Origin of the sequence: Sulfurimonas sp. (genome assembly GCF_047622445.1) — a bacterium.
Lineage (GTDB): Bacteria > Campylobacterota > Campylobacteria > Campylobacterales > Sulfurimonadaceae > Sulfurimonas.
Map to the genome: position 1 here is coordinate 1 of NZ_JBLHOE010000026.1, position 42138 is coordinate 42138.

42 protein-coding genes are annotated in these 42138 nt (G+C 33.4%); 35 read left to right on the forward strand and 7 right to left on the reverse strand.

Going from position 1 to position 42138, the window contains the following annotated elements; translation table 11 throughout:
• The first annotated feature begins 475 nt into the window (after window positions 1–475).
• The 7 genes from ACI9TV_RS07445 (at window position 476) to ACI9TV_RS07475 (ending at window position 6357) form a co-directional block, all read left to right on the forward strand.
• The gene (locus tag ACI9TV_RS07445; protein WP_415250145.1) at window positions 476–1729 is read left to right on the forward strand and encodes an OmpP1/FadL family transporter; all 1254 of its coding nucleotides are present in this window, start codon (window positions 476–478) and stop codon (window positions 1727–1729) included.
• A 191-nt stretch (window positions 1730–1920) separates the two neighbouring features.
• The gene (locus tag ACI9TV_RS07450) at window positions 1921–2907 is read left to right on the forward strand and encodes a hypothetical protein (RefSeq protein ID WP_415250146.1); all 987 of its coding nucleotides are present in this window, start codon (window positions 1921–1923) and stop codon (window positions 2905–2907) included.
• A 59-nt stretch (window positions 2908–2966) separates the two neighbouring features.
• On the forward strand, window positions 2967–3776 hold the full coding sequence (locus tag ACI9TV_RS07455; protein WP_415250147.1) for a hypothetical protein: 810 nt from the start codon (window positions 2967–2969) through the stop codon (window positions 3774–3776).
• A gap of 238 nt (window positions 3777–4014) precedes the next feature.
• A complete protein-coding gene (locus tag ACI9TV_RS07460; protein ID WP_415250148.1) occupies window positions 4015–4992 on the forward strand; it encodes a CsgG/HfaB family protein in 978 nt (325 codons plus the stop codon).
• The gene (locus tag ACI9TV_RS07465; RefSeq protein WP_415250149.1) at window positions 4992–5291 is read left to right on the forward strand and encodes a hypothetical protein; all 300 of its coding nucleotides are present in this window, start codon (window positions 4992–4994) and stop codon (window positions 5289–5291) included. Before ACI9TV_RS07460 ends, ACI9TV_RS07465 begins: the two co-directional genes overlap by 1 nt.
• A complete protein-coding gene (locus ACI9TV_RS07470) occupies window positions 5291–5674 on the forward strand; it encodes a DUF4810 domain-containing protein (RefSeq protein ID WP_415250150.1) in 384 nt (127 codons plus the stop codon). The genes ACI9TV_RS07465 and ACI9TV_RS07470 overlap by 1 nt, the downstream gene beginning before the upstream one ends.
• Complete coding sequence (locus ACI9TV_RS07475) at window positions 5671–6357, forward strand: GNA1162 family protein (RefSeq protein ID WP_415250151.1); 687 nt, start codon at window positions 5671–5673, stop codon at window positions 6355–6357. The genes ACI9TV_RS07470 and ACI9TV_RS07475 overlap by 4 nt, the downstream gene beginning before the upstream one ends.
• Before the next feature lie 27 nt (window positions 6358–6384).
• On the opposite strand, the gene purM is transcribed toward ACI9TV_RS07475, so the two are convergent.
• A complete protein-coding gene (gene purM / locus ACI9TV_RS07480) occupies window positions 6385–7380 on the reverse strand; it encodes a phosphoribosylformylglycinamidine cyclo-ligase (RefSeq protein WP_415250152.1) in 996 nt (331 codons plus the stop codon).
• 127 nt (window positions 7381–7507) lie between these two features.
• The gene (locus tag ACI9TV_RS07485) at window positions 7508–7735 is read right to left on the reverse strand and encodes a DUF2892 domain-containing protein (protein ID WP_415250153.1); all 228 of its coding nucleotides are present in this window, start codon (window positions 7733–7735) and stop codon (window positions 7508–7510) included.
• Between the two features lie 165 nt (window positions 7736–7900).
• Here ACI9TV_RS07485 and ACI9TV_RS07490 point away from each other — a divergent pair, with 165 nt between their 5' ends.
• The 3 genes from ACI9TV_RS07490 to dapF are packed head-to-tail and all read left to right on the forward strand — an operon-like array spanning window position 7901 to window position 9797.
• Window positions 7901–8446 carry a spermidine synthase gene (locus ACI9TV_RS07490; RefSeq protein WP_415250154.1) on the forward strand — a complete coding sequence of 182 codons (546 nt, stop codon included), beginning with the start codon at window positions 7901–7903 and terminating at the stop codon, window positions 8444–8446.
• Window positions 8446–9051, forward strand: coding sequence for a dephospho-CoA kinase (gene coaE, locus ACI9TV_RS07495; RefSeq protein ID WP_415250155.1), 606 nt, complete (start codon window positions 8446–8448; stop codon window positions 9049–9051). Before ACI9TV_RS07490 ends, coaE begins: the two co-directional genes overlap by 1 nt.
• Complete coding sequence (gene dapF, locus ACI9TV_RS07500; RefSeq protein ID WP_415250156.1) at window positions 9051–9797, forward strand: diaminopimelate epimerase; 747 nt, start codon at window positions 9051–9053, stop codon at window positions 9795–9797. The genes coaE and dapF overlap by 1 nt, the downstream gene beginning before the upstream one ends.
• A gap of 44 nt (window positions 9798–9841) precedes the next feature.
• Here the strand turns inward: dapF and ACI9TV_RS07505 are convergent, their stop codons facing one another.
• The 3 genes from ACI9TV_RS07505 to rpsT are packed head-to-tail and all read right to left on the reverse strand — an operon-like array spanning window position 9842 to window position 11541.
• Window positions 9842–10207 carry a DUF6488 family protein gene (locus ACI9TV_RS07505; RefSeq protein ID WP_415250186.1) on the reverse strand — a complete coding sequence of 122 codons (366 nt, stop codon included), beginning with the start codon at window positions 10205–10207 and terminating at the stop codon, window positions 9842–9844.
• Window positions 10201–11268: a peptide chain release factor 1 gene (prfA, locus tag ACI9TV_RS07510; RefSeq protein WP_415250157.1), complete on the reverse strand. Its 1068-nt coding sequence runs from the start codon at window positions 11266–11268 to the stop codon at window positions 10201–10203. The genes ACI9TV_RS07505 and prfA overlap by 7 nt, the downstream gene beginning before the upstream one ends.
• A gap of 12 nt (window positions 11269–11280) precedes the next feature.
• Window positions 11281–11541, reverse strand: a complete 261-nt coding sequence (gene rpsT / locus ACI9TV_RS07515) for a 30S ribosomal protein S20 (RefSeq protein ID WP_415250158.1) — start codon at window positions 11539–11541, stop codon at window positions 11281–11283.
• A gap of 173 nt (window positions 11542–11714) precedes the next feature.
• On the opposite strand from rpsT, the gene glmM reads away from it, so the two are divergent.
• The 8 genes from glmM to ACI9TV_RS07555 all read left to right on the forward strand — a co-directional run bounded on the left by glmM (window position 11715) and on the right by ACI9TV_RS07555 (window position 19200).
• Complete coding sequence (glmM, locus tag ACI9TV_RS07520; RefSeq protein WP_415250159.1) at window positions 11715–13055, forward strand: phosphoglucosamine mutase; 1341 nt, start codon at window positions 11715–11717, stop codon at window positions 13053–13055.
• Window positions 13048–13503, forward strand: coding sequence for a signal peptidase II (lspA, locus tag ACI9TV_RS07525; protein ID WP_415250160.1), 456 nt, complete (start codon window positions 13048–13050; stop codon window positions 13501–13503). The genes glmM and lspA overlap by 8 nt, the downstream gene beginning before the upstream one ends.
• A gap of 77 nt (window positions 13504–13580) precedes the next feature.
• Window positions 13581–14879 carry a trigger factor gene (gene tig / locus ACI9TV_RS07530; protein WP_415250161.1) on the forward strand — a complete coding sequence of 433 codons (1299 nt, stop codon included), beginning with the start codon at window positions 13581–13583 and terminating at the stop codon, window positions 14877–14879.
• Window positions 14880–14882: 3 nt separating this feature from the next.
• The gene (gene clpP / locus ACI9TV_RS07535) at window positions 14883–15473 is read left to right on the forward strand and encodes an ATP-dependent Clp endopeptidase proteolytic subunit ClpP (RefSeq protein WP_415250162.1); all 591 of its coding nucleotides are present in this window, start codon (window positions 14883–14885) and stop codon (window positions 15471–15473) included.
• Window positions 15474–15485: 12 nt separating this feature from the next.
• Window positions 15486–16562 (forward strand): GGDEF domain-containing protein, encoded by a 1077-nt coding sequence (locus tag ACI9TV_RS07540; RefSeq protein ID WP_415250163.1) that lies wholly within the window; start codon window positions 15486–15488, stop codon window positions 16560–16562.
• A 2-nt stretch (window positions 16563–16564) separates the two neighbouring features.
• Window positions 16565–17089 (forward strand): peptide deformylase, encoded by a 525-nt coding sequence (gene def, locus ACI9TV_RS07545; protein ID WP_415250164.1) that lies wholly within the window; start codon window positions 16565–16567, stop codon window positions 17087–17089.
• Window positions 17090–17168: 79 nt separating this feature from the next.
• A complete protein-coding gene (locus ACI9TV_RS07550) occupies window positions 17169–18677 on the forward strand; it encodes a YifB family Mg chelatase-like AAA ATPase (RefSeq protein WP_415250165.1) in 1509 nt (502 codons plus the stop codon).
• A gap of 67 nt (window positions 18678–18744) precedes the next feature.
• Window positions 18745–19200: a CZB domain-containing protein gene (locus ACI9TV_RS07555; RefSeq protein ID WP_415250166.1), complete on the forward strand. Its 456-nt coding sequence runs from the start codon at window positions 18745–18747 to the stop codon at window positions 19198–19200.
• Between the two features lie 32 nt (window positions 19201–19232).
• Here ACI9TV_RS07555 and metH read toward each other — a convergent pair whose 3' ends face one another.
• Window positions 19233–22724 (reverse strand): methionine synthase, encoded by a 3492-nt coding sequence (gene metH / locus ACI9TV_RS07560; RefSeq protein WP_415250167.1) that lies wholly within the window; start codon window positions 22722–22724, stop codon window positions 19233–19235.
• Window positions 22725–22898: 174 nt separating this feature from the next.
• Between metH and ACI9TV_RS07565 the strand changes: the two genes are divergently transcribed.
• The 3 genes from ACI9TV_RS07565 to ACI9TV_RS07575 are packed head-to-tail and all read left to right on the forward strand — an operon-like array spanning window position 22899 to window position 28740.
• Window positions 22899–23597: a recombinase family protein gene (locus ACI9TV_RS07565; protein WP_415250168.1), complete on the forward strand. Its 699-nt coding sequence runs from the start codon at window positions 22899–22901 to the stop codon at window positions 23595–23597.
• On the forward strand, window positions 23594–25027 hold the full coding sequence (gene ccoG, locus ACI9TV_RS07570) for a cytochrome c oxidase accessory protein CcoG (protein WP_415250169.1): 1434 nt from the start codon (window positions 23594–23596) through the stop codon (window positions 25025–25027). The genes ACI9TV_RS07565 and ccoG overlap by 4 nt, the downstream gene beginning before the upstream one ends.
• A 59-nt stretch (window positions 25028–25086) precedes the next feature.
• Window positions 25087–28740, forward strand: a complete 3654-nt coding sequence (locus ACI9TV_RS07575; protein WP_415250170.1) for a DUF748 domain-containing protein — start codon at window positions 25087–25089, stop codon at window positions 28738–28740.
• Window positions 28741–28779: 39 nt separating this feature from the next.
• Here ACI9TV_RS07575 and ACI9TV_RS07580 read toward each other — a convergent pair whose 3' ends face one another.
• Complete coding sequence (locus ACI9TV_RS07580; RefSeq protein ID WP_415250171.1) at window positions 28780–29853, reverse strand: HupE/UreJ family protein; 1074 nt, start codon at window positions 29851–29853, stop codon at window positions 28780–28782.
• A 140-nt stretch (window positions 29854–29993) separates the two neighbouring features.
• Between ACI9TV_RS07580 and ACI9TV_RS07585 the strand changes: the two genes are divergently transcribed.
• The 14 genes from ACI9TV_RS07585 (at window position 29994) to ACI9TV_RS07650 (ending at window position 42071) form a co-directional block, all read left to right on the forward strand.
• Complete coding sequence (locus ACI9TV_RS07585; protein WP_415250172.1) at window positions 29994–31058, forward strand: YeiH family protein; 1065 nt, start codon at window positions 29994–29996, stop codon at window positions 31056–31058.
• 64 nt (window positions 31059–31122) lie between these two features.
• Window positions 31123–31590 (forward strand): hypothetical protein, encoded by a 468-nt coding sequence (locus tag ACI9TV_RS07590; protein WP_415250173.1) that lies wholly within the window; start codon window positions 31123–31125, stop codon window positions 31588–31590.
• A 4-nt stretch (window positions 31591–31594) separates the two neighbouring features.
• Window positions 31595–32641, forward strand: a complete 1047-nt coding sequence (locus tag ACI9TV_RS07595) for a tetratricopeptide repeat protein (protein ID WP_415250174.1) — start codon at window positions 31595–31597, stop codon at window positions 32639–32641.
• 145 nt (window positions 32642–32786) lie between these two features.
• Entirely contained in the window at window positions 32787–33467 is a 681-nt protein-coding gene (gene rnc / locus ACI9TV_RS07600) for a ribonuclease III (RefSeq protein ID WP_415250175.1), read from the forward strand.
• Window positions 33468–34541 (forward strand): chorismate synthase, encoded by a 1074-nt coding sequence (gene aroC / locus ACI9TV_RS07605; protein WP_415250176.1) that lies wholly within the window; start codon window positions 33468–33470, stop codon window positions 34539–34541. It abuts the gene before it with no gap.
• 12 nt (window positions 34542–34553) lie between these two features.
• Window positions 34554–34970: a PAS domain-containing protein gene (locus tag ACI9TV_RS07610; RefSeq protein WP_415250177.1), complete on the forward strand. Its 417-nt coding sequence runs from the start codon at window positions 34554–34556 to the stop codon at window positions 34968–34970.
• A 147-nt stretch (window positions 34971–35117) separates the two neighbouring features.
• Entirely contained in the window at window positions 35118–35474 is a 357-nt protein-coding gene (locus tag ACI9TV_RS07615) for a c-type cytochrome (protein ID WP_415250178.1), read from the forward strand.
• 87 nt (window positions 35475–35561) lie between these two features.
• Complete coding sequence (locus ACI9TV_RS07620) at window positions 35562–36002, forward strand: tetratricopeptide repeat protein (protein WP_415250179.1); 441 nt, start codon at window positions 35562–35564, stop codon at window positions 36000–36002.
• 2 nt (window positions 36003–36004) lie between these two features.
• Complete coding sequence (locus tag ACI9TV_RS07625; RefSeq protein WP_415250180.1) at window positions 36005–36373, forward strand: hypothetical protein; 369 nt, start codon at window positions 36005–36007, stop codon at window positions 36371–36373.
• 128 nt (window positions 36374–36501) lie between these two features.
• Entirely contained in the window at window positions 36502–37992 is a 1491-nt protein-coding gene (locus ACI9TV_RS07630; protein WP_415250181.1) for an NAD(P)/FAD-dependent oxidoreductase, read from the forward strand.
• A gap of 93 nt (window positions 37993–38085) precedes the next feature.
• Window positions 38086–38571 carry a hypothetical protein gene (locus ACI9TV_RS07635; RefSeq protein WP_415250182.1) on the forward strand — a complete coding sequence of 162 codons (486 nt, stop codon included), beginning with the start codon at window positions 38086–38088 and terminating at the stop codon, window positions 38569–38571.
• Window positions 38572–39063: 492 nt separating this feature from the next.
• A complete protein-coding gene (gene soxC, locus ACI9TV_RS07640; RefSeq protein WP_415250183.1) occupies window positions 39064–40374 on the forward strand; it encodes a sulfite dehydrogenase in 1311 nt (436 codons plus the stop codon).
• Window positions 40355–41587: a c-type cytochrome gene (locus tag ACI9TV_RS07645; RefSeq protein WP_415250184.1), complete on the forward strand. Its 1233-nt coding sequence runs from the start codon at window positions 40355–40357 to the stop codon at window positions 41585–41587. The genes soxC and ACI9TV_RS07645 overlap by 20 nt, the downstream gene beginning before the upstream one ends.
• Before the next feature lie 22 nt (window positions 41588–41609).
• Entirely contained in the window at window positions 41610–42071 is a 462-nt protein-coding gene (locus tag ACI9TV_RS07650; protein ID WP_415250185.1) for a thiosulfate oxidation carrier protein SoxY, read from the forward strand.
• Window positions 42072–42138: the final 67 nt, after the last annotated feature.

Sequence of the window (42138 nt, forward strand, 5' to 3'; positions counted from 1 at the left end):
GACTCATACTAAATTATGGACTAGTGTACTAGTACCTTGCTTCTTGTTTCTACCTATTACTCTTGATCTACTCTTCTTAATTTTTATAGGGGCTACACTTTTTACTTGAATTAGCGAAAGTAGTGTTTTCATTTACCAATCAATGATTTATTATCAATAAGTTAACATTAGAATAAATGTGATAAGAATGTTACAATATTACCCACTAGTACATATTTAAATAATTTGATAAATTAATTATAATATAATATAAATAAATAATAAAATTCATTGATACTCTTTATATTATATATACTTATGTTTAGATTCTATTATGATAAGTTTTAATTATAATTAATCCCTATATCATATAAATATAGTGGAGAACTATCACTTTATTGTAATGTTATCTAAGCTAAAATTAAAAAAACTAATACTAGACTATGTTTATCAAATAAATCACAAAAATTTGATTTATAACAAAAAGGAATTTTATATGAATAAAACTATCAAGTTAGCAGTAGTAGCTGCTTTAGCTTTAGGTGCGACATCTGCGTTTGCTACAAATGGTTCTACAATGATTGGTATGGGAGCTAAGACTAGAGGTATGGCAGGAATTGGTATTGGTATGGGTCATGGAGCTGAATCTACATTATCTAATCCGGCATTTATTGCAAATATTAAAAATGGTACTGAAATTTCGTTTGGTGGTACTTTATTTATGCCAGATGTGGAAAACGCTAATACTGTTATGACTCAAAATGGTGCATATACAGGACCAACTGCAAGTAGTGACGCTGATACATTTGTTATCCCATCTGTATCTATTGCGCATAAAGTTAACGATAATTTTTATGTTGGTATTGGTATGTGGGGAACAGGTGGACTTGGTGTTGATTATAGAGATGCGTCAGCTGCAGCAGGTAGTACACAAATGGAAATGGTAACATCACTGCAGTTAATGCAATTTGGTGTTCCTTTAGTATATAAAGCAAATAACTTTAGCTTAGGTCTTACTCCGATTATTCAGTATGGTACTTTAGATATTAATTATTTTGCGGATACTAATCAAAATGGAACTTCAACAACTCATGGTGCAGGAATAGGTAGTGATATATCCCTTGGATACAACATTGGACTTGCTTATGAAACAGGTGGTATAACTCTAGGGGCAGTTTATAAATCAAAAATTGATATGGACTATGATGGCCAACTTGAAGCAGCTGTTGGAGACATGAATGGGGGACAGTATTCTAATAATACATTATCAACTCCTGCTGAATATGGTGTTGGTATAAGTTACTCTGCGAGCGGGCATACAATAGCATTAGATTATAAAAATATTGACTGGGAAGGTGCTGAAGGATATAAAGATTTTGGATGGGAATCTCAAGATGTGATTATTATAGGTTACCAGTATGCTACTGATGACTGGGCTGTTCGTATTGGTTATTCCGATACAGATAGTGCAGTTCAAGATAATGCAGGTAAAGGTTTACCATTAGATTCAACAATACCAGTACCTCCAGGAGGTTTAACAAACACTTTCAATGCTTTAGGTTTCCCTGGTAATATTGAAACTCACTATGCACTTGGTGGTACATATAATCTAAGTAAAACAGTTTCTATGGACTTAGCATATGTATATGCTCCTGAAGTTACAACATCAATCAATAACTTTATGGGACAAAATATTACAACTAATCATTCTGAAACTAGTTATAGTTTTCAAGTTAATTTAGCTTTCTAAAATTATTTAGAAAACTACCTCGTTTCAAGATGTCACTATTTAGAGTGGCATCTTATTTTTACACTAAAGCAAACTTTTTTGACAAACATATGTAAATTAGCCAAAGATAAAACAAATTATGCTACAATTATTTCCGATTTACGTGACTATTTTGTGATGAATAGTTCTAATTATAAGAAAAGGAAATATAGATGTTTAACAAAATAGTAAAGACAACAGTTGCCCTTACGCTAGTAGCAACAGTGGTATTTGGTGCGAATAGTGCTAGATTTAATGTAATAGAAGGTGATGCTAGTAAAAAATATGCAGATCTAATTGAAAATGATTTAAATAGTATAGATTTTGAAGTATCAGAAGCAAGAGATAGAGTTGATAGCGTTTATGCTGCACGTTATGGTAATCCAGATGATCCAGATTATGATAAGAATTGGGCTAAGAACTTAGATAATTTAAGTTTTTTCTCCATATCAAATGATAAGGTTTTGCACGAATTATTAAAGACTAATCCAGAAGTGGCAGGTTTTGCCCCTTTTAATGAATTAATTTATAAAAAGGCTTCTGAAGATAAAACTTATGTAGGACATCTAGACCCTACTACAATGTTAGATATTGTGGGAACTAAAAATGCAAACGTAAGAAAAGCTTTTATTGCAATGTATGATCCATTAGATGATTTGGTAAACAAAAGACTTGGTGGAAAAGTTGAGATAAAAACATTTGCAGCTCTTCCTGCAAAATCGATGATGAAGTTTGAGGTACCAGTTGATAGAGCGGGTGAATTAAGTGATTTTATTGATGCATTTCAAGAAAAATACGAGGCAGCATTTGAAGATAAAAAGTATATAATAGCGGGTTTTAAAAACTTTAAAGAAACATATGAAGAAGACTTAGGAATGGAATTTGCAGAATATGATGCATTTTTTGTATACTCTCTATGTCACTTTACATTTTCTTATAATGTATTTAACAAAGGTCGCCCAGATGGTGGTGTTTTTGCACCATGTTCAATGTATTCATACATTAAAAAAGATTCCAATACTATGGTAATTGGTATGCCTACACTTTCAAATTGGACTGCTTTACTAAATATTACAGATCCTGTAAAACAAGAATGGGTTAAAAAAATTGATGCTGAAATCATTTCGATTATGAAATCGATGGGTGCTAAAGAAATATAGTCAATAGGACGTAATAAACATACGACTCCTATTGTACTTTTACAACAAGGGGTTGTTGAATGAGAAATTTATTATTGTCGTTATTGGTAATGTTAGGAGCTTCGGCTTCTACTGTAAATGCAGAAGATATTAGTGCTTATTTAGTTGGTGAACATATGGATGTTAAAAGTGCAAGAAAAGCACTTAAAGGTGTAGGATATAAAATTCTTGCAACTTATGACTCTGTTAAAGATGGTCAAACAATAGTGTTTACAAATGACACTTTAATTGCTCAAGCAACAAAAGAAAAGCGTGCTCACGCTGCTGTCCTCCGCCTATTTGTAGATAATCAAGAAAAAATAATTAGTATTACAAATCCTGTCTATTTTGGTCGTGCATTTATGCAAGACGATTACAATGATAATGTATTTAATGCAGAACTCGAAAAAATTAGTGGGGCATTTCCTAATTTAGTTGGTTCTGAAGATAAGCTTGAAGATGATGATATTGCTGGATATCATTATATGATGAGTCGTCCTTATTATGAAGATAATGAAGAGCTAGGTGAAGGTTCACAATCTGAATTAGTTGCAAAAGCAAAAAATTACCAAAATGCTAAGTCTGTTATTTTTGAATTAAAATTATCAGATACTAGTACACTTTTTGGTTATGAGCTTGGGGAAGAGACAAAGAAGTTTGTGGAAAAAATAGGTCGTGCTAATGCTGCAGTTCTTCCTTATACTATTTCTATAGAAAATGGTACTGCAACCAGCTTGCATGGAGAGTACTACTTAGCGTTAAGTTATCCTCTTTTAAGTATGGGTACATTTATGAGTATATCAGATGTTCCAGATAAAATTACAGAAGATTTAAAGAAGGCTTTTAAGTAGACTTTTAAAGAAGTGATTACAGATCACTTCTTATCGCGAAAAGCAGTCATGATTTGTTCACTGCTTACTTCTCCCTCCTTCAATAATTTTACTAATTAAATAAGCATCAGTACTCGCTAAATATCTATTATAGTAACTAATAGTATCATTATATATAAAAAATATTACTATCAGTAAAAATACTATATTATAAATATATTTAATGATATATTGCTATAAAATATTAAAGGAATTTAAAATGAAATTTAAAACTATTTATTTAATTAGTAGTGCTTTGATATTATTATCTGGTTGTGCTACGATGCAAAAAACTGAGCTAAATGATGTTCTAGTGGTAAAGCAAGTTGAAACTACTAAAGTACAGGAAGCAAAGAAAAATGAGCTAAATGGTTTAAAACGTAAAGTTGCCATTGGAAGATTTACAAATGAAACGAGACATGGGCAAAGTTTTTTTCTAGATAAAAATAATGATAGAATTGGAAAACAAGCTATGGATATATTATCTGCAAAACTCTTTGAATCTGATAGGTTTATTTTGCTTGAACGTGCAGACTTGTCTAAAATAGAAGATGAACTTAAAATAGGGAAGCGTAAAAGTTTAGATAATTCTGCAGATTTTTTAATACTAGGTTCAATAACAGAATTTGGTCGTAAAGAAACTAGCGATGTCGGAATTTTTAGTCGTGTTAAAAAGCAAGAAACATTTGCAAAGGTTCATATTCGGATAGTAGACGTTAGTTCTGGACTTATCATTTATTCAGAGGAAGGAAAAGGAAGTGCTTTTAGTGAAGCTGGTAGTGTATTTGGTGTTGGTTCAAAAGCTGGATATAACAGTCAATTAAATGATAAAGCAATAGATGCAGCAATATCAGATTTAACTTCTAACATAATAGAAAATATGCTTGATAAACCTTGGAAAGGTTATATATTAGGATATGAAGATGGAAGCTTAATAATTTCAGGTGGTAAAAGTCAAAAGATTAAAGTAAACGATAAGTTTGATGTATACAAAAAGGGTAAGCAAGTTAAAAATCCTCAATCGAATATGATGATTAACTTACCAAGTAAAAAGATAGGAAAAATTCAAGTAGACGCTACTATAGGGAATACAATTGATACTGAAGTGTCCTTATGTAGTCTAATAGAAGGTAATTTAAAATCCTTCATAGATAGTAAAGATTATTCACAACTATATATTCAAGTAGGAGATAAATAATGAAAATAATAATATCTATAATGGCTTTAATTAGCATGTTATTCTTATCGGGGTGTGGCTACAAAGAAGGCGTTATATCAGTAGAAGGAAAGTCATATGTATATTTTACTGGCTATACAAATGATATTGAGGTGTCTATAGATGGTGGGGGGCCTTTTAAAGTTAAAAATGGCAAAAATAATCAGTATGTACTCAAGCCAGGTAAACATTTAATTGAAGTATTTAGAAATAACTCCACCATTGTAAAAAGAGAAATCTATCTAGGTAATGAAGTAGGAAAAGAAATAGGAGTCAATTAATGATAAAGAATCTAGGTATTAGTTTATTAAGTTTTACCATGCTTGGATTAGTATTCTCAGGATGTGCATCTCAACCTAAACCTTTATATAACTATGGAGATTATAGTACATCATATTACCACTCAAAACAAGAGGTAGGTCCAGAAACAGCTTTAACGTTACAAAAATCAATAGAAAATGCAATTGAAAATTCTTCTGATAGTTTATCTGGAAGAGTTGCTCCAGGTATGTATGCAAACCTTGGTTATATTTATCTTAAATCAGGTAACTACAGTAAAGCAGTTGAAAACTTTAATAATGAAAAGCGCATATATCCTGAATCTGTATATTTTATGAATAGAATGTTGAAAAAAATTAAAGTTGTTCAAGAAGAAAACAAATGATTAGAAAAAAATTGATAACAAGCTCATTTTTAATAGTATCAATATTTTTTCTTACTGGATGTGGTCCAGCTGTTATTACTAAAGATGCAGCATTTCCTAAAATGTATGAACAGCAACCTCGTTCTATACTAATATTACCACCAATGAATGAAAGTACTGATGCTGAAGCAAAAGATTATTATATGACAACCACAGAAGCACCATTCGCATTGATGGGTTATTATACATTTCCAACGGAGATGGTAGCAGATATTATGAAGCAAGAAGGTGTGTATGACACCGAGATACTATATGATATGCCATTAAATAAGTTTTATGAGTACTTTGGAGCAGATACAGTTTTAATGACTAAAATTAAAAAATGGGATCTTTCCTATATGGTTATCGCATCACATTTAACAATTCAGATTGAGGCTCAAATACTTTCAACTAGAACTTCGGAAGAATTATGGAAATATACAGGAACTGTAGTTATAGATTTAGGTGGTGGAGATGGTGGAGGAAGTTTGGTTGGTCTGATTGTTTCAGCAATAGCAACTGCTGTTAATACTGCTGCAGCAGATTATGTTGATTATGCACACCTTGCAAACAAGAGAATTATATCTACCCTTCCAGCTGGTCCATACAGTAGTAAATATATGCAAGACCAGAGTATGCAGTTAATTGATCAAAGCAAAAAATGATTTGTTAGGCGAGAAGTAGTCATGATTTTATATCATGACTGCTTTACGCTCTCCTACAACAACTTCACCAATTAAGTAACCATCAGTAGATGCTAGGATTTTTTCTACATTTGATTCTTCAACTACTAAAATCATTCCTACGCCCATATTAAATGCTCTAAACATTTCATCTCTATCTACATGTTCTGACATCAATTCAAATATAGGGAGTACTTTAATAGAATCTTTTTTAACTTCTGCTTTTAAATTTTCTGGAAGAACACGTGGAAGATTCTCAATGATACCACCACCAGTAATATGAGCCATTGCTACAATCTCATTTCTTAAGGCTTTAAAAGTTTTTACATAAATGTTTGTTGGTTCTAATAAAGTTTCAATTAAAGGTTTCCCGTTAAAGTCATCGTCAAACTTCATTTCCATTTTTTCAAATAAAACTTTACGAGCTAATGAGAAACCATTTGAATGAAGTCCTGAACTTGGAAGTGCTATAAGTTTGTGTCCAGCACGTACTAATGAAACTCTATCCATTTCAGATTTTTCAGCTACACCAACTGCAAAACCAGCTAAGTCATAATCATCCTCTGAATACATTCCTGGCATCTCAGCAGTTTCACCACCAATAAGTGCACATTCACTTCTGATACAACCCTCAGCTATCCCTGCAACTACATTCGTAGCTACATTAACATCTAGTTTTCCAGTTGCATAGTAATCTAAAAAGAAAGAAGGAGTTCCAAAGTTACAAAGTAAGTCATTTACACACATAGCAACTAAGTCAATACCAACCGTATTATGAATACCTGAATCGATTGCAAGCTTAAGTTTAGTACCAACACCATCAGTTGCTGCTAGCATTACAGGCTCTTTAAACCCAGTTGGAAGTTCAAACGCTCCAGCAAAAGAACCTATTCCACCCATTACGCCAGGTATTTTAGTAGATTTTACGAGGGGTTTGATATTTTCAACGAAACTGTTACCTGCATCTATATCAACACCGGCATCTTTGTAACTAATTTGGCTCATTATGAACTCCATTTATAAAGTATGAAATTATATCTTAGTTGAGTTTAGATAAGTGTTAAGAAAGAGAAGTTATATTTACTAAGTCTTCTCTCTTAAAAGAAAAGACTTAGTATAAGTGTAGAGAAGTTTACGCGTTTGATTTTGGTTCTGGTATATCACATTGTTTTGTGATAAGACATAGTGGGCAAAAGTTTACAAGTCCTGCGATTAATGGAATTGCACCTAAGAACCAAAGGTAATTTGCGGGTGTTTCAGGAGTCGCATTTAAAACATAATATGCACCAACACCAATAAGTGCTAAACCAACAACAATACGAACTACTCTACAAACTTTTCTAATTTTATTTACATTCATTTTATTTCCTTATTATTTTTTAAAGATGAAATTATATCAATATTAGAATAAAAAAATAAGTAAATATGAATTACTCCTTAAATATATGGAAAAATTAAGCTTTTTAACACTTATAAAGACAAATATGCTAAAATCGGTTTTAATTATATATTAGGAATAAAATAAATGAAAAATTTTATCTACAACGAAATGATGGTTCATGTACCAGTGTGCACAAGTAAAGCTCCAGAAAATGTATTAATCATCAGTGATGACACGTCTGCTCTAGAAATAGAGATGCAAAAACATACTGGTATCGCTTTTAAATCAGTACAATGTGGACTGGATGCTATTAGAGAAGAAGCAGATGCATCGTATGATGTTGTTATATGTGAATCAGGTGAAGATGCCGCTGTAATGGCACATATTTCTCGTGTTTTAAAAGAAGATGGTCTCGTAACAATGACGCATCCATCTTTAGATAAGACAACTGAAAATAAATCAATGATGCATATTCTTGGAAAATACTTTAAAGTAATAATGCCATATAACTTAGGTAATGGCTCAACTGCACTTTTATCTTCAAAAGAGTACCATCCAACTGCAGATATCAACCTTCACCGTGCTGATATGCTTGATGGCTTAGAGTATTACAACTGCGATATTCATCCAGCGTCGTTTGCAATGGGTAACAATGTTCGTAAAGAATACTTAGGCATAATTAAAAACTAATGGCATTTTCGTATGCTATAGCTCTAACGGGTGGTATTGCGACAGGTAAAAGTACGGTTGCATCACTTATGTCACTCAATGGTATGCGTGTGATAGATGCAGATACTATTTCACATCAGATTCTAGATAGCTCATTTAATTGGGTGGAAGAAACATTTGGTAAAGAGTATGTAAAAAATTCCAAGGTTGATAGAACTTCACTTGGAACGATGATATTTTCAAATCCTGAGAAAAAGAAGATTTTAGAAGACTTCCTTCATCCAAAAATTCGTGATGAGATAGAAGAACAAAGTATAAAACAAGATAGTTTTAAATTTCCATACCTCATAGATATTCCTTTGTTTTTTGAAAATGGTGCGTATGATATAACTGATAGTGTAGTAGTTTATACTCCAAGTGATGTGCAGCTAGATAGATTCCTTAAAAGAAATAAGTACTCCAAAGAAGAATCTTTAAAACGTATTTCTTCACAAATGCCAATAGATGAAAAAAAAGAAAAAGCAACATGGATAATTGATAATTCTAAAAATTTAAAACATTTACAGCAAGAAGTGGAAGACTTTGTTACAATTATAAAAGATAAATATCTTAAAAAGGAGAAATAATGACAGTTTCTAAGTACAGTGCTAGTGGAAATGATTTTGTTATATTTCATTCCGAAGTTAAAAAAGATAGAAGCGAATTAGCAAAAGAGCTTTGTCATAGACAAGATGGGATAGGAGCTGATGGATTGATAGTTGTTATTCCAAATGCTACCTATGACTTTCAATGGCAATTTTATAACTCTGATGGTAGTAGTGCTGAGATGTGTGGTAATGGAAGTAGAGCGTGCGCACATTATGCATATTCACACGATCTAGCCCCTGTTAATATGAGTTTTCTCACTGAAGCAGGTGTTATAAAAGCGGAAGTTGATGGCTTAATGGTTCTCAGTGAGCTTACTCCTCCTTCAATACTAGAAAAAGGTATAGAATTTTCTGGCAAAAACTGGTGGAAAATAGATACTGGTGTAGCTCATATGGTTGCTTTTGTTGAAAATATAGAAGCGTTTGATATTTCAGAAGCACGTGAATTACGTCAAAAATATAATGCAAATGTAAACATTGCCTTTCTCGATGGTAAAAACCTTAGAGTGAGAACGTATGAACGTGGTGTTGAAGATGAAACTTTGGCATGTGGAACTGGTATGGCTGCTTGTTTTTATAGAGCACTGCAAGAAGGTTTAGTTAAGGATTCTATAGAGGTATATCCAGCCAGCGGTGAAACATTGTATCTTGGAATGAATGATAGGACTATAACATTTAGAGGTGAAGTGAAAAATACCTTTATAACAGAGTGGAAAACTAACTAACATAATAGTATTAGTTAGTTTGTATTATATAATTATTTAGACCTTTATTTCTTAACGTGAGGCACTCTTGAGTAGCTCACATTTTTAACATTTCCGTGATCATCTATATTTATATATAAACTTTGGTATTTTTTATTTTTTATTTTTGAATTACTAAAGTGTACTATCCAACTAGATGTATCATTGTTTTTTTCAATATTTGATAAAGAAAGAATTTTCCAACTTGTAGAGATTTTTTTTTGTAGTATAAGTCTTCTAACTTCCGCCTTAGCAATATTTACTATAGCCCTTTTGTTAAGCGTTGTATTGATGTCTCCATAGCGGTAGTAGTTTTGAGCATTTTGTGAATGGAGTGTACTAAAACTTACCACGATAGTGATAAGTATTAATGTAAGTAATCTTTTTATAATCCAGCAGCTTCAACAATCTTGGCTTGATGATCTGTAATAAGTGGCTCAACAACTTCATCTAAAAGTCCACCACTCATAATCGCATCAAGTCTGTATAAAGTTAAGTTAATTCTATGATCACTCATTCGATTTTGAGGATAGTTGTATGTACGTATACGACCACTTCTATCTCCCGTTCCAACTTGAGCTGCACGTTCAGCTGCATTTTCTGACTGCTGTTCGTGCATTTGTAGATCATAAAGTCTTGCTTTAAGAACTTTCATAGCTTTTTCACGGTTTTTATGCTGTGATTTTTGATCTTGATTGGTTACAACAAGACCAGATGGCAAGTGAGTAATTCTTACAGCCGAATCGGTCGTATTCACAGATTGACCACCACATCCAGAAGAACGCATTACATCTATTTTTAAATCTTTATCTTCAATAACTACTTCAACATCATCAACTTCAGGCATCACTGCTACTGTGATTGCTGATGTATGAACACGACCTTGAGATTCTGTTTCTGGAACACGTTGAACACGGTGTGTTCCACCTTCATATTTCAACCGACTATAAACCTGTTCACCTTTGATAAGGGCTGTTACTTCTTTGTAACCTCCCGAATCAGATGGTGAAGTACTGATAATCTCAATTTTCCAATTTCTTAAATCTGCATATCTTGTGTAAGCATCAAATAAATCGCCTACAAAGATTGCAGCCTCATCACCACCAGCACCAGCACGCATCTCAACAATGATATTTCTATCGTCATTTGGATCTTTTGGTAAAAGAAGCATTTTAATCTCTTCTTCCATGATTGGTTTTTGTGGTTCAAGCTCTTTAAGTTCTTCTTTTGCCATGTCGCCCATTTCAGAATCAGAAAGCATATCTTTTGTATCAGCAATATCTGAAACTAAGGTTTGGTATTCTTTTGCTTTTTCAACGATTGGTAAAAGGTTTGATTGTTCTCTTGAGAGATCTGTCATACGTTTGATGTCAGAAGTTATATCAGGCGAACTTAGCAAATCGCCAAGTTCGTTATAGCGGGTGATAAACGGTGTGAGTTTATCTGCTAACATAATACGTTAGCCTTATATCGCGTTAACAGCTCTGTGTAAGCGGCTTACTTTTCTAGCGGCAGTTTCTTTTTTAAGAATACCTTTGCTAACAAATTTATGAATTTGTTGGTTAGCTACTTTGAATGTAGCAGCTGCTTCTTCTTTGTTTCCTGCGTCGATTGCTGTACGAACATCTTTTACGATGTTTTTAAGACGAGTTCTGTAAAAACGATTACGCTCTGTACGAACGATTGTTTGACGAATTCTCTTCATTGATGACTTGTGATTTGCCATGTTGAGTCCTTCTTTTTATAAATTAAGTTCGAAATATTAGCTTAAATAGAATTAAAGTTATGTTAAAGACGTAATATATTGTCAAATTCTCTAATTATATATAATTATGTTAGAATTCCTTACATAATTAAAAACAATTTTTCTCGCCATTAGGCGTAGTTTTAGGAGAAATAATGAAACTATTTGGAACAGATGGAGTGCGTGGTGAAGCAGGCTCGTTTTTAACAGCTGGACTTGCTATGAAAGTAGCGATGGCTGCAGGAATCTATTTTAAACAGAATGCAGTGAACAATAAGATTCTGATTGGTAAAGATACACGCATTAGTGGTTATATGATTGAAAATGCAATTGTTGCAGGTCTTACTGCGATTGGTTATGATGTAATTCAGATAGGCCCTATGCCTACCCCAGCAATTGCATTTATTACAGAAAATATGAGATGTGATGCTGGGATAATGATTTCAGCTTCGCATAACTCCTTTGAAGATAATGGGATTAAGTTTTTTGATGGTCATGGAAATAAACTTTCAAGTGAAGTAGAAAAAACTATCGAAGATATTTGCAATAATCAAGAGAGGATAGATGAAGCACAGCTAATAGCTAAAAATATTGGTAAAGCAAAAAGAATTGATGATGTAATTGGTCGCTACATTGTTCAACTTAAAAATTCATTTCCGAGAGATCTCTCTTTACATAAGATGAGAATTGTTTTAGATACTGCCAATGGCGCGGGTTATAAAGTTGGTCCAACTGTTTTAGAAGAACTTGGTGCTGATGTTATAGTGCTGCATGATAATCCTAATGGTTATAATATAAATGAAGGCTGTGGTGCATTACATACTAAAGATTTAAGCGAGAGTGTTATTAAATATCGTGCAGATTTAGGGATAGCTCTAGATGGAGATGCCGATAGACTTGTTGTCGTGGATGAAAAGGGTGAAGTTGTTGATGGGGATCAACTTCTTGGTGCTTTGGGCTCTTACCTAAATAATCAAGGATTACTTAAAGGTGGAGGCATAGTGTCTACTGTTATGAGTAACCAAGGTCTTGATGATTACATGAACTCTCAAAACCTTAAGCTATTTCGTTCAGATGTAGGGGATAAGCATGTTTTAGAAGTAATGAATAAAGAAAATATTAATTTTGGAGGTGAGCAAAGTGGGCATGTAATTATGCATGATTATGCAAAAACTGGAGATGGACTTGTCTCAGCGCTTCAAGTTTTAGCACTCATTATTCACGCAAACAAAAAAGCTTCTCAAGTTTTACGTCCATTCTCTTTGTATCCTCAAAAGCTTACAAATATTAATATAAAAGTGAAAAAAGAATTAGCTGATATTGATGGTTTAGCTAAGAAGTTAGAAGTACTTGAGACTCAAAATATTAGACATCTTATCCGTTACTCTGGGACTGAAAATAAACTACGTATTCTTCTTGAGGGCAAAGATGCAAAACAGATGAATAAAGCTATGGACGATATGGTTGTATTTTTTGAAAAAGCTTTAAATGCATAATCCAGTACTACGATTAAACATAATTCTTTTTTTTACTCTAGTAGGTGTTTTTATAATTGATCAAAATATTAAAATGCTTTTTGTGGATGGTTTTCGTTATTACACAGAGTGTATCGACTTAATATTAGTATATAACAAAGGTGTGGCATTTTCAATGTTCGCATTTTTAGAAGAATGGCTCAAATATATCCAACTTGTTTTAGTGTTTGGTGTGCTTGGATATATCCTCTATATGAAGCAAGTTTGCTACGCCATTCCAGCAGGTTTACTCTTAGGTGGAGCATTTTCAAATGTCTACGATAGGTTTATTCACGAAGGTGTTGTGGATATGGTATATTGGCACTGTGGCTTTAATTTCGCTGTTTTTAACTTTGCGGATGTAATGATAGATGTTGCAGTTGTATGGTTTTTAGTTTTGAACTTTAAACCTAAGTTTTGTAAAAGCTAATTCCAAGCACTTTTTTGGTATTATTGTCCAAAATAATAGTTGCTTTCTTGCAACAAGTATAGAAATAAAGGAAATTGATGGAAATCAAATCAAACAAAATTAATGGTGCAAATGCTGAGATCGAAGCTGTAATCTCTATGGATGAAGTGAATGAAAATGTTGAGAAAATTGCTAAACAACTAGCTAAAACTACAACTATCCAAGGTTTTCGTAAAGGAAAAGTTCCTGTAGCAATCGTAAAGCAACAGTACGGTCGTAAACTTCAAGAAGATGCAGAAGCAGAGGCACTACGTGAAGTACTTGTAAAAGGTTTAGAAGAGCTAAGTATCCCAAATGAATCATTAATCGGCGAACCAAACGTTTCTAGATTTGATAAAAGTGATGACAAAATAGAAGTAACAGTAAAAGTTGCAATGAGACCTCAAATAGAAATGGGTGATTATGCTTCAAAGGTAAAAGAATTTAATAAACCAGTTGTAAGTGATGATGATATTGATGCTAAAGTTACTGAAATAGCGCAAGGTCAAGCTGAATTAGTAGATATTAAAAGAAACCGTAAAATGAAAGATGGCGATACTGCTATAATTGATTTTGAAGGTTTCATAGATGGAAAAGCGTTTGATGGTGGAAAAGCTGAAGACTTCGCTCTTCTTCTTGGTTCTGGTCAATTTATTCCAGGTTTTGAAGATCAACTTATTGGTATAAAAAGAGATGAAGAAGTTACTATTAAGGCAACATTTCCTGAAAATTACGGTGGAGATTTAGCTGGTAAAGAAGCTGAGTTTAAAGTAGCTGTAAAACAAATTAGAGTAAAAGATGATATTGAAATAAATGATGAGTTAGCTAAAAAGTTACTTCAAGGTGAAGAAGATGCATCTGTTGAAAGTTTAAAAGCAGTAGTGAAAACTCAAATTGAAAATGAAGAGTTGTCTAAACTTTATAATGACACAATGAAACCAGAATTACTAGAGAGCTTAGTAACGGGTACTTCATTTGATTTACCAGAATTTGTTGTAGAACAAGAGATTGATATGGCGCTAAACAAAGCAGCTTCGTCAATGAGTGAAGATGAGATTAAAGAGCTTCGTGAAAATGCAGATAAATTAACAGAACTTCGTGAAACATTCCGTGGGGATGCTGAGAGAAGTGTAAGAGCTACTTTTATTATCGATACACTAGCAATGGCAGAAAACATTAAAGTTGATGAAAATGAAGTTATGCAAACTATCTACTATGAAGCGATGCAAACAGGTCAAGATCCTCAAAAAGCATATGAGCATTATAAAGAAGCTGGATATATTCCTGCAATTCAAATGTCAATGGTAGAAGATAGAGTTCTAAGTACAATCTTAAACTCAAGAATAAAAGAGGCCTAGTTAATGAGCTATATCCCATATGTAGTTGAAAAGACAGGACGTGGAGAGCGATCTTATGATATTTACTCACGTTTACTTAAAGATAGAATTGTAATGCTTAGTGGTGAAGTAAACGATCAAGTCGCTTCTACTATAGTTGCACAGTTCTTATTTCTAGAAGCTGAAGATCCAGAAAAAGATATCTTTTTTTATATCAATTCCCCAGGTGGTGTTGTGACTGCCGGTATGGCTATTTTTGATACTATGAATTATATTCGTCCAGATGTTGCTACTATCTGTATAGGTCAAGCGGCATCTATGGGTGCTTTTTTACTTTGTAGTGGCGAAAAAGGTAAGCGTTACGCTCTTCCTCATGCTCGGATAATGATCCACCAACCTCTAGGTGGTGCACAAGGTCAGGCATCTGATATCGCTATTCAAGCCGAAGAGATTCTTAGAATGAAAAAAGAATTAAATACTATTATGGCAAAAAATACAGGGCAAAGTCTGAAAACTTTAGAAAAAGATACAGATAGAGATAATTTTTTAAGTTCTAAAGAAGCATTAGACTATGGTCTTATCGATGAAGTTTTAGTTAAAAACGATAAAGACTAAAAGGAAATAAAGATGGCGGGTACACTCAGAAGTAGAAATAGACGTAATCTAAATACTGATGAGCAACCTTCCTTATCAAGTAGCTCACATAATTCGGAGAAGTTACTTGGTATGGATAACCAATTAAGTGATATTGAAACATATTCTAAAGAAGTTTTAGCATCACTTATTGCAGATAATACACCTCCTACACCAAATAATTTTTCTCTTTACTTTGATAGACTTTTAGAAGATAGAGATGAAAACTTTAGAAAACAAGTATCTTCAATGTTGGAACTTGAAGAAAGTAATGATGCGGAGAGTACATTAGAACTTGAACATAGTTTAAAAAAAGGCTTTTCCTCAATAAAAAGTATTTTAGGCACTACTGCTAATTTATATAAAAATATGTCTTTAATGACGAAAATCCTTGAAAAAAGAATGAAAGAACTTGAGCTTGATAGTGATAAACAATCTACAATAAGTGTCGCTTCTACCCTAGGCAATGACATCAAAAAGTTAAATACAATCGTAAAAAAACAAAGCGGACAGATGAAGGTTTTGTATGATGAGACAGCCACTATTGTAAAAAATGTTGAAAATGAAACTATTTTTGATAATAAATTTGGTGTGTATAATAAACGTTATCTTATGAGTAAAATAGAGAGTGAAACTGGGTTAATAAAAGAGTTTAAACATAAAAGCTCACTTATTATGATAGAACTTTCTCGTGATTTAAAAGATAGCGTAGGGAATGAAAAAGCTTTGCTTCTTATGACAAGAACAATTGCAAGGTTGCTTTTAAAAACATCAAGACGTAGTGACACAGTAGCGCATTATGGTAATGGAGTCTTTGTTATGCTTTTAAAACATACTGATATAGAGAGTGCAAAAAAAGCAAGTGAGAGACTAATATATCTAGTGTCTAATTCAAACTTCTTTTTAGCAGATAGAGAAATTAAACTACAAATCTCGATAGGTATTACAAATATAGATCCAGATTATTCTGTGGAAGAAACAGTAGTTAGCGTTATGAACGGTGTTGAAAAAGCGTATAAAGATGAGTCATCTGATTATGCAGTAGTACTTATGAATGGAGATGACAACTAAGTATGAATCTAAGTATTGTAGAATATCCAGACAAAAGATTACGAGAGAAATCTCTTAGAGTTGAAAAATTTGATCTAAAACTTCATGAAATTTTGGATGCAATGTATCCTTTAATGATGCAAACAAATGGCATTGGTCTGGCGGCTATACAAGTAGGTATCGCGCAAGAGATATTGATACTAAATATCCCTGATGATGATGGTGAACAGCCAAAAGAAAATCTTATAGAGATTATTAATCCAGTTTTGAGTAATACAAGAGGGGAAAGTACATACCAAGAAGGTTGTTTAAGTGTACCTTCTTTTTATGAAGATATTAATCGGTTTGAATTTTTAACGCTTAATTATCAAGACAGAGATGGAAATACGCAATATCTTGAAGCTGATGGATTACTTAGTATCGCTATACAGCATGAATATGATCATTTATTAGGGATACTTTTTATAGACAAGCTAACATCATCAAGGCGTCGTAAATTTGAAAAAGAGTATAAAAAAATGCTTAAAGAAAATAAATCTCCTAAATAATATTGCAATACGCAATATAAACTTCCTCTACTTTACAAACTAGATACAATCTTCTTAACTTATATGAAAGGTTTGGAAGATGCAAAGTATAAACTGTGCGACCTATGAAGGTCTTGACGCAAAAGTTGTTCATGTTGAATCTACACTTACCAAAGGCTTACCCTCTTTTAGTATAGTTGGTATGGCTAACCTTTCTATTAATGAGTCTAAAGAAAGGGTTAAATCGGCACTTTTAAGTAATGATTTTTCTTTTCCACCAAAGCGTATAACCCTTTCTTTATCTCCAAGTGATATACGTAAAGAGGGAAGTCACTTCGATTTGAGCATAGCTTTGATGATTGCATTAAATACAATAGATGAAAGTTTTTCTGATTGGTTTGTTTTTGGAGAGTTAGGACTTGATGGCACAGTAAAAGAAAATCTAGGTTTGTATCCTTTAGTATTATCTTTAGCAAATCAAAGGCTTATTCAAAAAATTATTGTCCCAAATGAGGCCTTAGAGAAATTATCTAAAATTCCTAATATTGAACTTTATGGAGTGAAAAATTTAGAAGAAGCTATAGAGTTACTTCGTAATCAAGATACGGCTATTGCTAGTGTAAGTGGAAACAGTATTGAGTATCCATATTATGAAATAGAGTCTGAAAAATACTATTATATAAAAGAATATGAAAATGATTTTAAAGATGTAAAAGGGCAAGTAGTTGCAAAAAGAGCAGCTCTTATTGCTGCGTGTGGTTTTCATAATATTCTTTTTGAGGGTAGTCCCGGATGTGGGAAAAGTATGATTGCTAAAAGACTGCAGTTTATTTTACCACCGATGAACTCGGATGAGATACTTGAAGTAGCTAAGCTTGAAGCCTTAGAAGCGAAAGAACCTAGTTTTAAACCTCATAGGTGTATACGTTCTCCTCATCATTCCTCAACACAAGCAAGTATATTCGGGGGAGGTTCACATAAGGCTCAGATTGGTGAAGTAGGCCTAGCACATAAGGGAATATTATTTTTTGATGAATTGCCTCACTTTTCTAAAAATGTGCTTGAATCACTCCGTGAACCAATGGAAGATAATAAAATATGTATCTCACGAGTACATTCAAAGGTTCAATATCCTGCAGATTTTCTTTTCATAGGAGCTATGAACCCGTGCCCGTGTGGAAATTTACTCAATAGCGCAAAAGAGTGTAGATGCAGTGAGCTTGAAATTAAAAGATATAAAAATAAACTCTCAGATCCTTTTTTAGACCGGATAGATATTAATGTAGTAATGCAAAACGTAAATGCTGAAGACAAATCTAGTTATAGCTCTATGGAGTTACATAAAATGGTAGTAGCATCTCATATATATGCTAAAAAAAGAGGACAGAAAAGTTTTAACGCGAAGTTGAATGATGTAGAGATTGATAGTTTTTGCATACTAGATACTGAAGCTCAAGAAACTTTAAATATAGCGATTGGCAGATTCGATTTATCTTTTAGAAGTATAAAAAAGATTCAAAAAGTTGGACGTACTATCGCTGACTTAGCTTCTAGTGCAATAATTGGGAAAAATCATATACTTGAAGCCTTGAGTTATAGAAGAAGATAGTTAAAATTTGTTTATCTTCTCACTTTTTGCTATACTATAAGATAAAATTATTATTTGAGGCACTGAAGTGGAAAAAGAAAGCATTGTACAAGAACTTAGATCAGCGAAAGTAGCTCACCTCAAATGGGTTCAAAGAGCTAAGTCATTAATTTCTGGTATGCCAATAGAAAAAGAAGCGATACCATTAGATTATACAGACTGTATATTTGGGAAGTGGTTTTATAGTGCGGGACAGGATATAGTTATGATGCCAGGTATGAACGTAATGGAGTCTATCGGAATTAAGCATACAGAATTACATCAGATATATTTTAAGATTTTTCAAGTATATTTTGGTGAAGGCGGAAAGTCTTTTTTTTCCAGATTATTGAAAATCAAGAGAAAAGTCTCTTCTGCAGAGCAAGAAATGGCTGAGAGATATTATGATGAACTAGAAGCAGTTTCCAAAGAGCTTCTAGATTTAATTGGTAAGCTGGAGAGACGTATTGGTGCCTTAGGTGAAGATTTCTTCAGCGTTAAATAATTTTCTTTATTTGAACATACTCGTACTATAATTTATACATTATAGTATGTTGCATTAGGATGGTATACCACTAATGCACTTGTAGATTGTTCAGGATGAATTTGAAAAGTCTCACTCAATTCAATTCCAAATTCCTCAGGCTTTAACAAATCAAACAATGGACGGTTAAGTTCTAGGTCCGGACAAGCTGCATAACCAAAAGAGTATCTGCTTCCTTGGTATTTATTCATCCTAACATCAGACAATTTACTTCCTTCGTTATCACTAATATTTAAATCAAGTCTCACTTGTTTGTGAGCTATCTCTGCTAGAGCCTCTGCTAATTCAACTCCAAGACCATGGAATTGATAATACTCGGTATACTCTCCTGCATCCATAATAAGACGCTCTGCATCACTGATTTTTGCTCCTGCACTTACGCAGGTAAGCGCTATGACATCATCTCTCTCACTGTGAAAAAAGTCACTGAGAGCACGATGTGGTTGTTTACTTTGTCTAGGGAAAGTAAACTCTTTTATTGTTTTTTCTTTTCTCGTCTGTAAAGGTAAGGTATTGATTTCTGAGTCAGAATTATAACCTTCATCTTCATTAAAAATTAGAAGTTTATTATCATCACTTCTACATGGCCAGTAACCATAAATGATAGTGGGCTCAAAAATCTTTTCCTCTAGAAATTGTTTTTTTAGTTTTTCGTAGGCTGGCCATACTACTTCTTCAAGTTGTTTTTCATGCGCTTCTTTAGTCATGCCTTTTGAGCTATATCCCCAGCGAGATTTGAAAAGAATTTTATGGTTTATCCATTCAAAAGCCATCTCAATTTGCTGTTCTGTTAGTTTAACCTCTCTTCTTCCCCAAAATGGAGGGGTCGGAACCCTTACATCTCGAGAAGGCATTTTTAATTCTTTAAATGGAGGGATAATAATCTCTTTTTTTACTTTAACAGCTTTTTCTTCACCATCTTTACCATGTAAATTTGTATCTAAATTACCGGCCTCAATTCTACTCATAGCAGTAACACCATCAAAAGCATCTTTACAATAAAAGATAGGTCCATCATAAAAAGGACGACAAAAATCATCAATAAATGTACGAGTTAAAGCTGCTCCACCTAAAAGAATAGGAATTGTGATACCTTTTTCTTTTAGTAGTTTGAGGTTTGTTTGCATGACTTGTGTTGACTTCACTAAAAGTCCACTCATCCCAAAAGCAGAGATATGACCTTTGTCTAAAGTTTCCAAGAAAGTATCTAGTTCTACTTTTATTCCAAGATTTTGAACTTTATAGCCATTGTTTGAAAGAATAATATCGACAAGGTTTTTACCAACATCATGAACATCTCCTTTGACAGTACCAAGTGCAAGTGTAGTGTCTACAGTTTTTTCAACTTTTGGAAGGTATGGATTAAGATGATCCACCGTTTTTTTCATAGTTTCAGCGGATTGAAGAACAAAAGGAAGTTGCATTTGTCCTGAACCAAAGAGTTCACCAACAACTTTCATCGCATCAATTAAAATTTCATTAACGATTACTTCTGGAGCTATAGTATGGCGAGCCTCTTCAACAAGAGGAATCATACGTTCTTTATCTCCATCCATTAAAAGTTTAGCAATTTTTTCTTCGTTAGTCATGGCTAAATACTCGGCATCATCGACTGAAGTATCTATCGCTTCTTTGGTACTAAAGTGTTCAATGAAAGTAAAGAGTGCTTCACCATTTGGTTTACGGTTAAATATTAAATCATTACAAATAGTTTGATCTTCTTGAGATATTTTGTTTATAGGAATAATATGTTTTACATTAATAATTACAGAAGTAAGTCCAGCTTCTAAACAATGGTGCAGAAACATTGAATTAAGATATGGTCGTGTATCTTTGTCGAGTCCAAATGAGATATTTGAAAGACCTAGTGTCGCTCCAACTTCAGGATGTTTTTTTCTTAATTCTCTAATTGCCTCAATGGTATTAACTCCAGCGTCCCAATACTCTTCATCGCCACTTGCAAGTGTAAAAGTAAGAACATCAAAGATTAAATCTTCTTTTTTTATTCCATGACGATTCGTGGCAAGATCGATGATTCTGTCAGCTACTTCCATTTTGTTGCTAACTGTTTTTGCCATTCCAATTTCATCTATTGTAAGACACACTAAAGAAGCCCCGTACTTTTTAGCTAAAGCACATACGTCATCAAACTTCCCTTCACCATCTTCAAGGTTCACAGAGTTGAGAATTGGTTTTCCCCCAATATTTTTAAGTGCAGTTTCAAGTCCAGTTGTTTGTGTGGAATCGGGCATGAGAGGAAGAGAAATTTTTTGATTGTACATTCCTATCACTGCATTCATATCTTTCGTTTCATCTCGACCAGCAAAACCAACATTTACATCAATTGCGTGAGCACCTGCACGAACTTGTTGTTGTGCAACACTAATCGTACCTTCGTAATCTTCTGCAAGTAAAAGGTCTTTAAATACTTTAGATCCAGTTGCATTACTTCGTTCTCCCATAAGTAAAGGGGCAGGCTTTTGCATAAGCTCTGCTGTGTTAAAAAGTGAAGCGATGGAATTTGGATGGCTTCCTGTCGCTGGTTTTGGTAAAGTAGCATGGACTCTGTCTACTAAAGTACGGATATGTTGCGGGGTAGTTCCACAACAGCCACCCAAAAAGCTAACTCCATCAAATTCTAGAAACTTCTCTTGTTTGTCAGTAAATTCTTCGGGATTCATAGGGTAATATGTATAACCACCGCGATTTTGAGGAAGTCCTGCATTCGAGTGAACACTGATTGGCTTATGCCAAAGTTCACTAAGGGTTCTGAGATGTTTCACAATTTGTTCAGGACCTGTCCCACAATTAAATCCGAGAGATAAAATGTCAAAAGGCTCCATAATAGTAGCAATGGTTTGGGCATCTGTTCCTATGAGCATAGTACCACTAAGCTCAATTGTCACAGAAACCATAATTGGAATCTCTACATTACGTTGTTTATTTGCTTCTTGACAGGCATGAAGGGCTGCTTTTATTTGAAGTGGGTCTTGGCATGTTTCAAGTAAGAAAACATCAACTCCACCATCAATAAGAGCACAACAAAAATCAGTATAGCCTTCAAACATTTCATCATAAGTTATGTGACCTAAAGAGGGAAGTTTAGTACCTGGACCAACAGAACCTAGACAAAATCTTGGATGCTCTGGAGTTGAAAATTTTTCACATTCTTGTTTTACCAGTTGTGCTCCAGCTTTTGTGAGCTCATATGCACGATGACCAATTTGATACTCATCTAAGACCCATGCAAAAGAGCCAAATGTATTTGTTGTGATTAAGTCAGCACCGGAAGTAAGGTATGCATGAAAGATTTCAGTTAAAATTTCAGGACATGTAACATTTAAAAGTTCATTACAGCCTTCATTGTCTTCCCATGCACTCTTTGGAATCTTATCATCGCGTTGTTGAAGTTGTGTACCCATCGCACCATCTATTATAAGAGGGCGTGTTTTAATTGTTTCTAAAATATAGTGTTTTGTTGTCATAGTAAAAAGGCTTCTTTGTGTATTTAATTGTTCTTATTTTACCTAAGGTGAGCATAAAAATTTCTGTGTTTGAGTGAATAACTTTTTAAGGCTTTTTAGAGGTAAGTTTAAAATATAGACAAAATGACGAAAATATACAATATTACTTGACTTTTATCGTCAATAATGACTATAATGACGTATATATTAAATATAAAGAGAGGTTTAACCGCTATTATGGTAACAATTGCATACATAAGACCCGATAAGCATTTCGATGCAGCAGGCGAACAACTCCAAATAATTAATTCTTACGCTATTGCAAATAACATGACAATAGATGAAGAAGTAATTGATCATATCTCACAAAATAAAAGACTCGACGAAAGGTTTCATGTAACTGAAAATTTTCAATCACAAGAAGGTTCGACACTTCTCGTTCAGGATGTTTGGGTTCTAAGTTCTAACATGGAGGATGTAACAGAAATGTTCTCATGTTTGTTGAAAAATAATTTTCATGTTCATTTTATCAAACAGTCTGTTATAATATCACGTGATAGTACGTCTATGTTGATTTTTGCTTTAATAGATCAACTCCGTCAAACACTCAAAGCTAAAGAGAAAAAAGTGATAGGTAGACCAAAGGGCAGTAAATCTAGCTCTAAGTTTGATCAATATATTTCTGATATTATTGGCTTTATAAGAGAGAAAAAAAGTGTTAGTGAAATGGCGAGAAGATTAGAGGTCAGCAGAAGTTCGTTAAAAGATTATATAGAGTCACGTGAGTTGAAGCAAGTTGCTTTTGCTTCATTGTTACCAGAAGTGAGGGAACAATCGCAAGAAGAATTGATAAATTCTATAATTTGTCCAAACGAAACAGGAGCAAACATATGAGTGAAAAAGAACAAAGCTATAAAATCCCAATGAAATGGAGGATTAAACGTTATTATGTTTATTTTATAGCTACAGTATTTATTTTAGTTCTACCATGGATAACAGTAGATGGAAATCATTTTTTTCTACTTAGTTTTGATAAACTAAAACTTCACTTAGCATTTATTCAGTTTGACATGCAAGAACTTTATCTGATGCCGTTCTTGCTCATGTTTATGTTTCTTACCGTCTTTGGAATGACCGTTATGGGTGGTCGTGTATTCTGTGGATGGGTATGTCCTCAAACGGCCTTTCGTGCAATTTATCGTGACTTGATTGAGACTAAAATTTTGGGAATGAGAAGAAGTATTAAGAACAAGCAAAAAGAACCAGATATGTCTTTGACAAAAAATAAAGTTAAAAAAGTAGTAGCTGTAACAATTGCTTTTCTTTCAAGTTACCTGGCTGCAGCTAACTTCCTTTGGTTCTTTGTTCCACCTGAAGACTTCTTTGTGTATTTAGCTGATTATGAAAACCATTGGTCCCTTATAGGAATTATGACAGGAATAGCACTCTTTTTAGTATATGATGTTGTATTTTTAAAAGAAGATTTTTGTGCTTATATATGCCCTTACTCTCGTATTCAATCAGTACTCTATGATGAGCATACCGTTATGTCTCTTTATAATACAAATCGTGGTGGGCATATTTATGATGAAAATCATGATAAGCAACACACTAAGCAAAAAGAAATTCAGGTGGAAGAACCACATGCAGAGTGTACAGCGTGTGAAGCTTGTGTAGTTATTTGTCCTACACATATTGATATTCGCAAAGGTTTACAGTTAGAGTGTATCAACTGCTTAGAATGTGTTGATGCCTGTACGACAGTGATGGGTAAACTTGGGAAACCATCTTTAGTTACTTGGTCAAGTGAATATGAAGTAATTGACAAAAAAGGTAAAACAGAGTTTTTTCGTGGAAAAATTTTAGGATATGTGGGAGTCCTTATAATTCTTATGATCATTCTTGCAATGATGGGAAGCACGAAAGAAAATATGCTTCTTAACATTAACAAAGAAGGGCGTTTATATTCTACCAAAGCAATGCCAGATGGCAATATAAGAGTTGACAATGCTTATGTATTTTTACTACAAAACACGCAAAATGAGAGAATGGACTTTTATTTTGATGTTATTCCTCCTAAAGGAATGGAAGGTAAGATAGTTATTGCTAAACCAAGTAAAAAATTCTCTGCAGTTCCTGGAATAAAAAAGAAAAAAGTTGTAATTCTTAGAACAACAGATGTCCTTGTTGATGATGAGAGAAAAGATACGATTATACCAATTACGATTAAAGCATATGCAATCGGACATGAAGAAAACATTGTCGTATACAGAGATGCGGTGTTTGTATTCCCTCGTGCGGATGAATTAAAAAAGGCTAAATAATAGATATTTAACCCTAAATGAGATAAACTTTAGACAATACAAATGTCTTGGAGTTTATTTTGTTTAAAAAAATTATACTATCACTCATCTTCTTTTATAGCCTTGTAGGCTTTGTCGCTGTTCCCCTTATTTTAAAACCTCAAATTATTGATATTGTTTCAAAAGAGACAAATGCGAAGATAGAGATTGATTCTGTATTTTTCAACCCCTTTGCTTTTTATCTTAACATATCAGGACTAAAGTTACGTTCATTAGATGATAGAGAACTTCTGTTTATAAAAGAAATTTTTATTAACATTGAAGTGTCCTCTCTTATAAATTCTGCTATACATGTGAAAAATTTTATTCTAGAAGAACCTAGAATTTCTCTGGCCTTGGACAAAGACAAAAAAATAAATTTTGCATCCATCCTCAAAGAAACTCCAGTGTCTGTGGAAAAAGATGACTTCAATGAGACAAGTGAAATACCCAGAATCATTCTTGATCGGATTGCTATTGTACAAGGGAGCATGAATTATGAAGATTATTCACAAGGGAAAAAATTTGAACTTAGTTTAGACACAATTGATTTTGAACTAAAAGATATAGATACAAATGATTTAACTTCAAGTGACGCGAAAATTAAGTTTTATACTTCGCTGTCTGATGGTGGCTTTATTAAATTTAATAGTGAAGTCGTAGGTTTTGAACCTCTCATATTCAAGGGTTCCTTCGTGTATGAAGCGAGTAAGCTTTACACGCAATGGCGCTATGTACAAGATATGTTAAATCTAGAAGTAGCAGATGGAAAGCTTTCTCTAGCTGCCGAGTATAATGTAAATATGGAGGATCTCCCATCAGCTACAATATCTCATATAAATATGAATCTTGATAATTTAAGAATAAAACCAAAAGGGAATCATAAAGATGTCCTAACTCTGAAATCTTTTTATCTTCATAATGCCACTATCAAACCTTTAGCGCAAAATGTTCATGTGAGTAAAATGGGCTTAAATAATTTAAATATCCTTGCTTCAAGGGGTAAATCTGGAACAATAGACTGGCTTGAGTATATTAAAGTAAATAAGAAAACTCAAAACATTGAGAAAGAGATGGAAGTAGAGACAGCTGTTGAGGTTGAAGAAGAGTCCAAAAATTGGAGTATTGTTGTAGACACAATCGCATTAGAAAAAATAAAAGCAAACTTTAATGATGATGGAATTAGACCGTCGGTAACAAACACGCTTGATGAATTAAATATTTTTGCTCAAAATGTTACGCTTGAGGGTAAAGAAGCATTTGCATACCAAATGGATTTACGTCTAAATAATCAGTTTAACTGTGTCATTGAAGGTAAAGTAGTACATAAAGTTTTAGATGCATCTGCTTCTTCAAAGTGTAGTGACTTAGATATCACACATTTTCTTCCATATATTGATGATATAGCGAGAAAAGAGTTAAAAGTATACAATGTAAAATTACGAAGTTTGATGGTAGGATTTGATGCTAACCTTACGGCTAAAGATATAAATTCTACAGTTGTAATTAATGTAGATGATGCAAACTTGCATTTAGATAAATTTGCTTTAAATAAAAGAAGTACAAATAAGCGTCTTGCTACGTTTAGCGAGTTTGACGTGCGAGGTATACAGCTCAATACTGCAAATAAAGATGTAAATATTACTGATACTACACTAAAGTACCTAAACATAAGAACAGCAAGACTTGCTGATGGTAGCCTAAGTACAGAAGATTTAATCTTGCCAAAAATTGTCAAAAAAGTTAAAGGTGTAAGAAAATCTAAAAAAGCAAAAAAAGAAGAGCCTTATAGAATACGTGTAAAAAAAGTAGCACTTAAAGGTGCAAAAGTAAGCTTTGAAGACAAAATGCTGTCCCCTAGTGTCAAATCTAAGGTAGATAAAATATATCTAAGTGCCTACAATATTGATTCTAAAAAATATAGCTGGATGAGTTATTATCTCTCAGCGAGAATAAATGATACGGGTCGGTTAAAAACTAAAGGTAGTTTACGACATGCTCCTTTGAAACAAAAGGGGAGCCTTGAGTTAAGTCAGATAGCATTAAAAGACCTTAACCCTTATATTGATGAACACGCTTATGTTTATCTACAAGATGGGCATTTAAGTCTTAAAACTTCAATTAAATATGCTGCTTCGAAAACTTCCCCGGACTTAAGTGTAGACGGAAGTTTCACACTTGATGAGTTGTTTGTGAATGACAGTAGGAATGATTCTACTTTAGTCTCTTTTGGAAAATTAAATTTAAAAAGTTTTACCTTAGAAACAGAACCGAATAGACTCTTTGTAGATGAAGTAGATATAGATTCTTTTTATGTGAAGGCTCTCATAGATGTAAATAAGACAATGAATCTTGCGACATTAGTTAAAGGTAGTGATGACTCCAGTGGAAGTCTTGAGAATAGCACGACACAAGAAGTAGTAGAAGTAACAAATAACATTGAATCAAATACTACAATTGTAATGGATAACATTACGGTAACCCCTGAGCCAAAAGAGGCGTTCCCATATAAAATTATGAAAGTCAATATAAAAGATGGAAGTGCAATATTTGCTGATGCATCTTTACCTATTAACTTTAAAACAAATATTCACGACCTCAATGGTGCGGTACTTGTAATCTCTTCTTCACCTAATGAGACAACCTATGTGGATTTAGTTGGTGAAATAGATGAATATGGTTCTACTAAACTCAAAGGGAGCCTCATTTCTGCAAACCCTAAAGCTTTCACAGATTTAGCCTTTAACTTTAAGAATTTGGATTTATCTGCTATGAGTGGATATAGTGCTACATTCGCAGGACATAAGATTGATGATGGAAAATTATTTTTAAATCTACATTATGATATTAAAGAATCTGAACTACTTGGGGAAAACAGTATTATAATTAAAAATATAAAGCTTGGAGAAGAACTAGAAGTTGAAGGGGGGAGTTCTCTTCCTTTAGGTTTTGTTATTGCACTTCTTGAAGATAGTGATGGTGTTATAGATATAGACATGCCAATACGAGGGAATGTAGATGAACCTGACTTTAAGTATGGAGCTTTAGTTTGGAAAACATTGGGTAACTTAATTTTAAAAGCGGTTGCTTCACCATTTAAGTTCTTAGGCGCTATGCTAGGTATTGGTGGTGAAGAACTTGAGTATGCAGAGTTTGAAGCGGGTTCTTTCATTATACTACCACCAGAGAGAGAAAAATTGGACAATGTAAGTAAGCTACTCACAAAAAGACCAAAAATGAAGTTAAGTATTTATGGTTCATATAATGAAGCAGTAGATCGTGCTTCTATGCAAAAAACTAAACTTGTAAAGGCAGTCTTAAAACGAAGTGGTGCTAAGAATGAAGAAGAACGAATTAATGCGATGAACATTGATTTGCTTGAAGATATTTATGAAGATGCTAGAGATGATGATAAAATCAAAAAAATCGAAGATGCTCTTGAAGAAAAGTATGAGGATGATGCAAAATTTGAACGCGCATACCTTCAAGCTTTAATAAAAGAGTGTTCTCTTATCCAAGTAGTGACTCTTGAAGAAATTCATGCCCTTGCAAAGCAAAGAAGTGCTGCTGTTAAAACGTACTTAGTAGATATTAAAGGGATAGATATTTCTAGAATCCATGAGCTAGAAATATCAGAAGCTCAAGTTGAGGAAACGCAACTCATTAGGTCGAAATTAGAAGTAGTTGTAAAATAGAGACAACTACTCTTTTACACTACTTAGCATTGTAATAAATTAGGCTACGCCTATTCTTTGTAAAAACCATACGACGGAAATAAGGGCAGTAGCAAATGTGACTACTTTGATGACTTTGTCTTTATATTGATAATCTCTTATGAAGTGAAGAGGTATGAGATAGAGAAGTATTACAAATATTTGTCCAAATTCTACCCCAATATTGAAGCCAAAGAGGGCAACTAAAAATGAAGTTGTATCACTTACTTGTCCAACTGTAAGAACATTGGCAAAGCCAAAACCATGCATAAGTCCAAAGAAAAAGACAATTTTATAGTTGACATGAGAATATAATTTAAAAAAGTTCAAAGCCGCCACAATAAAAATACTTAAGGCGATAAAACTCTCAACAAAACTAATATTTGGCGTATACAATCCAAATCCAGAAATAAAGAGCGTAATTGAATGTGCAAGAGAAAACACTGTAATAATCTTTAATAACTGTATATAAGAACTCCTTAGTGCTATAACAGGTATCAAGAGCATAAGTATAAAAAGAAGATGATCTAATCCATCTAAAATATGAACAATCCCTTCTTCTACAAAGACAATCAATCTATCAAGTTGACTCATAGAAGAAGATGAAAACTTATAATACTGTAAATTTTTGCTTAGGACAAAGTCCCCTTTGTTATCATTTAAATGTATGAAAAGTTTATGCGTATCTTCAAGTTCAAAAAATAGGTCATATTTCACTTCCAAATCATGAAGTGAAACTCCTTGGAATGACTTATTAACTTGCATATATGTTTGATCATCGTTTCGATGAATTGTTACATTAGAATCTTTTAGGGATAAGGGTTGGTTCTTGGAGTAAAAAGAAATATGATCGCAAACATAATCAAGGAGAGTTTGTTTATGATTTCTTAATTCTTTGTGAGAAACTATTTCATTTTTATTATCATCCATCAAAGTATACATTTGCTGTAAAAGTCTAGTTTCAACCTCTAGGTTTATATTTAAAATTTCTGTAGTTTGATTGTAGTCAACTTGAAGATAGTTTTCTTTTAATTCATGAGAATAAAGTGAAATCGAGAGAATACTCAGTAAAAGTATATGTTTTAAAAACAACATGTATAAATTCCTGTTTTTGGAATTATATCAAATTCTAAATAAAAATATATACTTTGCTTATGCAATCTACATTTATAATATAGAATACGATATACTTTCATTATTAGAAATAGATATTTTTATTATTATGGAGTGTTATAATGGCATTTAGCCCAGCAAATCGTAAAGGAACTTTAAGCGGTATTATTTTTGTAGCTATTTTTGCTGCAGCTGCAACAATGTTATCAAATATTGAGGTTATTAAATCTTTAGGTATTTCACCACTCGTTATAGGTATTGTTATGGGTATATTTTATGCAAATACATTACATAATAAAATTCCGAGTGAATGGGGAACAGGGATAACTTTTTCTGGAAAAAAGATTCTTAGGTTTGCTATTGTATTTTATGGCTTCCGTATAACATTTCAGCAGATTGCTGAGGTTGGAATGAGTGGATTTATGGTTTCACTTATTATGTTGAGTAGTACCTTTATACTAGGAACATACCTTGGTATAAAAGTCTTTAAAATGGATAGAGATACTTCTATGCTAACTGCATCTGGCGCCTCAGTTTGTGGAGCTGCAGCAGTACTTGCAACAGAACCAGTTTTAAAATCAGAAGAGCATAAAACAGCTATCGCAGTTTCAATGGTTGTCCTTTTTGGAACTATCTCTATGTTCTTATACCCAGTACTGTATGTAACGATTATTGAACCATCGACTGGATTTTTACATATGACTACGCAACAATTTGGTATCTATGTAGGTGGAACTATTCATGAAGTTGCACAAGTTGTAGCGGTTCCTGCTTCTATACAAGGTGCCCCTACCGATATGGCAAATTCTGCTGTAATTGTAAAAATGACACGGGTTATTATGATTGCTCCCTTATTGATTGTGTTAGGAATTTATCTTTCTATGCAAGCCAAAAAAAGTGGTAAAGAGGGGAGTAAAGTTTCTTTAGTTATTCCGTGGTTCGCAGTCTATTTTATTGGTATGGCTGGCTTTAACTCTCTTGGAATTGTTCCTCAAAATGTAGTGAATATCATTAATGAGATAGATACATTCTTGCTTACAATGGCAATGACCGCCCTTGGTATGGGTACAATATTTTCTAAGTTTAGAGGACTCGGACTTGCTCCTATTTATACAGCACTGTCTATGTTTATTTGGTTAGTTATTGGTGGATTTATAGTGACCAAGTTAGTTACAGCGATTTTTTAATAAAACTCTTAAAGTAAAAGGTATATAATAGACATCAGATTAACTTTAGAGGAGTCAAAAGCTGATGTCAAATTTACCAAATACACTCAACTCTTTTTGGCTCTGGCGTGAAGTTTCTAAAAAACTTGGAGTTTCTAATCCTGCATATAAATACTGGAAAAAGACACCAAATTTAAAGTTAAACAATAAGTACATTTTTCTTCAAAAAGAAACATTACCCCAAAAACATGCGCATATAGAAGAAATTTTAACAGACCTCTCCGGACATCTTCCAATTAAGTATGCATCAGACCAATTACATGTTAATGACCATTTGTTTTTAAGTGAAAAAATGAAGCTGCATAAGGAATTTGAATACAAATTTGTAGAAGATGTTAAATTTGTAAATATTAAAAAGTTTTTTCGTGAGAATGGAATTATGGTTACAAAAAATTCTATAGTGCAACTTGGTAAGATTAAAGATTTGGATTTACTTGGTAGCTCTTCTTTTTATAATCTTAAGAATGATTATGGCATTGTAGTGTACGACTAAATTTATGAATATATTTTTCTTAGAGTTTCGCGATCCCCTTTTTTCTATCATTGTCTTTTTTGCTCTTATTTTTATCATCACGTTTCTTTCGTATTGGTGGGGTAGATATAAGCGAAAAGAAGACTATAAACATCTAGACAGGTTTTTAAAACAATTCCGTTCGTTACCAACACAAGATGAGCTTAAAGAACTTGTTTCTCGTGGCGAATTATCCCAAAAATCATGGATGCTTTTAGCTGCGTCATATTCCAAGAGTGGAAACTATGAAAAGAGTATAGATATTTATAATGAGATTTTAAAACAACCAGACAATAAAGAGCAAATAGAGATTATGTACCTACTTGGTAAGACTTACTTTAAAGCAGGTTTTTTAGAACGTTCTAAACAAATATTTTTAGAGATTTTACGTAAAAATCCAAGAACACCTCAGGCGTTAGAAACTCTTTTACTCGTCTACGAATATATGCGAGACTATAAATCAGCTTTAGAAGTTTTAGAACCACTAGATGAATTGAAAAAAGATGTAACATGTGATACTTTATACCTGAAGGCTTTGGAACTTTTAAATAATGCCGCAGTAGATTCTCAAGAAAAAACAGAAAAACTTATTGAGCTTTATCTTAAAAGTAGACGTATGTCATACATGATATTTGAATACTTATTTCGTGTAAATCCAAAACTTGCTTGGGAGCATTTTGACAGTTCAGAGAGTGAAAACTTGGTTGATCTGCTATGGAACCTCCCAACAGATAGTTTAAATATGGATGTAATCTCTTCTAGTTCATACCTTCGAGAGTTATATACTGCGCGTGGAGATATAAATCTTTCTTTAAAAAGTAGTGTATTTGAGTTTGATGCCTTAATAAACTTAAGAGGTAAGACAAACGCAACTTTAAGTTTTGAATATATTTGTTCCTCATGTAAGCAACTTTACCCATTTGCTTTTCATCGTTGTAGTTCATGTCACTCCATTGATACAATCAATGTAGAGTTTAGTTTAACAAAAGATTATCATAGGGATTTTGGTGAGGAAAGTAACTCTTTTCAGTGATGGCTTAGAACTTGACAATTTAGGAGCAAAAGTTCATAGGATTTAGCGTACTAGATATCATGGAAATCTGGAAAATGAGAGATATGATATACTAGCACACTCTGAAAAAGAAAATTAAAAGAGTCACTAGGAGAAAAGTAAAATAATGTTAAAAAATATAGAACCTTTAGAAAAGAGTTTGGGTTATGAGTTTAAAGATAAAAAACTTATTACCGAAGCACTAACGCACAAAAGCTTTAAAAAACCATATGACAATGAACGTCTAGAATTTTTAGGTGATGCTGTGTTAGATTTAATCGTTGGCGAATACCTTTATAAAAAGTTTTCAAAATCAGCTGAGGGAAATCTCTCAAAAATTCGTGCATCTCTTGTAAATGAAACAGGTTTTGACAAACTAGCACGCTCGTTAAACTTAGGTAATTATATTTTACTTTCTAATGCAGAAGAAAACAATGGTGGACGTGAAAAATCATCGCTTCTCTCTAACGCCTTTGAAGCTGTTATAGGAGCTATTTATCTAGAGTCTGGACTTAAAGTTGTTGAGTTGATAGCTATTAATTTAATAGAGAAGAATCATGAAGAAATCTCACTCGATTCCCTTTTTAGTGATTATAAAACTTTACTTCAAGAGTTAACACAGTCTATCTTTGGTGTTACTCCAGTATACGATGTGCTTGCAAGCCGTGGACCTGACCATCAAAAAGAGTTCGAGATTGCCGTAAGTATTCAAGGAAAAGAGTACGCAAAAGCGATTGGTAAAAGTAAAAAGATAGCACAACAAGAAGCAGCGAAAATTGCTATTGAGATGCTAAAGGAAGAAAAATAGATGAATAGTTTCGGACAAAAGTTACGATTTAGCACCTTTGGTGAATCCCATGGTACGGCTATAGGGTGTATTTTAGATGGAGTCCCCGCAGGACTTAGTATAGATGAAACATATATCCAATCCGAGTTGGATAGAAGAAAACCAGGTAAGTCTGAATTTGAAACTGCGAGAAAAGAAGCTGACAAGGTTGAGATATTATCTGGCGTGTTTGAAGGTTTAAGTACTGGAACACCAATAGCAATGATTATTTACAACACAAATCAAAAGTCAAAAGACTACTCAAATATTAAAGATGTTTTCCGTCCAGGTCATGCGGACTTTACTTATTTTCATAAATACGGTTTAAGAGATTACCGTGGTGGCGGTAGAAGCTCAGCAAGAGAAACTGCAGCTAGAGTTGCAGCAGGGGCTATTGCTAAATTAATGTTAGACACTTTAAATGTCTCCATCCAAAGTGGTATAAGTCAAGTATCAGAGGTTAAAGCTAGTTCTTTTGATTACGAAAGTGCTAAAAGTAGTTTAATTTATGCACTTGATACATCAGTAGAGCAGAAGCAAAAAGATGTAATTCTTAAAGCAAAAAATGATCATGATTCTGTTGGTGGTGTGGCACGTGTTCTTATAAAAGGGACACCAGTCGGACTTGGTCAACCTTTGTATTATAAGTTAGATGGTGTTTTAGCTGATGCAATGATGGGTATTAATGCTGTAAAAGCTGTTGAAATCGGTGATGGAATTTTAAGTGCTTCTACATTTGGTTCACAGAATAATGATGCTATTCGTTCAGATGGATTCGAGACAAATCATGCTGGTGGTATACTAGGGGGAATTAGTAATGGTGAAGATATCGTTTTAAACGTATATTTTAAGCCAACTCCTTCAATTTTTAAAGAGCAACATACAGTAAATAAACAAAATGAGGAATTGGATTTTTCCCTTAAAGGAAGACATGACCCTTGTGTAGCAATACGTGGTACAGTTGTATGTGAATCCATGGCGGCTCTTGTTATAGCAGATATGTTACTGTTAAATATGGGCTCAAGTATGAGTGGTCTAGAAAAATATTATAACTAAATAGAGGTTACGATGAGTAGAGTTCATAAGTCAACTGAAACGGATGAGTGGTTTTTTTCATCTGACGCTTACATATTAAGCGAAACAGACGATAAAGGGATCATCCTTTATGCAAATGATATTTTTTGTGAACTTGCTGGATATACGATCGATGAACTTATTGGTCAAGCACACAATATAGTAAGACATCCTGACATGCCTCGTATAGCTTTTAAGGGCCTTTGGAGTGATGTTCGAACGAAAGGTTTTTGGACAGGTTTTGTTAAGAATATTCGAAAAGATAGAGGATATTATTGGGTGTATGCGACGGTACTTAAAAAAGTTGATACTAAGGGTAACGTGACATACCTTTCCATAAGAAGAGTTCCGGATAGATCAGATGTTGAAGCCTGCACAACTCTTTATGCAGAGTTAAATACTAAGAGTTGAGTATATAATATAAGCAATTCAGATTAAAAAAATAAGCTAAACAGTAACATAGTTGATGAAAATTGATAGATAGGGAGATACTTTCTAGTTAATTTAAGATTTTTGTGATTATAATGACACATTAATTTGATAATTTAAGGGTTCAAAATGAAAAAAATTATTCTTTCTGCATTAGTAGCAAGTGCTACTTTAATAGCGGCAGATGCGCCAATGTACAAAACTGGTGTATTATTACCAGCTAACGGTGAAGCAATTTATAAACAAGAATGTATCCAATGTCATAGTGCTGATGGAAAACAAACTAAAATGTTTGATAACTCTACAGTTGAGTATGCTCCGATTACTGGATTAGAAACTGCAACATTAGCAATAGAGCTAAAAGGCTATAGATATGGAAGTGTTAATAAATATGGTTATGGTGCAATGATGAAAAGTTCACTTGTTGATCTTTCTTATGAAGAGATAGACGCTCTTTCTGAATATATCACAACAACTTTGAAATAAATAATAATATGCTGAATTTTCAGCATATTTCCCCATCTCTATAAACATCTTCTTTAAAACACTTTCAAAAAACTCAAGGAAATTACAATGAGTAAAATTATTATTTTCATCACTATATTACTAAGTGTACAAACTTTGTCTTATGCGCATTCAGCACATTCAAAATTAGTCTATGGCGGTCCGGACCTTGCTCTTGAAGTTTCAACTCAGTACCAGTCTCCAGTAAATCAGAAATTCAAAGAGGATTGCAATAACGGTAAGAAGCAAGCTTGTGTAAGAATTGGGACTTTGTACTATACGGGTCAAGATAAAGAGATAAAAATAAATGTAAAAAAAGCTCAAAGATTCTTTAATAAAGCCTGTAATAAAAAAAGTGCAACTGGATGTTACTACCTAGCTGTTACACATCTTCGCGGTGGCAAAGGTGTAAAAAAAAGTGATAAAAAGGCGATGTATGATTTTGCAAGAGGCTGTCATTTAGGAAATATGTCATCTTGTGATCAATATCGTAAATTAGAAGAGGGTTAATGATGTTAAGTGAAACTAAAAAGAAACTTCAAGCAGAGCTAAATAATTATCTTGAAGGTAAACTTGAATTTGAGGGTTATTATCCTGGAATGAATGTATTCCCTTCTCCTCTTTATAAGGAACAGTTACAAGAAGCATTAGAGTTCATTAAAAAAGAAAATGAAATTACTGAGAGTTCTTTTCAACTTTATCTAGATACGATTATTGTTAACATGCATACAAAGGTAAAGAAGTATAAGAAGTCTATTTATTTTGATAATGAAAATGTGAAAGACATTCAAAATCAAGGTTTTACAATACCGTTTTTTGTAGATGAGAAGAAAGGAATTTATCTTCTTCTGGGCATAGTCAAGTCCGAAATTACAGTATAAATAATGTTACAATTTTATCACGTAAGTGTTTTTTTCTGAATAAACACTATTATTTAAGGCATAAATTACATACTTTACGATAGTGTTTTAGTAAACTATTATAAAGTAAATGAAACTAAAGGATAAATATGGATTATAAATATCTTAATAAAATGTTATCGGAGATGGATAAAGATTTATCTTCAAAAGGTATGAGCAGAAGAGAAGCTATGAAGTTAGCAGGAATTTCTGGTGCAGGTCTCTTAATGGGTGCTAGCGATGTTGCAGCAATGGAAAAAGACCAATTACCACTTAAAAAATCAGGCATTAATGCTAAGATTGTAATTGTTGGTGGTGGACTTGCAGGTATGAGTACAGCAGCAAGATTAACACTGAGCATTGAAAATCCAGACATTACTGTTATAGAACCTGAAAAATTATCAGTATCTTACCAACCGGGACAAACTCTTGTTGCAGCTGGTATCTGGGATATAGATGATATTAAATTTAATCGTGATGATTTTGTTCCAGAAGGGACAAAAGTAATTGCAGACAAAGTTATTGATTTTGATCCAACAAACAACAGAGTAACTACTGCAAAAGGTCAAGTTGTTGAGTATGATTACTTAATTGTAGCTACTGGTTTACAACTCGATTTCGAAAGAATTGAGGGCTTAGAAGAAGCTGGTCGTGCTTATTCATCTGGAGACAATACAAAACTTCTTGACGTATTAGGTGAAGATACTGGTATATGTTCAATTTATACAGCTGAAGGTTCTACTAAAACTTGGATAGAGATGCAAAAATACATCGAAAAAGCTAAGAATGCTAAGGATGGCGAAAAAGTAAAATTCCTTTTCACGCATCCAAGTACACCTATTAAATGTGGTGGTGCTCCAAAGAAAATTATGTATCTTACGAACTCAAGACTTAAGGAAGCTGGTGCAAGAGATAATGCAGAACTTGTTTTTTATCCAAATGGTGGAGCAATGTTCGGTGTACCTGAATACCACGATGCTATTGTTGAACAGTTTAAGAGAGAAGGTTTTGATTGTCACTATAGACATAATCTTGTACGTGTTGAAAAAGAAAATAAAATTGCAGTTTTTGATGCTAAATGGCAAGAAAAAGGACCTTATGATCCGATTATGAGAGACTTTGAAGTTTATTCTAAGCATGAGCAAGTAAGAGTTCCATATGACTTTTTACATATTACTCCGGATGCAATTGCTCCAAGAGAAGTTGCTGAATCAGATATTGGTTCAGCGAAAGGTTGGGTCCCAGTAAACAAAGAAACATTACAACATGTTAAATTTGATAACGTATTTGCAGTTGGTGATATTGCACAAGTTCCAATGGGTAAAACTGGTGGATCTGTAAGAAAGCAATATAAAGTTCTTGTTGATAATCTTATTTCACAAATGGAAGGTAAAAAACTAGAATCAAAATATGCTGGTTATACTGTTTGTCCATTAATTACAAGTATTGGTACAGTTATGTTAGCTGAGTTTGACTGGACTGTTAAACCTACACCATTAGTTCCACTTGACCCTACAGTTGAGAGATGGATATGGTGGTTAATGAAAGTGTACGCACTTAAACCAATGACAATGTATGGAATGCTTGCCGGTAGAGCATAGCACAAACAAGAGAAGGAAAACTTTCCTTCTCTGTCTTTTTTACCCTTTCACAAAACACTTTTCAACAAATATCTTTACAATCAGGATTTATAAATGCAGGTAAAATTTGAATTCGTTATCTATGATGATGCACTTGATACATTTGAGCTAGACGAGAATGTTTACTCTTATGAATTAAATAAGGAACAAGCAGAGACGTATAAGCTTTTAAAAGAGGCAGACTTACATCTGTACAATTGGTTTAAAGAATCTGAGCTTTTTGTAAACTGGATTAGAGAAGAAATTTATCCAGATAAGATTGGCAAAAAAATTGCAATATCTGACATAGATGAAGTTAGTCTTAGACGGTATTACTTTTTTAAAGTGACAAGTGCTGATAGCCACTATGATTATTTCAAAAAACTTTTTGGTATTCTTCATGAAGTCGACTGGCAAGATAGAGAAGAAATTGGAGAAGAAATTATAGAAAAATTGATAGTAAAACGACAGGAGCTCCTTATAGAATTAAAAGAAGATATTGTTGAGGGGGAAGAAGAGTTAGAGTCTAGTGAAAACAATACAGAAGTAATCGAATCATAAATGTTAGAAAAATTTAAACACAACATAAAAAAAGAGCTTTTTTACTATATTCTCACATTTATAATATTAGCTTTGATATTTCACATTGATCTCTTGAGTGATCCGTTCTCTAGGTTTGAGCTTATGAATGAAAAAGGAAATTATTCTCACCCTTTTGTATACGCGTTTGTTGTTTATGGAGTGATGCTCATTCTAAGAAAAGTAATAGATTTTATTGTAGGAATATTTGAAAAATAAATTCAATTAGATAAACTAGAGTTTTTATAAAACTTATAAACATTATTATATATTTGTATAATAGTGTTTCTATTCGTAACATAGATTAGTAATTTATTGAGATCTTGGGATACTTGAATTTTTTAAAAGGATTTAAAGACTTCAAAAATGGTATAATTATTTTTGTGCCAAGTTTGTGATAAATATTATATAGATTTATCAGACAATCGCAGATTAATATAATAAAAATAGTAAATCAATTAAAGAGGAGAATTTATGAATAAAGAATTCGAAACAGAAGAATTAGCATCTGTTAGTAGAAGAGATTTTTTCAGAAGAACAGCTACAGTTAGTGCTGCTGCTGCCGCAACTATCTTAGCTCCAGCTACATTACTTGCTACTGATAGTGATGATGTAAATATTATGCATCATACAAAGTGGGGAACTTCTTTAGGGAAAGAGATTAATGAAAACCCTTATGGACTGCCGTCAAAATACGAACATAATGTTGTAAGAAGAACTTCACCATTAATGTCATCGGCTGGCGATATGCATGCAGCTATATCAATGACACCTTTACATGAACTAAATGGAATAATCGTACCTAATGGTTTACATTTTACGCGTACTCATAACGGTGTAGCCGAAATTGATCCAAATAAATTTAGACTAATGATTCATGGTTTAGTTGAAAAAACAATTGTACTTACTTTAGACCAACTAAAAAGATATCCAAGTGAGAGTAGAATTTTATTTATGGAGTGTCCTTCAAATGGTGCTGCTGAATGGAAGGGTCCTCAATTTGGTTCTTTACAAATGGTTAGAGGAATGATGAGTTGTACTGAATGGACTGGTGTTCGTTTAAGTGTTATTCTTGATGAACTTGGACTTAAGCCAGAAGCTAAGTGGATGCTTGCCGAAGGTAGTGATGGTTCAGAAATGAGTAGAACATTACCTATTGAAAAAGTGCTTGATGATGTAATGCTTGTATATGCACAAAATGGAGAAGCTCTACGTAATGAGCAAGGTTATCCAGTTCGTTTAATGGCTCCGGGTTGGGAAGCTAACTTATGTGTTAAATGGCTAAAAAGACTAGAATTTGGTGACAAGCCATGGTATGCAAAAGAAGAAACTTCTAAGTATACTGCACTTACTGCAAGTGGTAAAGCTATACAGCATTTTTACGCTCTAGAAACAAATTCGATTATTACTTCTCCTTGTCCAGAGAAACCATGGACTGATCTTAAAAAAGGTGACTTAATTGAGATTGAAGGTTTAGCATGGAGTGGTCATGGAACTATCAGAGGTGTAGATATTAGCTTTGATGGTGGTAAAAACTGGGTTGAAGCTAGCCTTAAAGGTTTAGTTCTTCCAAAAGCTTGGACTAGATTCTCTTATATGTATAAATATGAAGGTAAGCCATTATTATTAGCAAGTCGTTCTTATGATGATTCTGATAATGTGCAACCAACAGTTAATCAAGAGAAAAAAGTTGTCGGTGTAGAGGGTGTTTACCATAGAAATGCCATCCATACATGGGCTGTAAACGCAAAAGGGGAGGTTTCAAATGTTCAAGTTAGATCGTAAATCAATTATAAACGGAACTATGGCATTTTCTGCTGCGGCTTTATTATTTACAGGTTGTAGTGGTATCGCTTCAAGTAATGAAACTACAGCAACGGCTTCTGCTGTTGCGATAGCAAGTCCACATGGTACATATGCAATTAAAAATAAGACTGCTATAGATGGTGGTGTTACATATGTAAGAGCAAATGGAGTTGACACTGCATATGCTTACAATCAGCAAGGTTCTAAAGGCGTTAGCTTTGGTAGAGCTGCAACTGCTAATGAGATTAAAGCGTGGGATATAGATGCTTTACCAGATGGTTCAGGTTTACCAGAAGGTGAAGGTTCTGTTGAAGAGGGTGATGAGTTATATGAAGCACAATGTGCATCTTGTCACGGCGATTTTGGTGGTGGTGGAAATGGTTATCCACAATTAGCTGGTGGTAATCAAAGTAAAGATGAAAACGGAATTGTAATCACACTTAAAAATCAAAGACTTGAACCAGGTATGGATGCTCCAAAAAGAACGGTTGGTACATACTGGCCTACAGCTACTACACTATTTACATATATTAGAGATGCTATGCCATATGCAACTCCTAAAAGCTTAAGTGCGAATGAAACGTATGCTATTACAGCATATTTATTAGCTCAAAATGAAGTTGAAATAGATGGCGTAGAAATGGATGATGAGTATGTTTTAAATGCAGAAAAACTTTCAAAAGTAGTTTTAGCAAATAGAAACGGTTTTTATCCAGATATTGATGGTATGAATGGTACAGACCCTATAGAAAATGTAAGAGCATTTTATGCAGATCGTGCTAAAAATATTGGTTCTGGTACAAGATGTATGACAGACTGTAAAGATCCAGGGATGGATGGTAAGACTGAAGCTAAAGTTATGAAGATCGGTTATGAGATGTCAGATGTATCACCGGCTTACTCAACTGTAAGAGATTTACCACCAGAAGTGGAAGATAAATCTATATCAAAAGCTGAAAAAATGTATAATGACTCGTGTAAACTTTGTCATGCGACTGACCAAATGGGTGCACCAGCTCTTGGAGACATTGCTGCATGGCGTGATGTTATGGTTAAAGGTAAAGATAAAGTTGTTTATAATTCTATTAATGGAATGGGTGGAATGCCTGCAAAAGGTGGTAACCCAGACTTATTACCTTCGGACGTTAAACTAATAGTTGAATTTATGATAGATTCAAGCAAAGAACATTAAAACTAAATAAAAGGAAAACAAAATGGATAGAAGAAAATTTTTAGGCGTAGGTTTAGCAGCATTTGCTGCGATCGTTGCCCCAGGTACAGATTTAAGAGCAGTAGACTTTAGAGCTACAAAACCAAAAGCATGGGAAGTAGAAAAGACTGCAGATGGAATTAAAGCACTTTTCGGTGGTGCTGGAATGAAAAAAAGTGATAAATTAGTATTTAAAGCTCCAAAACTAGCAGAGAATGGTGGATCAATTCCAATTACTGTTAAATCGTCTCTAGACTTAGAATCAATTGCACTTTTCCAAGATGCAAATCCAAGATGTTTATCTTGTGTGTTCTCAGTACCAGCAGGCGCAATAATAGAGTATGACTTTAGAATTAAAATGAGACAAACTGCTTTCGTTACTGTTGTAGGTAAAGAAAGAGGAACAGGTGTTCTTTATATGGCAACTAAAGAGATAGATGTATCTATTGGTGGTTGTGGAGGTTGATTCAATCCCACACTTCAATAGTAGTCAAAAATAAATAAATAAATATATAAGGAAAGAAAATGGCAAA

Bases quoted from the DNA above. Each gene is read 5' to 3' on its own strand.
- ACI9TV_RS07445 (WP_415250145.1), top strand. From the start codon at position 476: ATGAATAAAACTATCAAGTTAGCAGTAGTAGCTGCTTTAGCTTTAGGT.
- ACI9TV_RS07450 (WP_415250146.1), top strand. From the start codon at position 1,921: ATGTTTAACAAAATAGTAAAGACAACAGTTGCCCTTACGCTAGTAGCA.
- ACI9TV_RS07455 (WP_415250147.1), top strand. From the start codon at position 2,967: ATGAGAAATTTATTATTGTCGTTATTGGTAATGTTAGGAGCTTCGGCT.
- ACI9TV_RS07460 (WP_415250148.1), top strand. From the start codon at position 4,015: ATGAAATTTAAAACTATTTATTTAATTAGTAGTGCTTTGATATTATTA.
- ACI9TV_RS07465 (WP_415250149.1), top strand. From the start codon at position 4,992: ATGAAAATAATAATATCTATAATGGCTTTAATTAGCATGTTATTCTTA.
- ACI9TV_RS07470 (WP_415250150.1), top strand. From the start codon at position 5,291: ATGATAAAGAATCTAGGTATTAGTTTATTAAGTTTTACCATGCTTGGA.
- ACI9TV_RS07475 (WP_415250151.1), top strand. From the start codon at position 5,671: ATGATTAGAAAAAAATTGATAACAAGCTCATTTTTAATAGTATCAATA.
- purM (WP_415250152.1), bottom strand. From the start codon at position 7,380: ATGAGCCAAATTAGTTACAAAGATGCCGGTGTTGATATAGATGCAGGT.
- ACI9TV_RS07485 (WP_415250153.1), bottom strand. From the start codon at position 7,735: ATGAATGTAAATAAAATTAGAAAAGTTTGTAGAGTAGTTCGTATTGTT.
- ACI9TV_RS07490 (WP_415250154.1), top strand. From the start codon at position 7,901: ATGAAAAATTTTATCTACAACGAAATGATGGTTCATGTACCAGTGTGC.
- coaE (WP_415250155.1), top strand. From the start codon at position 8,446: ATGGCATTTTCGTATGCTATAGCTCTAACGGGTGGTATTGCGACAGGT.
- dapF (WP_415250156.1), top strand. From the start codon at position 9,051: ATGACAGTTTCTAAGTACAGTGCTAGTGGAAATGATTTTGTTATATTT.
- prfA (WP_415250157.1), bottom strand. From the start codon at position 11,268: ATGTTAGCAGATAAACTCACACCGTTTATCACCCGCTATAACGAACTT.
- rpsT (WP_415250158.1), bottom strand. From the start codon at position 11,541: ATGGCAAATCACAAGTCATCAATGAAGAGAATTCGTCAAACAATCGTT.
- glmM (WP_415250159.1), top strand. From the start codon at position 11,715: ATGAAACTATTTGGAACAGATGGAGTGCGTGGTGAAGCAGGCTCGTTT.
- lspA (WP_415250160.1), top strand. From the start codon at position 13,048: ATGCATAATCCAGTACTACGATTAAACATAATTCTTTTTTTTACTCTA.
- tig (WP_415250161.1), top strand. From the start codon at position 13,581: ATGGAAATCAAATCAAACAAAATTAATGGTGCAAATGCTGAGATCGAA.
- clpP (WP_415250162.1), top strand. From the start codon at position 14,883: ATGAGCTATATCCCATATGTAGTTGAAAAGACAGGACGTGGAGAGCGA.
- ACI9TV_RS07540 (WP_415250163.1), top strand. From the start codon at position 15,486: ATGGCGGGTACACTCAGAAGTAGAAATAGACGTAATCTAAATACTGAT.
- def (WP_415250164.1), top strand. From the start codon at position 16,565: ATGAATCTAAGTATTGTAGAATATCCAGACAAAAGATTACGAGAGAAA.
- ACI9TV_RS07550 (WP_415250165.1), top strand. From the start codon at position 17,169: ATGCAAAGTATAAACTGTGCGACCTATGAAGGTCTTGACGCAAAAGTT.
- metH (WP_415250167.1), bottom strand. From the start codon at position 22,724: ATGACAACAAAACACTATATTTTAGAAACAATTAAAACACGCCCTCTT.
- ACI9TV_RS07565 (WP_415250168.1), top strand. From the start codon at position 22,899: ATGACGTATATATTAAATATAAAGAGAGGTTTAACCGCTATTATGGTA.
- ccoG (WP_415250169.1), top strand. From the start codon at position 23,594: ATGAGTGAAAAAGAACAAAGCTATAAAATCCCAATGAAATGGAGGATT.
- ACI9TV_RS07580 (WP_415250171.1), bottom strand. From the start codon at position 29,853: ATGTTGTTTTTAAAACATATACTTTTACTGAGTATTCTCTCGATTTCA.
- ACI9TV_RS07585 (WP_415250172.1), top strand. From the start codon at position 29,994: ATGGCATTTAGCCCAGCAAATCGTAAAGGAACTTTAAGCGGTATTATT.
- ACI9TV_RS07590 (WP_415250173.1), top strand. From the start codon at position 31,123: ATGTCAAATTTACCAAATACACTCAACTCTTTTTGGCTCTGGCGTGAA.
- ACI9TV_RS07595 (WP_415250174.1), top strand. From the start codon at position 31,595: ATGAATATATTTTTCTTAGAGTTTCGCGATCCCCTTTTTTCTATCATT.
- rnc (WP_415250175.1), top strand. From the start codon at position 32,787: ATGTTAAAAAATATAGAACCTTTAGAAAAGAGTTTGGGTTATGAGTTT.
- aroC (WP_415250176.1), top strand. From the start codon at position 33,468: ATGAATAGTTTCGGACAAAAGTTACGATTTAGCACCTTTGGTGAATCC.
- ACI9TV_RS07610 (WP_415250177.1), top strand. From the start codon at position 34,554: ATGAGTAGAGTTCATAAGTCAACTGAAACGGATGAGTGGTTTTTTTCA.
- ACI9TV_RS07615 (WP_415250178.1), top strand. From the start codon at position 35,118: ATGAAAAAAATTATTCTTTCTGCATTAGTAGCAAGTGCTACTTTAATA.
- ACI9TV_RS07620 (WP_415250179.1), top strand. From the start codon at position 35,562: ATGAGTAAAATTATTATTTTCATCACTATATTACTAAGTGTACAAACT.
- ACI9TV_RS07625 (WP_415250180.1), top strand. From the start codon at position 36,005: ATGTTAAGTGAAACTAAAAAGAAACTTCAAGCAGAGCTAAATAATTAT.
- ACI9TV_RS07630 (WP_415250181.1), top strand. From the start codon at position 36,502: ATGGATTATAAATATCTTAATAAAATGTTATCGGAGATGGATAAAGAT.
- ACI9TV_RS07635 (WP_415250182.1), top strand. From the start codon at position 38,086: ATGCAGGTAAAATTTGAATTCGTTATCTATGATGATGCACTTGATACA.
- soxC (WP_415250183.1), top strand. From the start codon at position 39,064: ATGAATAAAGAATTCGAAACAGAAGAATTAGCATCTGTTAGTAGAAGA.
- ACI9TV_RS07645 (WP_415250184.1), top strand. From the start codon at position 40,355: ATGTTCAAGTTAGATCGTAAATCAATTATAAACGGAACTATGGCATTT.
- ACI9TV_RS07650 (WP_415250185.1), top strand. From the start codon at position 41,610: ATGGATAGAAGAAAATTTTTAGGCGTAGGTTTAGCAGCATTTGCTGCG.